Origin of the sequence: Sphingomonas sp. Leaf33 (genome assembly GCF_001421785.1) — a bacterium.
Taxonomy (GTDB): Bacteria; Pseudomonadota; Alphaproteobacteria; order Sphingomonadales; family Sphingomonadaceae; genus Sphingomonas.
Genome location: NZ_LMLB01000001.1, coordinates 269,137 through 325,021, shown reverse-complemented (window position 1 = coordinate 325,021; position 55,885 = coordinate 269,137). Strand labels below are relative to the sequence as shown.

Annotated in this window: 59 protein-coding genes and 1 tRNA gene (1 of these 60 cut by a window edge); 38 read left to right on the top strand and 22 right to left on the bottom strand. The window is 67.4% G+C overall.

Features of this window, described 5'->3' with window-relative positions; all coding sequences use genetic code 11:
* From ASE86_RS01660 to ASE86_RS01640, 5 genes are all read right to left on the bottom strand, one after another.
* Positions 1-553: the beginning of a glycoside hydrolase family 97 protein gene (locus tag ASE86_RS01660; RefSeq protein WP_414881273.1), read on the bottom strand. It extends 1,484 nt beyond the left edge of the window; 553 of the gene's 2,037 nt are visible here — the first part of the coding sequence; the start codon lies at positions 551-553; the stop codon falls past the left edge of the window.
* Between the two features lie 8 nt (positions 554-561).
* Positions 562-2,187, bottom strand: a complete 1,626-nt coding sequence (locus ASE86_RS01655; RefSeq protein WP_056421773.1) for an alpha-glucosidase — start codon at positions 2,185-2,187, stop codon at positions 562-564.
* Positions 2,184-4,130, bottom strand: coding sequence for an alpha-amylase family glycosyl hydrolase (locus ASE86_RS01650; RefSeq protein WP_082441600.1), 1,947 nt, complete (start codon positions 4,128-4,130; stop codon positions 2,184-2,186). The genes ASE86_RS01655 and ASE86_RS01650 overlap by 4 nt, the downstream gene beginning before the upstream one ends.
* Positions 4,127-5,641 (bottom strand): tryptophan halogenase family protein, encoded by a 1,515-nt coding sequence (locus ASE86_RS01645; RefSeq protein ID WP_056421772.1) that lies wholly within the window; start codon positions 5,639-5,641, stop codon positions 4,127-4,129. Before ASE86_RS01645 ends, ASE86_RS01650 begins: the two co-directional genes overlap by 4 nt.
* Positions 5,642-5,732: 91 nt before the next feature.
* Positions 5,733-8,594 carry a TonB-dependent receptor gene (locus tag ASE86_RS01640; RefSeq protein WP_056421771.1) on the bottom strand — a complete coding sequence of 954 codons (2,862 nt, stop codon included), beginning with the start codon at positions 8,592-8,594 and terminating at the stop codon, positions 5,733-5,735.
* Between the two features lie 185 nt (positions 8,595-8,779).
* On the opposite strand from ASE86_RS01640, the gene ASE86_RS01635 reads away from it, so the two are divergent.
* Positions 8,780-9,799: a LacI family DNA-binding transcriptional regulator gene (locus ASE86_RS01635; RefSeq protein ID WP_056421770.1), complete on the top strand. Its 1,020-nt coding sequence runs from the start codon at positions 8,780-8,782 to the stop codon at positions 9,797-9,799.
* A 57-nt stretch (positions 9,800-9,856) separates the two neighbouring features.
* Here ASE86_RS01635 and ASE86_RS01630 read toward each other — a convergent pair.
* Positions 9,857-9,943 (bottom strand) — tRNA-Leu (locus tag ASE86_RS01630).
* A 134-nt stretch (positions 9,944-10,077) separates the two neighbouring features.
* Here ASE86_RS01630 and ASE86_RS01625 point away from each other — a divergent pair.
* The 9 genes from ASE86_RS01625 (at position 10,078) to ASE86_RS01585 (ending at position 20,786) form a co-directional block, all read left to right on the top strand.
* A complete protein-coding gene (locus tag ASE86_RS01625) occupies positions 10,078-11,007 on the top strand; it encodes a complex I NDUFA9 subunit family protein (protein WP_056421769.1) in 930 nt (309 codons plus the stop codon).
* 4 nt (positions 11,008-11,011) lie between these two features.
* On the top strand, positions 11,012-11,809 hold the full coding sequence (locus ASE86_RS01620; RefSeq protein WP_056421768.1) for an undecaprenyl-diphosphate phosphatase: 798 nt from the start codon (positions 11,012-11,014) through the stop codon (positions 11,807-11,809).
* Between the two features lie 156 nt (positions 11,810-11,965).
* Complete coding sequence (locus tag ASE86_RS01615; RefSeq protein ID WP_056421767.1) at positions 11,966-13,408, top strand: NAD(P)-dependent oxidoreductase; 1,443 nt, start codon at positions 11,966-11,968, stop codon at positions 13,406-13,408.
* Positions 13,405-13,926, top strand: a complete 522-nt coding sequence (locus ASE86_RS01610) for a hypothetical protein (protein ID WP_056421766.1) — start codon at positions 13,405-13,407, stop codon at positions 13,924-13,926. The genes ASE86_RS01615 and ASE86_RS01610 overlap by 4 nt, the downstream gene beginning before the upstream one ends.
* A complete protein-coding gene (gene gltB / locus ASE86_RS01605) occupies positions 13,923-18,437 on the top strand; it encodes a glutamate synthase large subunit (protein WP_056421765.1) in 4,515 nt (1,504 codons plus the stop codon). The genes ASE86_RS01610 and gltB overlap by 4 nt, the downstream gene beginning before the upstream one ends.
* 190 nt (positions 18,438-18,627) lie before the next feature.
* Positions 18,628-19,083, top strand: coding sequence for a hypothetical protein (locus tag ASE86_RS01600; RefSeq protein WP_056421764.1), 456 nt, complete (start codon positions 18,628-18,630; stop codon positions 19,081-19,083).
* A 45-nt stretch (positions 19,084-19,128) separates the two neighbouring features.
* Positions 19,129-19,803 carry a glutathione S-transferase family protein gene (locus ASE86_RS01595; protein ID WP_056421763.1) on the top strand — a complete coding sequence of 225 codons (675 nt, stop codon included), beginning with the start codon at positions 19,129-19,131 and terminating at the stop codon, positions 19,801-19,803.
* Between the two features lie 26 nt (positions 19,804-19,829).
* A complete protein-coding gene (locus tag ASE86_RS01590) occupies positions 19,830-20,060 on the top strand; it encodes a hypothetical protein (RefSeq protein WP_156346994.1) in 231 nt (76 codons plus the stop codon).
* Positions 20,061-20,171: 111 nt separating this feature from the next.
* On the top strand, positions 20,172-20,786 hold the full coding sequence (locus tag ASE86_RS01585; protein WP_056421761.1) for a YbhB/YbcL family Raf kinase inhibitor-like protein: 615 nt from the start codon (positions 20,172-20,174) through the stop codon (positions 20,784-20,786).
* A gap of 92 nt (positions 20,787-20,878) precedes the next feature.
* Here the strand turns inward: ASE86_RS01585 and fliA are convergent, their stop codons facing one another.
* The 8 genes from fliA to ASE86_RS01545 form a co-directional block, all read right to left on the bottom strand.
* The gene (gene fliA / locus ASE86_RS01580; protein ID WP_056421760.1) at positions 20,879-21,628 is read right to left on the bottom strand and encodes an RNA polymerase sigma factor FliA; all 750 of its coding nucleotides are present in this window, start codon (positions 21,626-21,628) and stop codon (positions 20,879-20,881) included.
* Entirely contained in the window at positions 21,625-23,736 is a 2,112-nt protein-coding gene (flhA, locus tag ASE86_RS01575) for a flagellar biosynthesis protein FlhA (RefSeq protein WP_056421759.1), read from the bottom strand. Before flhA ends, fliA begins: the two co-directional genes overlap by 4 nt.
* A complete protein-coding gene (locus tag ASE86_RS01570) occupies positions 23,736-24,617 on the bottom strand; it encodes a hypothetical protein (protein WP_056421758.1) in 882 nt (293 codons plus the stop codon). Before ASE86_RS01570 ends, flhA begins: the two co-directional genes overlap by 1 nt.
* A 93-nt stretch (positions 24,618-24,710) precedes the next feature.
* Complete coding sequence (locus ASE86_RS01565; RefSeq protein ID WP_056421757.1) at positions 24,711-25,025, bottom strand: flagellar protein FlgN; 315 nt, start codon at positions 25,023-25,025, stop codon at positions 24,711-24,713.
* The gene (gene flgM / locus ASE86_RS01560) at positions 25,012-25,308 is read right to left on the bottom strand and encodes a flagellar biosynthesis anti-sigma factor FlgM (RefSeq protein ID WP_056421756.1); all 297 of its coding nucleotides are present in this window, start codon (positions 25,306-25,308) and stop codon (positions 25,012-25,014) included. The genes ASE86_RS01565 and flgM overlap by 14 nt, the downstream gene beginning before the upstream one ends.
* Positions 25,309-25,431: 123 nt before the next feature.
* Entirely contained in the window at positions 25,432-25,968 is a 537-nt protein-coding gene (locus tag ASE86_RS01555) for a flagella basal body P-ring formation protein FlgA (RefSeq protein ID WP_056421755.1), read from the bottom strand.
* Entirely contained in the window at positions 25,965-26,462 is a 498-nt protein-coding gene (locus ASE86_RS01550; protein WP_056421754.1) for a flagellar motor protein MotB, read from the bottom strand. Before ASE86_RS01550 ends, ASE86_RS01555 begins: the two co-directional genes overlap by 4 nt.
* Complete coding sequence (locus ASE86_RS01545; RefSeq protein ID WP_056426434.1) at positions 26,459-27,118, bottom strand: motility protein A; 660 nt, start codon at positions 27,116-27,118, stop codon at positions 26,459-26,461. The genes ASE86_RS01550 and ASE86_RS01545 overlap by 4 nt, the downstream gene beginning before the upstream one ends.
* 212 nt (positions 27,119-27,330) lie before the next feature.
* Between ASE86_RS01545 and ASE86_RS01540 the strand changes: the two genes are divergently transcribed.
* From ASE86_RS01540 to ASE86_RS01480, 13 genes are all read left to right on the top strand, one after another.
* On the top strand, positions 27,331-27,681 hold the full coding sequence (locus ASE86_RS01540; RefSeq protein ID WP_414881271.1) for a flagellar basal body rod protein FlgB: 351 nt from the start codon (positions 27,331-27,333) through the stop codon (positions 27,679-27,681).
* A 3-nt stretch (positions 27,682-27,684) separates the two neighbouring features.
* Complete coding sequence (gene flgC / locus ASE86_RS01535; protein ID WP_056421752.1) at positions 27,685-28,095, top strand: flagellar basal body rod protein FlgC; 411 nt, start codon at positions 27,685-27,687, stop codon at positions 28,093-28,095.
* A gap of 4 nt (positions 28,096-28,099) precedes the next feature.
* Positions 28,100-28,804 carry a flagellar hook assembly protein FlgD gene (locus ASE86_RS01530; RefSeq protein WP_056421751.1) on the top strand — a complete coding sequence of 235 codons (705 nt, stop codon included), beginning with the start codon at positions 28,100-28,102 and terminating at the stop codon, positions 28,802-28,804.
* Between the two features lie 56 nt (positions 28,805-28,860).
* On the top strand, positions 28,861-30,192 hold the full coding sequence (locus ASE86_RS01525) for a flagellar hook protein FlgE (RefSeq protein WP_056421750.1): 1,332 nt from the start codon (positions 28,861-28,863) through the stop codon (positions 30,190-30,192).
* 30 nt (positions 30,193-30,222) lie between these two features.
* Entirely contained in the window at positions 30,223-30,972 is a 750-nt protein-coding gene (flgF, locus tag ASE86_RS01520; protein WP_056421749.1) for a flagellar basal-body rod protein FlgF, read from the top strand.
* A 30-nt stretch (positions 30,973-31,002) separates the two neighbouring features.
* On the top strand, positions 31,003-31,791 hold the full coding sequence (gene flgG / locus ASE86_RS01515) for a flagellar basal-body rod protein FlgG (RefSeq protein ID WP_056421748.1): 789 nt from the start codon (positions 31,003-31,005) through the stop codon (positions 31,789-31,791).
* Positions 31,792-31,807: 16 nt separating this feature from the next.
* Positions 31,808-32,497: a flagellar basal body L-ring protein FlgH gene (locus ASE86_RS01510; RefSeq protein WP_056421747.1), complete on the top strand. Its 690-nt coding sequence runs from the start codon at positions 31,808-31,810 to the stop codon at positions 32,495-32,497.
* Positions 32,498-32,568: 71 nt separating this feature from the next.
* On the top strand, positions 32,569-33,663 hold the full coding sequence (locus tag ASE86_RS01505; protein WP_056421746.1) for a flagellar basal body P-ring protein FlgI: 1,095 nt from the start codon (positions 32,569-32,571) through the stop codon (positions 33,661-33,663).
* The gene (locus ASE86_RS01500) at positions 33,660-34,019 is read left to right on the top strand and encodes a rod-binding protein (protein WP_082441598.1); all 360 of its coding nucleotides are present in this window, start codon (positions 33,660-33,662) and stop codon (positions 34,017-34,019) included. The genes ASE86_RS01505 and ASE86_RS01500 overlap by 4 nt, the downstream gene beginning before the upstream one ends.
* Entirely contained in the window at positions 34,016-35,371 is a 1,356-nt protein-coding gene (flgK, locus tag ASE86_RS01495; RefSeq protein ID WP_056421745.1) for a flagellar hook-associated protein FlgK, read from the top strand. The genes ASE86_RS01500 and flgK overlap by 4 nt, the downstream gene beginning before the upstream one ends.
* Before the next feature lie 15 nt (positions 35,372-35,386).
* The gene (gene flgL / locus ASE86_RS01490) at positions 35,387-36,307 is read left to right on the top strand and encodes a flagellar hook-associated protein FlgL (RefSeq protein ID WP_056421744.1); all 921 of its coding nucleotides are present in this window, start codon (positions 35,387-35,389) and stop codon (positions 36,305-36,307) included.
* A 139-nt stretch (positions 36,308-36,446) separates the two neighbouring features.
* The gene (motA, locus tag ASE86_RS01485; protein ID WP_056421743.1) at positions 36,447-37,310 is read left to right on the top strand and encodes a flagellar motor stator protein MotA; all 864 of its coding nucleotides are present in this window, start codon (positions 36,447-36,449) and stop codon (positions 37,308-37,310) included.
* Between the two features lie 130 nt (positions 37,311-37,440).
* Positions 37,441-38,355 carry a flagellar motor protein MotB gene (locus ASE86_RS01480; protein WP_056421742.1) on the top strand — a complete coding sequence of 305 codons (915 nt, stop codon included), beginning with the start codon at positions 37,441-37,443 and terminating at the stop codon, positions 38,353-38,355.
* A 5-nt stretch (positions 38,356-38,360) separates the two neighbouring features.
* Here ASE86_RS01480 and ASE86_RS01475 read toward each other — a convergent pair whose 3' ends face one another.
* Together ASE86_RS01475 and ASE86_RS01470 are read right to left on the bottom strand one after the other, a co-directional pair.
* On the bottom strand, positions 38,361-38,738 hold the full coding sequence (locus ASE86_RS01475) for a PaaI family thioesterase (RefSeq protein WP_056421741.1): 378 nt from the start codon (positions 38,736-38,738) through the stop codon (positions 38,361-38,363).
* Positions 38,735-39,181 carry a PaaI family thioesterase gene (locus ASE86_RS01470; RefSeq protein ID WP_056421740.1) on the bottom strand — a complete coding sequence of 149 codons (447 nt, stop codon included), beginning with the start codon at positions 39,179-39,181 and terminating at the stop codon, positions 38,735-38,737. The genes ASE86_RS01475 and ASE86_RS01470 overlap by 4 nt, the downstream gene beginning before the upstream one ends.
* Positions 39,182-39,245: 64 nt before the next feature.
* Between ASE86_RS01470 and ASE86_RS01465 the strand changes: the two genes are divergently transcribed.
* On the top strand, positions 39,246-40,034 hold the full coding sequence (locus tag ASE86_RS01465) for a crotonase/enoyl-CoA hydratase family protein (protein ID WP_056421739.1): 789 nt from the start codon (positions 39,246-39,248) through the stop codon (positions 40,032-40,034).
* 110 nt (positions 40,035-40,144) lie between these two features.
* Here the strand turns inward: ASE86_RS01465 and ASE86_RS01460 are convergent, their stop codons facing one another.
* Positions 40,145-40,435, bottom strand: coding sequence for a 4a-hydroxytetrahydrobiopterin dehydratase (locus ASE86_RS01460; RefSeq protein WP_056421738.1), 291 nt, complete (start codon positions 40,433-40,435; stop codon positions 40,145-40,147).
* 49 nt (positions 40,436-40,484) lie between these two features.
* Here ASE86_RS01460 and ASE86_RS01455 point away from each other — a divergent pair, with 49 nt between their 5' ends.
* Genes ASE86_RS01455 through ASE86_RS01445 form a run of 3 tightly spaced genes read left to right on the top strand, consistent with a single transcriptional unit; the run spans position 40,485 to position 42,087 of the window.
* On the top strand, positions 40,485-40,883 hold the full coding sequence (locus ASE86_RS01455; protein WP_156346993.1) for a metallopeptidase family protein: 399 nt from the start codon (positions 40,485-40,487) through the stop codon (positions 40,881-40,883).
* Positions 40,880-41,446, top strand: a complete 567-nt coding sequence (gene ccmA, locus ASE86_RS01450) for a heme ABC exporter ATP-binding protein CcmA (RefSeq protein ID WP_056421736.1) — start codon at positions 40,880-40,882, stop codon at positions 41,444-41,446. Before ASE86_RS01455 ends, ccmA begins: the two co-directional genes overlap by 4 nt.
* Positions 41,443-42,087, top strand: a complete 645-nt coding sequence (locus tag ASE86_RS01445) for a heme exporter protein CcmB (protein WP_056421735.1) — start codon at positions 41,443-41,445, stop codon at positions 42,085-42,087. The genes ccmA and ASE86_RS01445 overlap by 4 nt, the downstream gene beginning before the upstream one ends.
* A 3-nt stretch (positions 42,088-42,090) precedes the next feature.
* Here ASE86_RS01445 and ASE86_RS01440 read toward each other — a convergent pair whose 3' ends face one another.
* Positions 42,091-43,224, bottom strand: a complete 1,134-nt coding sequence (locus tag ASE86_RS01440) for a DUF3667 domain-containing protein (RefSeq protein ID WP_056426426.1) — start codon at positions 43,222-43,224, stop codon at positions 42,091-42,093.
* A gap of 49 nt (positions 43,225-43,273) precedes the next feature.
* Between ASE86_RS01440 and ASE86_RS01435 the strand changes: the two genes are divergently transcribed.
* From ASE86_RS01435 to ASE86_RS01390, 11 genes are all read left to right on the top strand, one after another.
* Positions 43,274-44,521: a glutamate-5-semialdehyde dehydrogenase gene (locus ASE86_RS01435; protein ID WP_056426423.1), complete on the top strand. Its 1,248-nt coding sequence runs from the start codon at positions 43,274-43,276 to the stop codon at positions 44,519-44,521.
* Between the two features lie 37 nt (positions 44,522-44,558).
* On the top strand, positions 44,559-44,813 hold the full coding sequence (locus ASE86_RS01430; RefSeq protein WP_056421734.1) for a hypothetical protein: 255 nt from the start codon (positions 44,559-44,561) through the stop codon (positions 44,811-44,813).
* A complete protein-coding gene (locus ASE86_RS16690; protein WP_162233294.1) occupies positions 44,810-45,091 on the top strand; it encodes a type II toxin-antitoxin system RelE/ParE family toxin in 282 nt (93 codons plus the stop codon). The genes ASE86_RS01430 and ASE86_RS16690 overlap by 4 nt, the downstream gene beginning before the upstream one ends.
* Complete coding sequence (locus tag ASE86_RS01425; RefSeq protein ID WP_056426422.1) at positions 45,088-45,720, top strand: nicotinate-nucleotide adenylyltransferase; 633 nt, start codon at positions 45,088-45,090, stop codon at positions 45,718-45,720. Before ASE86_RS16690 ends, ASE86_RS01425 begins: the two co-directional genes overlap by 4 nt.
* Positions 45,721-45,761: 41 nt before the next feature.
* The gene (rsfS, locus tag ASE86_RS01420; protein WP_082441595.1) at positions 45,762-46,121 is read left to right on the top strand and encodes a ribosome silencing factor; all 360 of its coding nucleotides are present in this window, start codon (positions 45,762-45,764) and stop codon (positions 46,119-46,121) included.
* A 17-nt stretch (positions 46,122-46,138) separates the two neighbouring features.
* A complete protein-coding gene (locus tag ASE86_RS01415) occupies positions 46,139-46,558 on the top strand; it encodes a 23S rRNA (pseudouridine(1915)-N(3))-methyltransferase RlmH (protein WP_056421732.1) in 420 nt (139 codons plus the stop codon).
* A complete protein-coding gene (locus ASE86_RS01410; protein ID WP_235523954.1) occupies positions 46,548-47,663 on the top strand; it encodes a murein hydrolase activator EnvC family protein in 1,116 nt (371 codons plus the stop codon). The genes ASE86_RS01415 and ASE86_RS01410 overlap by 11 nt, the downstream gene beginning before the upstream one ends.
* Positions 47,664-47,756: 93 nt before the next feature.
* Positions 47,757-49,100: a S41 family peptidase gene (locus ASE86_RS01405; protein WP_056421730.1), complete on the top strand. Its 1,344-nt coding sequence runs from the start codon at positions 47,757-47,759 to the stop codon at positions 49,098-49,100.
* A 138-nt stretch (positions 49,101-49,238) separates the two neighbouring features.
* Positions 49,239-49,715, top strand: a complete 477-nt coding sequence (locus ASE86_RS01400) for a disulfide bond formation protein B (protein WP_056421729.1) — start codon at positions 49,239-49,241, stop codon at positions 49,713-49,715.
* A complete protein-coding gene (locus ASE86_RS01395; protein WP_056421728.1) occupies positions 49,712-50,248 on the top strand; it encodes a demethoxyubiquinone hydroxylase family protein in 537 nt (178 codons plus the stop codon). Before ASE86_RS01400 ends, ASE86_RS01395 begins: the two co-directional genes overlap by 4 nt.
* 13 nt (positions 50,249-50,261) lie before the next feature.
* The gene (locus ASE86_RS01390; RefSeq protein ID WP_056421727.1) at positions 50,262-50,660 is read left to right on the top strand and encodes a hypothetical protein; all 399 of its coding nucleotides are present in this window, start codon (positions 50,262-50,264) and stop codon (positions 50,658-50,660) included.
* A gap of 7 nt (positions 50,661-50,667) precedes the next feature.
* Here ASE86_RS01390 and ASE86_RS01385 read toward each other — a convergent pair whose 3' ends face one another.
* From ASE86_RS01385 to ileS, 4 genes are all read right to left on the bottom strand, one after another.
* Positions 50,668-51,936 (bottom strand): dicarboxylate/amino acid:cation symporter, encoded by a 1,269-nt coding sequence (locus tag ASE86_RS01385; protein WP_056421726.1) that lies wholly within the window; start codon positions 51,934-51,936, stop codon positions 50,668-50,670.
* Between the two features lie 130 nt (positions 51,937-52,066).
* The gene (locus tag ASE86_RS01380; protein WP_056421725.1) at positions 52,067-52,474 is read right to left on the bottom strand and encodes a DUF3035 domain-containing protein; all 408 of its coding nucleotides are present in this window, start codon (positions 52,472-52,474) and stop codon (positions 52,067-52,069) included.
* Between the two features lie 2 nt (positions 52,475-52,476).
* Entirely contained in the window at positions 52,477-52,980 is a 504-nt protein-coding gene (lspA, locus tag ASE86_RS01375) for a signal peptidase II (RefSeq protein WP_056421724.1), read from the bottom strand.
* Positions 52,981-52,988: 8 nt separating this feature from the next.
* Entirely contained in the window at positions 52,989-55,841 is a 2,853-nt protein-coding gene (gene ileS, locus ASE86_RS01370) for an isoleucine--tRNA ligase (RefSeq protein ID WP_056421723.1), read from the bottom strand.
* Between the last annotated feature and the right edge of the window lie 44 nt (positions 55,842-55,885).

The window sequence follows — 55,885 nt, the reverse complement described above, 5'->3', positions numbered from 1 at the left end:
TACCGACACCCGAGATCGGCGTCGCGTTGTAGAGATATTCCTCACGGTTCCATCCGTACGCCGGCTTCCACCAGGCGACGCCGTCCTCTGCGATCGCGAACTCGGTCAGTTCGTCGGCGATGTTGGCATGGTGCAGGTTGGGCTGGTCGGGCAGCGTGTAGCGAAAGCCGACGCCGTTGTCGAAGATGCGGAAGGTGACCTGCATCTCGCGCTGGCCGCGCACCTTTTCCTTCAGGCGGACGACCAGGTCGGTGTGGTTGTCACGGATCGTCTGCCACTCGCCATACGGCTGGGTCCAGGTCGTATCGCTCTTCGACGTCTTGGCGTCGACCAGCGCAAAGGCGCGGTCGAGCTTTGGCGCGTCGGTGAACAGAAAGCCGAGCGCACTGTCGGCGATGACGGCCTTGCCCTTGCGCGTGACCGCGTAGGACGCGCGGCCGTCGTTATCGATCGACACCGACACGGCGATCGACTTGTCGGGCGACGACGCCGTCGCCACCACATCGGCCAGCGCAGGCTGCGCGGCGACCAGCGCCAGCAGGCTCACGAACATCCGGGTCATCACTTCGTCTCCCTTGCGATCAGCCCCGCGGGGCCGGTCAGAATCCATCCGTCGACTGTGCCGACGCTTTCCACCACGCGCCACCCGTCCGCGTCGTTCGGCGTCAGATCGGCAGGCCTCGTGCCAAAGTTGAAGGCGCAGCGCAGCACGTCGCCGCCTGCGCGCCGTTCGAAGACGAGCACGTCGTCGGTCGCGGTCACGATCGTCATGTCGCCGAACATCAGTGCGTCGCTTTCATGACGGACCTTCAGCAGTCGGCGGGTGAGGTGGAGCAGTGAGGCGTCATCCGCTTCCTGCCGGTCGACCGCCAGCGCGCCGTGATCGGGCCCGACCGGCAACCAGCTGTCGGCGGTCGAGAAACCCAGGCCCGGCACATCGCCGCGCCACGGCATCGGCGTCCGCGCGCCGTCGCGCGACAGCGTCAGCGGCCAGTTGGCGATCGCTTCCGGGTCCTGCAGCCGATCGAACGGCACGTCGACCTGGGTCAGCCCCAGCTCCTCGCCGTAATAGAGGATGATCGTGCCGCGCAGGCAGGCGAGCAGCAGCATCTTCATCGCGGCAAAGGCGTGGACGTCGTGGTCGCCGGCCCAGCGCGAGACGGCACGCGGGGCGTCGTGGTTCTCGAACGCCCAGCTCGGCCAGCCGGTACCGGGCGCCTCGGGCCAGGCGCGGACGGCTTCGGCGACGACGCGCGGGGTCAACGCGCCTGCGTAGAGGAAGTCGAAACCGTAGGAGCTGTCGAGCCGGCCCGGCGCGGTGAAGGCCTTGCGTTCGCGCTCGCTATCGGCACCGCCGACCTCGGCCACGGTAAAGGTTGCGCCATAGTCGTCGAGCACGTCGCGCAGCCGCTCCAGGAACAGCGGAATGTCGGGATGCGACTGGTTGTGGACGTGCAGCTGGAAATCGAACGGCCGCGTGCGCACGCCGTTGCCGGTCGGCGCGGGCGGATTGTCGGTCAGCGCGGGGTCGTGCATCGAAAAGTTGATCGCATCGACGCGGAAGCCGTCGACCCCGCGGTTCAGCCAGAAGCGCGCGACGTCCAGCAGCGCGTCCTGCACCGCGGGCAGGTGGCAGTTGAGCTGCGGCTGGCTGCTCAGGAAATTGTGCATGTAATATTGCCCGCGCCGCGCGTCCCACGTCCACGCCGGGCCGCCGAACACCGACTGCCAGTTGTTGGGCGGGGCGCCATCGGGCTTGGCATCGGCCCAGACATACCAGTCAGCACGCGGGTTATGACGGTCGCTGCGGCTCTCGGCGAACCAGGCGTGCCGGTCGGACGTGTGGGCATAGACCTGATCGACGATGACCTTCAGCCCCAGCGCGTGGGCGCGCGCGACCAGCGCGTCGAAATCGGCGAGCGTGCCGAAGATGGGATCGACGTCGCAGTAATTGGCGATGTCATAGCCGAAATCGGCCATGGGGGAGGTGTAGAAGGGCGACAGCCAGATCGCATCGACGCCGAGCGACGCGACATAATCGAGGTGCGCGGTGATGCCGGCGAGGTCGCCGACCCCGTCGCCGTTCGCATCGGCGAAGCTGCGCGGATAGATCTGGTAGATCGCCGCCCCGCGCCACCAGTCGGCAGCAAGGGCGGAGTCGGGTCGGGACTGGGTCTGTGCGGTCATGTCGGGTCCGAAGCGCAGATGGCATAGCCGAGCGGCGGCAGCGTGACGGTGACGCTGCCGGGTGCGGTGGCGGTGGTGGCACAGGGGCCGGTGAGCGCGGAGAAGTTGCGCGAGCCGACTTCGACCTGAACCTGGGCCGTCACCGGCGCGGTCGCGGTGTTGAAGGTCAGCAGCACTTCGCGGTGCGTTTCGGGGTCGAGCCGCGAGATCGCGAGCAGGCCCGGCGTGTCCTGGCGATAACGGATCACGGTCGATCCGCGGCGCAGCGCGGGCTCGGCGCGGCGGATGCGGGCCAGTTCGGCGATCTGCCGGAACAGCGGGCCATCGGTGCCGAAATTGTCGGTCGCGGTCGTGCGGGTCGAGCCGACCAGCCGATTGTCGTTGTAGCTCGCGACGCGGCTCGCGAACATGTCCTCGCGCGCGTCCTGGTCGCCGCCGTCGCCGGAGAAGCCCTGTTCGTCGCCCGAATAGATCGTCGGCACGCCGCGAAGCGTCAGCAGCAGCGCGTTCGACAGTTTCACACGGTCGAGGATCTCGCTCTCGGACGCAGTCGGAAACGCCTTGCGGATCGATGTCGCGACGCGGCCGTCGTCGTGGTTGCCGGTAAAGGTCGGCAGGATGCGCGCGGTGTCGGCGCCCTGCGCATAGATCGCATCGCCGTCGAACAGATGCTCGAACAGGATGGTGCCCTGGCCACCGGCAACGGTCGCGGCGACCGTTTCCTTGAACGCGAAGTCGAGCACGGCGGGCAGGCCTGCGGTGCGTGTCCACTCAGCGAGCGCGGCCGGGCGGATGTCGTGTTCGGACACTTCACCGAAGATGTGGAAGTTGGCGATACCCTTCGCCTTGGCGCGTGCCTCCATCGCCGGCACGAAAGCCTGCCAGAATTCGGGGTTCACATGCTTGGCGGTGTCGATGCGAAAACCGTCGACGCCGTAGCGATCGATCCAGCCGCCGAAGATGTCGATCATCCCTGCGACCACGCGCGGGTTCTCCGTCATCAGGTCGTCGAGCCCGACGAAGTCACCGATCGTCGAGCTTTCGTTTCGATACGTCGTGTCGCCGCGGTTGTGGTACAGCGACACGTCGTTCAGCCACGCCGGCACCTTGATGCCTTTTTCGGCTGCGGGAACGACGGGCGTGTAGGCGTAGGTCGGGTCGGTCAGCTTCGCGAAATTGGCCGCCGCATGGACATCGTCACCCGCGAACCCGGCGTTGATCGCAGGCCCCGCGACGCCGCCGCGCCGCTGATAAGGGTAATCGGCACGCGACCGGTACAGGCACACGCCCTTCCCCGCGCACTCGCGCATCTGGATAACGTCCGCGGTATGGTTGACGATGATGTCCATATAGACCTTCAGGCCACGCGTATGCGCGGCATCGACCAGCGCGCGGAAGTCGTCGTCGGTGCCCAGATGCGGGTCGACGGTCGTGAAGTCGGTGATCCAGTATCCGTGATATCCGGCGCTCTCCTGGCCCGGCGCGCCTTGCACCGCCTTGTTCTTGAAAATCGGGCCAACCCACAGCGCGGTCGCGCCGAGGCTCTGGATATAGTCGAGCCGGCGAACCAGCCCCTTCAGGTCGCCGCCGTGGTAGAAGCCCTTGCGGGTGGGGTCGAACCCGGTCCGGAGCGGCCCGCCCGTCAGGCCCCCGCGGTCGTTTGCACGATCGGCATTGTCGAAGCGGTCGGGCAGGACGAAATAGATGATCTCGTCTTCGGGCGGGCGGGCGCGAAATGTACCGCCGTCGTTGGCGCGCGCGCCCTCCCCATTGTTCGATAGCGAAGGCGCAACATCCCCCGACCCGTTCGTCCTGAGCTTGTCGAAGGGCTGCCCTTCTTCATGCCGCTTGCTCGCGGTTGGCAAGAAGGACAGCGCTTCGACAAGCTCAGCACGACCGGTGTGAGAGTCGACCGCCAACGCGAGCGAAAGCGCCAAGCTCATGCCGCCACTCCTTCCGCCGCCGCGCAATACCGCGCGATGAAGTCGGCGTGTCCGGGCATCTGGGCAACCTCGCGCGCGGTGAGTCTGGGCAGGATGTCGAGAAACTCCGCGACCTGTGCCGCGGGCATCGCATCGGCGAGCGGATGCCAAGCGTCGGGCATGACGCCCTGCCCGATCAGCACCTGGAGCCAGCCGACCTCGGTGAACAGTTCCTCGCGATCGCGCGTGATCTGCGCGGCCGCCTTCCAAAGGTCGAGCTTGGCGCGCAGCGTGTCGGGCAGCGCCGTTTCGCGCCGCTCGCGCCAGAACGGCTCGTCGCGGCGGTTGGCGACGTAGTGGAGCAGGATGAAGTCGCGGACGCGCTCATATTCGAACACCGCCTGGCGGTTGTATTCGTCGCGCAGCGCCGGCGCGATCCGACGACCCGGCAGCAGCTTTAGCACGCGCTCGATCGCCGACTGGATCATGTGGATGCTGGTCGATTCGAGCGGTTCGAGGAACCCCGACGCCAGGCCGATGGCGATGACGTTCGCCTTCCACAATTCCCGCCGCCGCCCGGTCGTGAAGCGCAGGGGTCGCGGCTCGGCCAAGGGCGCGCTGTCCAGGTTCGCCAGCAGTTGGTCGCGCGCCGCGTCGTCGCTCATATGCGCGGAACTGTAGACGACGCCGTTGCCGGTGCGATGCTGGAGCGGGATACGCCACTGCCAGCCCGCACGGTGTGCACTGGCGCGCGTGTACGGCGTGAAGTCTGTCGCCCGTGCCGAGGGCACCGCCATCGCGCGGTCGCACGGCAGCCAGTGTGTCCAGTCCTCGTATCCCGCGCCCAATGCGCCTTCGATCAGCAGCGCGCGAAAGCCGGTGCAGTCGAGAAACAGGTCGCCCTCGATCCGCCGATCATGGTCCAGCATCAGCGCGGCGACATCGCCGCTCGCGCCATCACGCTCGACCGCGACGATCCGCCCCTCCACCCGCGTGACGCCGCGCGCTTCAGCGAAGCGGCGCAGGTACGCGGCGTAGAGACTCGCGTCGAAATGAAAGGCGTAGGGCATGTCGGGCAGCACCGGTGCCGTCCGCGGCTTGCCCCGTTGCATCCGCCCGGCGAGCGCGGCCTGATTGTTCAGCGAATAGGCCGACAGTGGCCCGGCGACGCCCTCGCTGCGCCCTCGCAGCCACAGATGATGGAACGGCGTCAGCCCGCTGTCGCGCCCGATATCGCCGAACGCGTGCATATAGCGCTCTCCAGCTGCACCCCAGCCGACGAACTCGATCCCCAGCTTGAATGTCGCCCCCGTCGCGCGGACGAAGGCGTCCTCGTCGATACCCAGCGCCTGATTGAACAGGCGGATCTGCGGAATCGTCGCTTCGCCGACCCCGACGATGCCGATCTCGTCCGATTCGACCAACGTGACGATGACGCCCGGCCCCAGGAACCGGCCGAACGCCGCCGCGCACATCCAGCCCGCCGATCCGCCGCCGGCGATCACGATGCGGATCGGTGGGTTGGTGGTCATGTCCGCGCTCCCGTCCTGAACTTGGGGAGAAGAGTTGCCCCTCCCCGCTCGTGCATCGACACCCGCGGCACGAACGGGGAGGCGCGGTTCGTCAGAACTTGTACGTCACGCCCAGGTAATAGTCGCGCGTGTACCGCTGGTATTCGCGCACCAGGCGCGGGTCGGTCGCTTCACTGGTCACGAACGGTTCGTCGGTCAGGTTCTTGCCCTGCAACAGCACCGACAGACCCGTCAGCGGCCCGGACTTGAACTCGTAGCCGATCTGCGCATCGAGCACGCCTTCGGCCTTGCCCTGACGGAACTCGGGGTTGGCCGACAGGCCGGCCAGTTCGGCCAGGAAGCTCGAGCGATAGCGGTAGGTGACGCGCGTCTGGAAGCCGCCCTTCTCGAAATAGCCGGTCGCCGTGCCGACCCATTTCGACTGGCCCGGGATGGTGATCGCGACGGTCGGGTTGGACCCGTACTTGATCGCGCTGTCGACATAGGTGCCGGTCACGAACACGCCGAACCCGTCGAGCGCCTGTGTGAACATCCTGAACGGCAGCGATGCCGTCGCCTCGACGCCCAGCACGTCACCGCCGCCCGCGTTCGTCGGCTGCGACACCAGACCGAACTGCGCGTTCTGCGCCCGGATCGTCGCCTGCTGCGCCGGGGTCAGCGCCGGCAGCAGTCCGGAGAAGTCGAACAGCGTCGAGCTGGTCGGATCGACGAAATCGGTCAGATGCTTGTAAAAGCCGGTCAGCGCCAGATAGCCGCCGTCATCCAGATACTTCTCGAAGCTGACGTCGATATTGGTCGACTTGTACGGCCGCAGGTTGATGTTGCCGCCGGTCGAGCTGAACGGGCTGTTCTGCGGCAGGCTCCCGCGGCCGATGTTGGCCGTGTTGATGCCGACGTCCTGGGTGATGCGTTCCTGGTCGAGCCGCGGGCGCACCATCGTCTGCGCCGCGTTCAGCTTGACGTAGAAGGCGGGCATCAGCTCGACCGACATCGTCGCCGACGGAAGGATGTTGGTGTAGGTCGTCTTGCCGGTGACCGGGGCCGTCGTGACGACGCCGTTCAGCAGATTGGCGATCTGGCCGTCCGAGCTCTGTTCGGTATGGACCACCTGGACGCCCAGCGTGCCCTTCAGCGCCTTGCCGCCGGCCAGGCCGTCGATGACGATCTTGCCATAGCCGGTCCAGACGTTCTCGGTGACCACGTTGTCGCGCACCAGCGACGACGGACGGTTGTCATAGACCGAGTTCAGCAGGCCATAGACCTTGAGCGGGTCGTAGGTCAGCATCTGCGGCACGCCCAGGTAATCCAGGCTGACCTTGCGATCGAGCAGGACGTCGGCCGGCACCGCCAGGCTGGTCGGCGTCCCGCTGGCGACGGTGCAGTTGGTGCCGCCCCCCTTCGGGCACAGGAAGAACGACGTGTAGTTGCTTTCCTTCTGGCGACGGCTGAAGTTGCCGCCGATTTCCCAGCCCTTGATGACGCCAAGGTTCCCGAATTCGCCGTCCAGGCTGGCACGCAGCGACTTCAGGTCGTCGGTGAAGTCGGGCTGGTTGAGGAAGCCGGCCTGCACGACCGCGGCCGTGCCGTTGTAGCCCCAGCCGCGCGGATCGGTCAGGCGGACGATGCTGGTGTTCGAATAATCGAGCGTCGGCACGATGTCATAGGTGCCGTCGCCGTTCTGCGTGATGCGGATCGTGTCCTTGGCGCCGGTGGCATTGTAGCCGGTGCCCGAATAGGTTTCGAGCAGGAAGTCGGTGCGGGTCGCGCGGCTCCAGCTGGCGTCGACCTTCAGGTGGGTCGTCTCGCCGATCCGCAGATCGTTGTTCCAGCCCAGCGACAGGTTCTCGGCCTTGCGGCGGTTATAGTCGTTGCGCTGCACGGCGACGACGTTGCTGATCGTTGCTGCCGTCACCAGGCCGTTCGACACCGTATAGCCCGGCGCGATCGCCGTCGTGCCCGACGACGTCCCTGCCCAGTCGGGATTGATCGGGAATTCGATACCGCGCAGGCGCTGTACCTCTTCGAAGTTCGAATACAGCGCATCGAACGTCGAATGGAAGCTGTCCGAGGGCTGCCATTCGATCGTCGCGACGCCGCCGTAACGCTTCAGCAGGTTCGACTGCACGTACGGCTTGGCGCCGCCGAGGATCAGGTTGCCCCCGGCCTGCGACGCATTGGGGAAGCCCCAGGCGTTGTAGCGCTCGATCTGGGTCGGGGTCTGCGTCGCCGACGCACCGATCGCGACGCCCAGCGTGTCGTTGGCGAACTGGTCGACATAGGTCGCCGACGCGCGATAGCCGTAGCGCGTACCGTCCGGGTTCAGCGCCTTCTTGTCATTCATCTGCCCCCGCGCCGAAACGACGACGGTCTGCTTGCCCTGGTCGAGCGGGCGCAGCATCCGCAGATCGACCGTGCCCGAGATGCCGGCGGCGATCAGCGCGGGGTCGGCACCCTTGTAGACGTTGACGTTCTGGAAGAATTCGGACGGATACTGGTCATATTCGACGCCGCGGTTGTCGCCGACCGTCACCTGCTCGCGCCCGTTGAGCAGCGTGGTCGAGAAGTCGGGGCCGAGGCCGCGGATCGACAGGCGCTGGTCGCGGCCTTCCAGACGCTGCGCGGTCACGCCCGGGATACGCGCCAGCGAATCGGCGATCGACACGTCGGGCAGCTTGCCGACGTCCTCGGCCGACACGGAATCGACGATCATCGTCGCGTTGCGCTTGGTGCGGGCCGATGCCTCCAGCGAGCCGCGGATACCGGTGACCGTGATTTCGGTCCCCATCTCGTCCTCGGTCGTGCCGGGGGCAACGGGGCCGCTCGGCGGGTTCTGGACCGGCACGTTCTCTGCGGTCTGCGCGACCGCGGGCAGTGCGATGCCGAGCGCGATGGCGCTGGCGCCCAGGATCAGGCCGGTGCGACGACGCGTCGAAATGCTGCTGGAATACCGCATGAAAATCCCCTCCTCTGCCCCGGTTTCGCGTCTTTTCGCACGCTTCGGGGAACCGCCCCCTCGGGCGGCTTCGTCCCGCGATGTGGAACACGCGTGACCTTTGGGGAAGCGAACGGCATACGTATTCAGGCACGGGCATTGCCGTGTGTTGCCGCCGCGCTACGATGCGGATCGCCAGGGGGAGCATGTCGCAGGAAAAGCCCACGTCGTTCGATATCGCGGAACTGGCGGGCGTGTCGCAGCCGACCGTCAGCCGGGCGCTGCGCGGCGACCGGACGGTCAGCGAAGCGACGCGCATCCGGATCGAGGCGATCGCTCGCCAGCTGAATTACAAGGTCGACAAGAACGCCTCATCCCTCCGCCGCGGCATGACCAATACGCTGGCACTGTTGTTCTTCGAGGATCCGGCGCTCGACGATTCGCTCATCAATCCGTTCTTCCTGTCGATGCTCGGCTCGATCACGCGCACCTGCGCCAAGCGCGGCTTCGACCTGCTCGTCTCCATCCAGCAGCTGTCCGCAAACTGGCACGTCGATTACGAGGACAGCCGCAAGGCCGACGGCATCATCCTGCTCGGCTATGGCGATTACTCCGCCTATCGCGTGCGGCTGGATCAGCTGGTCGCGCAGAAGACGCATTTCGTGCGCTGGGGATCGGTCCGACCGGGCCAGCCGGGGACGACGATCGGCTGCGACAATGTCGAGGGCGGGCGCCTCGCCGCGCAGCATCTGATCGACCGCGGGCGCCGCCGCATCGCGTTCCTGGGCGACGGATCCGAACATTATCCCGAATTCGCCGACCGCTACCGCGGCTATGCCGGCGCGCTGCGCACCGCCGGGCTGGCGGTCGATCCCGGCCTGCAGGTCGATGTCGTCGCGTTCGAGGATGCCGGCGAGGATGCCGCGCGCCGCCTGATCGGCCGCGGCGTTCCGTTCGACGCGATCTTTGCCGCGTCCGACCTGATCGCGATCGGCGCGATGCGCGCGCTGACCGACGCCGGCCTGTCGATCCCGCGCGACGTCGCGGTCGTCGGCTTCGACAACCTCCCCGCCGCCGCCAGCGCCAGCCCGCCGCTGACGACGATCGCGCAGGACTACGGCCACGCCGGCGAAGTCCTGGTCGACACGCTGATCGCCCAGCTCGCGGGCCGCACGGTGACCGGCGAAACCCTGCCGCCACGCCTGGTGATACGCGCGTCGAGCTGAGGCAGAGGACGGCCCCGAAGGGCCGACATTGCCGTTGAAAATCAATGCTCTGGAAAATGGTGCCCAGAAGAGGACTCGAACCTCCACGCCCTTGCGAGCGCCAGCACCTGAAGCTGGTGCGTCTACCAATTCCGCCATCTGGGCACGGGGTAGGCCGGCGCCTCTAGGGGAGGGATCGTGGGGCTGTCAACACCCGTTTTGCAGCGGATCGGCTTGCGGCGCGCTTGGCGGCGCGGCATGGGGGCGGGAACGGGATTGGCGCGAAGGGTAATCGGGCAATGAAGGACACTTTGGTCGTGCTGTTCGGCGGCGGCGGGTTCGTCGGGCGCTATGTGGCGCAGGCGCTGCTGGCGACGGGCGCGCGCGTGCGGATCGCGCAGCGTGATCCCAAGCAGGCGTTCTTCCTGAAACCCCTGGGCGGACTCGGCCAGACCCAGTTTGTCGCGGCCGATGTGCGCAAGCCCGATTCGGTCGCGCGCGCCGTCGCCGGGGCGGATGCAGTGGTGAACCTGGTCGGTGCCTTTGCCGACATGACCGCGCTCCACGTCGCCGGCGCCCGGACGATCGCGGAGGCCGCCAAGGCTGCCGGTGTCGGAGCGCTGGTTCACGTCTCGGCGATCGGCGCCGATCCCGAATCGCCGTCCGAATATGGTCGCAGCAAGGGCGATGGCGAAACCGCCGTCCGCGCGGCCTTTCCTGAGGCGACCATCCTGCGCCCCTCGCTCGTGTTCGGTCGCGAGGACGAGTTCACCAACCGCTTCGCCGCGATGATCGCGCGGATGCCGGTGGTGCCTGTGCTGCGCGGGCCGGCGAAGTTCCAACCGGTGTACGTCAAGGACGTCGCCCGTGTCGTCGTGGCGGCGCTCGCCGACCCGAAGACGTTCGCCGGCCGCACGCTGGAGCTGGGCGGGCCGGACGTGCTGACGATGCGCCAGATCCACGACTTCCTGGCGAGCGCGGTGCTGCGCCACCCGCCGATGCCCGACCTGCCCGACGCGGTCGGATCGGCGATTGCTACCCTGGGCTTCCTGCCCGGCGCGCCGATCACGCGCGACCAATGGGCGATGCTCGGCCGCGACAACGTCGTGACCGGCGACAACGGCCTGGTAGCGGCAGGCGTCACGCCGACGCCGATGGCAGCGGTCGCGCCCGAATGGCTGGTGCGGTTCCGCCGCCAGGGCCGCTTCGCCAAGCGCGTCACGGCCTGAGCGCATGGACATCGTTACTGCGATCATCCTCGGCATCGTCGAGGGGATCACCGAATTCCTGCCCGTGTCCTCAACCGGGCACCTCATCCTCGCGACCGAGTTGCTCGGCTATGATGCGGCGCGTTGGTCGGTGTTCAACATCGCGATCCAGCCTGGCGCGATCCTGGCGATCGTCGTGCTGTACTGGCGAACCTTCCTCGCGGTGGCGAAGGGGCTGCTGAGCTGGGAGGCGAATTCGGTCGCCTTCGTGCGCAACCTGCTGCTCGCGTTCTTCCCCGCGGTCGTGTTGGGGCTGGCGTTCGGCGACCAGATCGATGCGCTGCTGGAGAATGCCGTCGTCGTCGCCTGGGCGCTGATCGCAGGCGGCTTCGCGATCCTGGTGGTCGAGCGGCTGGCGAAGACCGACAATGTGCTGGGCATATCGGGCGTGTCGATCGCACAGTCGGTCAAGATCGGGCTCGTCCAGTGCCTGGCGATGGTCCCGGGCGTCAGTCGGTCCGGCGCGACGATCATGGGCGCCATGTCGTTCGGCATCGATCGGCGGACCGCGGCCGATTTCAGCTTCTTCCTGGCACTTCCGACACTGACCGGCGCGACCGTGCTGCAACTCTACAAGCATCGCGACATGGTGACGCCGGGCGATTTCCAGCTGATCGCGGTCGGCGCGCTCGTATCGTTCGTCGTCGCGCTGATCGTCGTGAAGGCGTTCATGGCGGTCGTCACCCGCTACGGGTTTGGCCCGTTTGCCTGGTACAGAATCGCTGCCGGCACGGCGGCTCTGGTATGGCTTAAAACGCGATAGGTCCGAAAAGGGACTTTTATTGCGACAGAATATTGCGCTGCGGCGAAATCTCCGGAAAACCGCGCGGTAGTCAGGTCAATGACCTTGCCGTGTTAGCGTAATTGCGCGTGACATCGCCTTTTCTGCACCATAGCCGGATGCTCGAAAGGATCGAGCATGGCTACCGAGCAGCTGCTGAAATTCGTCGATCGCGACCAGGCGTATCCCGCAAAGCGTGATGCGGCGGCGCGCGCGGCGGATTTCCGTGAGATCGCCGAGCGGTACAATCCGCCCGCGGCCGAGGACCAGGCCGGGCGCTGCTCGCAATGCGGCGTGCCGTATTGTTCAGTCCACTGTCCGCTTCACAACCATATTCCCGACTGGCTGCGCCTGACCGCGGAAGGGCGGCTGCGCGAGGCGTACGAGCTCAGCAACAGCACCTCGACCATGCCGGAGATCTGCGGGCGCATCTGCCCGCAGGACCGGCTGTGCGAAGGCAATTGCGTCATCGAATTCTCCGGCCACGGCGCGGTCACGATCGGGTCTGTCGAGAAGTTCATCACCGACACCGCCTGGGAAGAAGGCTGGGTCGAGCCGCTGTTCCCCGGCCCGGCGCGCGGCCAGTCGGTCGGCGTGATCGGCGCGGGGCCTGCGGGGCTGAGCGCGGCGGAGTATCTGCGCGGCTATGGCTACGAGGTGCATGTCTACGATCGCCATGACCGCGCGGGCGGGCTGCTGACGTACGGCATCCCGGGTTTCAAGCTGGAAAAGGACGTCGTCCTGCGCCGCGTCGACCGGCTGAAGGCGGGCGGCATCGTGTTCCATGAGGGCTTTTCGGTTGGAGAGCAGGCTTCGCTCGATGAATTGCGGACGAGGCATGACGCGCTGCTGATCGCGACCGGCGTCTACAAGCCGCGCGCGATCAGGGCGCCGGGCGTGGGGGCTGCCGGCGTGGTCGAGGCGCTGGATTATCTGACGGCGTCGAACCGCAAGGGCTTCGGCGACGCCGTCCCCGCATTCGACAACGGGTCGCTGGATGCCGCGGGCAAGCATGTCGTCGTCATCGGCGGCGGCGACACCGCGATGGATTGCGTCCGCACCGCCGTCCGCCAGGGCGCGGCCAGCGTGAAGTGCCTTTACCGCCGCGACCGCGCGAACATGCCGGGATCGCAGCGCGAGACGAAGAACGCGGAAGAAGAGGGCGTTGAGTTCGTCTGGCTCTCCGCACCCGAGGCTTTCGAAGGCGGTGACGTCGTCACAGCGGTAAAGGCTAGCGCGATGCGCCTGGGCGCGCCCGACGCCAGCGGCCGCCGCGCGCCGGAGGTCGATCCGGCCGGTGGCTTCTCGGTCAAGGCGGGCCTGGTCATCAAGGCCTTGGGCTTCGACGCCGAAGACCTGCCGACCCTGTTCGGCGCGAGCGATCTGGGCGTCACCCGCTGGGGCACGCTGCGCGTCGATGCCAAATCGATGATGACGAGCCTCGACGGGGTCTTCGCCGCCGGTGACATCGTGCGCGGCGCGAGCCTGGTCGTGTGGGCGATCCGCGACGGACGCGACGTGAGCGAGCGAATGCATGCGTATCTGAAAGCGAAGGTCGAAGCCCAAAGGAAGGCTGCATGACGGTGATCGGAGTAGCGTTGGCGCTGTTGGTCGCACAGGCAGGGGATGATGCCTCCCGTAAGGTCATACTGGACGATTTCGTCGCGTCGATTCCCCCTCCGATGAACACCCCCCGCCCGGTAAGCGACGCCGACATCGCGCGCCTGAGCGCTGACGGTATCGCAGAGCAAAAGGTTCGCGCGATTCTCGCGACGTATGAGCAGTGCCGCTTCGAGAGCGGTTCGATAGCGAACAGATCCTGGCTGCGGAGAGTCGCGGCGACGATGCCCGAAGCATCGGTTCGGCGCCTGACCGCCTTCTACACCAGCGACGCCTATCGCCGGATGCGGACGATCATGCTGCAACCTCCCGGTCAGACCACCAAAGCCGAGCGGGCCGAAGTGATCCGCATGGGAGAGGAAAATGGCGCCGACGCCTTTCTAGCGGCATCGCGCAAAGTACCCAATACGGAGCGCCAGGCCGCCGAAACGCTGTGCAAGAAAGCGCGAGATGAACACCTTGGTGAGGCTGCGAGATGACCGACGCTACTGATCCCCGGGCTTACCTCGCCGAGCATGGCATGTACCGCCCCGAATTCGAGAGCGACGCCTGCGGCGTGGGCATGGTCGCCGCGACCGATGGCGTGCCTTCGCGCCGGGTCGTCCAGGCCGCGATCGATGCGTTGAAGGCGGTGTGGCACCGCGGTGCGGTCGATGCCGATGGCAAGACCGGCGATGGCGCGGGCATCCACGTCGACCTGCCCGCGAAGTTCTTCGACGATTGCGTCGTTGCGTCCGGCCACCGCGTGATGCCGAACCGGTTGGCGGTCGGCATGATGTTCCTGCCGCGCACCGACCTGTCGGCGCAGGAGGCGTGCCGCACGATCGTCGAATCGGAGATCATCGACGCCGGCTGGACCATCTACGGCTGGCGCCAGGTGCCGGTGAACGTGGCCGTCATCGGCCAGAAGGCGCAGGCGACGCGGCCCGAGATCGAGCAGATCATGATCGCGGGCCCCCTGCCCGACGACGCGTCGGCCGCGGAGTTCGAAAAGGAACTCTACCTTGTCCGCCGCCGCATCGAGAAGCGGGTGATCGCGGCGCAGATCCAGGGCTTCTATGCCTGCTCGCTGTCGTGCCGCTCGATCGTGTACAAGGGGCTGTTCCTGGCCGAGAGCCTGTCGGTGTTCTACCCCGACCTGACCGACGACCGGTTCGAGAGCCGCGTCGCGATCTTTCACCAGCGCTATTCGACCAACACGTTCCCGCAATGGTGGCTGGCGCAGCCGTTCCGCTGTCTCGCGCACAACGGCGAAATCAACACGATCCGCGGCAACAAGAACTGGATGCTCAGCCACGAGATCAAGATGGCGAGCATCGCGTTCGGGGAACGCAGCGAGGACATCAAGCCGGTGATCCCGGCCGGCGCGTCCGACACCGCCGCGCTGGACGCGGTGTTCGAGGCGATCTGCCGCTCGGGCCGCGATGCGCCCACCGCCAAGATCATGCTCGTGCCCGAGGCGTGGTCGAACGACATGCCGCGCACGCACCTCGACATGTACCGCTATCTCGCCAGCGTCATGGAGCCGTGGGACGGCCCGGCTGCGCTCGCGATGACCGACGGCCGCTGGGCGGTCGCGGGCATGGACCGCAATGCGCTGCGTCCCCTTCGCTACACGCTGACCGGCGACGGGTTGCTGATCGTGGGGTCGGAAACCGGCATGGTCGTGGTGCCGGAGACGACGGTGATCGAAAAGGGTCGGCTCGGGCCAGGCCAGATGATCGCGGTCGACCTGGAGCAGGGTCGTGTCCTGCACGACCGCGCGGTCAAGGACCAGATCGCTGGCGAGGCCGATTACGCCGCGATGATCGGCGAATTCCTGAGCGTGGACGACCTGGCTGAGGCGCAAGCGTCGATCCCGACGTGGGACCGTGCCGACCTGTCGCGCCGCCAGGTAGCCGCCGGCCAGACGCTGGAGGACATGGAGCTGATCCTGTCGCCGATGGTCGAGGGCGCCAAGGAAGCGATCGGATCGATGGGCGACGACACGCCGCTGGCGGTCATTTCCGACAAGCCGCGCCTGATCAGCCAGTTCTTCCGTCAGAACTTCAGCCAGGTGACCAATCCGCCGATTGACCCGTTGCGCGAACGCCATGTCATGTCGCTGAAGACGCGGTTCGGGAATCTCGCCAACATCCTCGACCATTCGGCCGCGCCGTCGAAGGTGCTGGTGCTCGAATCGCCGGTGCTGACCAACGGCGACTGGGACCGGCTGAAAGGCCATTTCGCCATGAGCGCGGCCGATATCGACTGCACCTTCCCCGCGGGCAGCGGCCCCGAAGGCTTGCGCGCCGCGATCGCCGACATCCGCGCGCAGGCCGAACAGGCGGTGCGCCAGGGCAAGTCGGAGCTGTTCCTGAGCGACGAGGGCGTCGGCCCCGACCGGATGGCGATCGCCGGCGTGCTGGCGGCGGCCGCCGTCCACACCCACCTCGTCCGTCGCGGCCTGCGCAGCTATGCGTCGATCAACGTCCGCTCGTCCGAATGTCTCGACACCCATTACTACGCGGTGCTGATCGGCGTCGGCGCGACGACGGTGAACGCATATCTCGCCGAAGCGTCGATCCGCGACCGCCATGCCCGCGGCCTGTTCGGCGACCTGGGACTAGCCGACTGCCTGAAGCGCCATCGCACCGCAGTCGACGAAGGCCTGCTGAAGATCATGTCGAAGATGGGGATCGCAGTGATCTCCAGCTATCGCGGCGGCTATAATTTCGAGGCGGTGGGCCTCAGCCGTGCGCTGGTCAACGACCTGTTTCCGGGCATGCCCGCCAAGATCTCGGGCGAGGGCTATGCTTCGCTCTACCTCAACGCGACGATGCGGCATGACGCGGCGTTCGACACTGCGGTTGCAACGCTGCCGATCGGCGGCTTCTATCGCCAGCGCCATGGTGGCGAGACGCACGCCTTCTCCGCGCAGCTGATGCACACGTTGCAGACCGCGGTCGGCACCGACAGCTATTCGACCTACCTCGCCTTTTCGCGCGGGGTCCGCGACCTGCCGCCGGTATACTTACGCGACCTGCTGGAATTCAATTTCCCGAAGGACGGCGTGCCGATCGATTCGGTCGAGGCGATCACCGAAATCCGCAAGCGCTTCGTGACGCCGGGCATGTCGCTGGGCGCGCTCAGCCCGGAGGCGCACGAGACGCTGGCGATCGCGATGAACCGCATCGGCGCACGCGCGGTGTCGGGCGAGGGCGGCGAGGCCAAGGAGCGCTACACGCCGTACGAGAATGGCGACAACGCGAATTCGGGCGTGAAGCAGATCGCGAGCGGGCGCTTCGGCGTGACCGCCGAGTATCTCAACGCCTGCGACGAGATCGAGATCAAGGTCGCGCAAGGAGCCAAGCCCGGCGAGGGCGGCCAGCTGCCCGGTTTCAAGGTGACTGAACTGATCGCCAAGTTGCGCCACGCGACTCCCGGCGTCGGGCTCATCTCGCCGCCGCCGCACCACGACATCTATTCGATCGAGGATCTGGCGCAGCTGATCTACGACCTGAAGCAGATCAACCCGCGTGCGCGAGTTTGCGTGAAGCTGGTCAGCTCGGCCGGCATCGGCACCGTCGCAGCGGGCGTGGCGAAGGCACACGCCGACGTCATCCTGGTCGCGGGCCACAACGGCGGCACCGGAGCCTCTCCGCAGACCAGCATAAAATATGCCGGTACGCCGTGGGAAATGGGGCTGAGCGAGGTCAACCAGACGCTGACGCTCAACAGCCTTCGTGGCCGCGTGAAGCTGCGCACCGACGGCGGGCTGAAGACCGGGCGCGACATCGTCATCGCCGCGATCCTGGGCGCCGAGGAATTCGGCATCGGCACGCTGAGCCTGGTCGCGATGGGCTGCATCATGGTGCGCCAGTGCCATTCGAACACCTGTCCGGTCGGCGTGTGCGTGCAGGACGAAAAACTGCGCGCCAAGTTCACCGGAAGCCCGGAAAAGGTCATCAACCTGATGACCTTCATCGCCGAGGAAGTCCGCGAGATTCTGGCGCGGCTGGGCGTCCGCAGCCTGGACGACGTGATCGGCCGCACCGAACTGCTCCGCCAGGTCAGCCGCGGCGCGGAGCATCTCGACGACCTCGACCTCAATCCGATCCTCGCCAAGGTCGACGCGACCGACGCCGAGCGCCGCTATTCGCTCGACACCTGGCGCAATGCGGTGCCCGATAGCCTGGATGCGCAGATTATCAAGGACGCGGCGGCGGTGTTCAGCCGGCGCGAGAAGATGCAGCTGACGTACAGCGTGCGGAACACCCACCGCGCAGTCGGGACAAGCCTGTCGGGTGCGGTCACGCGCGCGTTCGGCATGTCGACGCTGGATGACGGACACATCACCGTTCGCCTGCGCGGCTCGGCCGGCCAGTCGCTCGGCGCGTTCCTGTGCAAGGGCGTGACGCTGGAAGTGTTCGGCGATGCGAACGACTATGTCGGCAAGGGGCTGTCGGGCGGCATCATCGCGGTGCGGCCGATGGTCAGCTCACCCCTCGCGTCGAACGAGAACACGATCATCGGCAACACGGTGCTCTACGGCGCGACGTCGGGCAAGCTGTTCGCCGCGGGCCAGGCCGGCGAGCGGTTCGCCGTCCGCAATTCGGGCGCGGAGGTCGTCGTCGAGGGCTGCGGCGCCAACGGGTGCGAATATATGACCGGCGGCACCGCCGTGATCCTGGGCGGCGTCGGCGCGAATTTCGGCGCCGGCATGACCGGGGGCATGGCTTTCGTCTACGATCCCGACGCGACGTTCGAGCGCCGGGTGAACCCGGAAACGCTGACGTGGTGCCGACTTTCCTCCGGCCATTGGGAAGCGGTGCTGCGTGCGCTGGTCGTGCGGCACGTGGCGGCGACCGACAGCAAGTTCGCCGCCAGCCTGATCGAGGACTGGGATCGTATCCGCGGGGCGTTCTGGCAGGTCTGCCCGAAGGAAATGGTCGCCCGCCTGGCGCATCCGCTCGACGATTCGGAGGCCGCGCTGGAAGCGGCCGAATGATATTCCGTTCGTGCTGAGCTTGTCGAAGCACCGTTCTTTTTCCCGCCCGTCCGGCATGCCGGACGAGGAAAGAGGCAGCCCTTCGACAGGCTCGGACGAACGGAACCGGCGCATGCAAAGCCCGTTCAGCTGAGACTAAGCCTTTGTGCTATAAGGGCTCTCGTTTGCTGTTTCGACTCGGGAGAGTATCATGCGTTTCATGTCCGCTGCCGCCCTGGCGCTGTGCGTCACCGCCGCGCCCGCTGCCGCGCAGTCGCCGATCCAGGCTGACGCCGTCCGCGCGCTGCAGGACCCGGTGGCGCAGGACGGCATCGCCGCTGCCGTCAGCGCGCTCGCCGGGATCGTGCTCGACACGCGTGTCGGGCCGCTTGCGTCGCTGACCGGTCCCGACAGCGATATCCGCGCAGGCGATACGCTGCGCGATGTCCAGCGCCGTCGCGATCCGCAGTTCGAGGCGCGGCTGCATGACGACACCCGCCGCGCAGTTGCCAATGCCGGGACGGTCGCGGGTGGTGCGCTCGCGATGTCGGGGGAACTGGCCCGCACCGCCGATCGCCTTCGTGCCGCCGTCGCGCCACTCACTGGCCTGCTCGCCAGCAACGCGCTCACCGCACCGCGCTATGACGGGGCCGACGACGATTATTGACGGCGCCGCTGGACGGGTCGCGCAGGGGCGGTAGATAAGGGCTGCATGTGGCAGCTCTATCAATTCCCCCTGTGCCCCTTCTCGCGCAAGGTCCGGCTGCTGCTGGCAGAAAAGGGCGTCGGATACGATCCGGTGCGCGAATCGCCGTGGGAGCGGCGTGACGAATTCCTCGACATGAATCCGGCCGGGCAGACCCCGGTGATGATCGACACCGATCGCCCCGGCGCCCCGCTGATCGATTCGATGGCGATCTGCGAATATTTCGAGGAGACGGTCGAGAAATCGGCGATGATCAACGGCACCGCGGCCAACCGCGCCGAGATCCGCCGGCTGGTCGCGTGGTTCGATACGCAATTCTACCGCGACATCACCGCGCCGTTGCTCAACGAACGCATGCTGAAGCGCGTCGTCCACCGCACCGCGCCCGACGCCGCGCTGCTGCGCGAAGCGATGCGCGCGGCGGTCGGGCATCTCGACTATATCGACTATCTGCTCGACCACCGCACCTGGCTCGCTGGCGCGACGATGAGCCTCGCCGATCTTGCCGCCGCCGCGCAGATCTCGGTCGCCGATTACCTGGGCGGCATCGACTGGAAGAGCCACGAACAGGCCAAGCGCTGGTACGTCGGCATGAAGAGCCGCCCCAGCTTCCGCCCGCTGCTCGCCGAACGCATGGAAATCGTCAGCCCGCCGGCGGATTACGAGAAGCTGGACCTGTAGTGCTGCCGTGGCGGGCAGTGGTCGCGATGATCGTTCTGCTCGCGCCGACCGGATGTTACGGGCCGGCGGCAAATGCGAACAGGGTCGCGGCGATCGCGGTCGAGGCACATGGGTTGATGCAATTGCCGCAGTCCGACTGGGAAAGCGTGTCGGATCGACGGCTTCCACCGACCATCGCGAGCCTGCATCCCGATTTTATCTCGATCTCGCCAAAGGGCGTCGACATTGTCACGACAGCTCTTTTTGACGGCGGTTAGGGATACTACGTGCCCCGGTCCGCCCGCCCTTCTTCTGGGGAGCTGTTTCGGCACCGAAGCGTGGGTCACGGCGTTTACTGGTTCCATCCCTACTGACCAGCGGACCCATTCATGCTCGAACATATCCCTCACTGGCTCGGCGCTGCCCTGAAGGGCTTGCGCGCGGGCACCGACAAGCTGGCGATCGTGCAGGAGGGCCTTGGCAGTTTCGCCGCGATCGACCTGCGCTCGCCCGCTTTTGCTAATGGCGGGCGTATTCCCGAACGCTTTACCGCGGACGGCGCTGGTGTCTCGCCGCCGCTGTTCTGGACCGGCGTGCCGGCGGAGGCGACGCATCTGGCGTTGCTGGTCGAGGATGCCGACGCACCGACACCTGCGCCCCTCGTTCACGCGATCGTCTGGGGTTTGCCGGCCGAGGACGGGCAGCTGGCCGAGGCCGCGATCGTCGCGGATGGCGACGGCGGGGCACAGGGTGACGTCGGCCGCAACTCCTATTTGCGCGAAGGCTGGTTGCCGCCCGACCCGCCGACCGGGCATGGCGAACACCGTTACGCTTTCCAGTTGTTCGCATTGAGGGATGCCTCCGATCCCGGCGCAACGCCGAGCCGCGGCGATATCGTTGAGGCTATGCGCGGGCGGGTGCTGGCAGCGGGATTGCTGACGGGCACCTATTCGCGCGGCGAGCCGGCGAATATGGGGCCGGTGGGCGCGGTCGCGCCGGCTTAGGCATCTGTGCCCCTGCGGAGGCGGGAGCCCAGGGTAGCGGAGGTCGTCGCTTGCCGCCCTGGGCTCCCGCCTTCGCGGGAGCACGGCGGGGCTTACAGCCGTCGTGTCAGCGCCTTCTTCAACCGATCGTGCGCCGACTTCTTGATCTGGCAGACGCGCGCGGCGCCGACGTCGAGCACCTGGCCGATTTCCTCGAGGTTCAGTTCCTCTATGTAATAGAGCTGGATCACCATCTGCTCGCGTTCCGGAAGGTCGGCGATCGCCTGGACCAGCACGTCACGCTGATCGGCGTCGGCCAGCGCATCAAACGGCGACGGCTCCTCGGACACGAACCACGGGCCTTCGTCGCCCTGAAGATCCTCGATCGTCTCGAACCGCACGGGTTCCGCGGTCGCGTAATCGGTGCGCAGCTTCTCGATAGTCACGCCCAGCGTCTCCGCGATCTTGGCGTCGTCGGGGCGGCGGCCGTCGGCGCCGGTCAGCGCGGCGACCGTTTCGTTGTAGAGCTTGCGCCGCTTCATCGCGCCGCGGGTCAGCGTCGCCTGGCGGCGGAGTTCGTCGATCATCGATCCGCGGACGCGGGTGTTAAGATATTGCTCGAACGTGACCGCGCCGCGATCCTCGAAGCTGCCGGCGGCCTCGACCAGCGCGATCAGCCCGATCTGGACCAGGTCCTCGACCTCGACCGACGACGACATGCTGCCGTGGATGTGCCAGGCGATCCGGCGCACACGCGGCATGTGCTGGCGGACCAGCGCGGTCATGTCGGGACCGGGGCGCGAGCGCGCGCCATAGGTCAGCGGCGCACCCGGCGCGGGCTGGATGGGGCTCATGAAACTCATGCCGCGATCGCCTGCTGGTGCCCACCGAGCGCAGGCGGCTGGTCGGCCGCGCCGATGACGGCGATGACTTCGACCGACTTGTCCTCGGGCACTTCGAAGAAGCTCATGACGGGCGTATCCGGCAAAATGGTTTTGACCAGCTTGCGCATCGCGATGCGGATCGCGGGCTGGACGACGAGCGCGAAGGGCTTGGCCTCGGCGATGAACGGCCCGGCGGCGCGCTGCATGGCATCGGCGATACGGCGGCCGAGATCGGGTTCGATCGCGTGGCGGCGTGCGGGGTCGGAACGGATCGCCTGGCCCAGCAGCGCCTCTAGCTGGCCCTCCAGCGTCATCACCCGCAGCGGTTCGCGCACGGTGCACAGCTTCTGGATGATGAGCGCGCCGAGGTCGGGGCGGATCAGCTCGACCAGCTCCTCCGGATCCGCCGAGCGCGTTGCGGCATTGGCGAGCGCGGCGGCGATGCGGCGGAATTCCTTGAGCGGAATCCCTTCCGCCAGCAGTGCGCGCAGTACCTGCGTCAGCGTGGTCAGCGGCATCGGCTGCGGGCAGAGCGAAGCGACGAGCGCGGCGGAGCGTTCTTTTAGGCCATCGAGCAGCGACTGCACTTCGTCCGGGCCCAGCAGGTCGGCGGCATGGCTCAGCAGCTGCTGATTGAGGTGCGTGGCGACTACCGTGCCGGCATCGACGACCAGATAGCCCGCCCCCGTCGCGGCATCGGCGTCGACCGCCGAGATCCACACCGCGTCGAGGCCGAACGTCGGGTCCTTGGCGGGCTTTCCCGGCAACGTGCCGACCGCCTGGCCGGTATCGAGCGCCAGCATCTCGTCGGGCGACACCTGATCCTCGCCGACGATGACGCCGCCGATGATGATTCGGTAGGTGTAGGGCGCCAGGTTGATGTCGTCGCGCACGCGCACCTGCGGCACGACGAAGCCCAAATCCTTCGACAGTTGGCGGCGCACCCCGGTGATGCGGCCCATCAGCGGGCTGCCCTTCCGCTCATCGACCAGCGGCACGAGACCATAGCCGATGTCGAGAAGGACGTGGCAGGTGTCGCTCACTTCGTCCCAGCCGATCTTCGACAGGTCCTGCGCTTCGGCAGGCGCCGGTGCCTCGGCGACGACCGGGCGATCGGCGGCCTGCTTCAGGCGCCATGCGGCATAGCCTGCCGCGGCGGCGATCGGCAGGATCAGGAAATGCGGCATGCCCGGCACCAGACCGAGCACGCCAAGTGCGGCGGCGACCGGCGTCCAGGTGCGGTGGCTGGCGAACTGGCCACCGATCTGTCCGGCCAGATCCTGGCTGGAGGTGACGCGGGTGACGATCGCGGCGGCGGCGATCGACAGCATCAGCCCCGGCAGCTGCGCGACCAGCGCGTCGCCGATCGCAAGCACGATATAGGTCTGCGCGGCGTCCTTGATGCCCATGCCGTGGCTGACGGTGCCGAGGATCAGGCCGCCGACGATGTTGATCGCCAGGATCAGCAGGCCGGCGACCGCGTCGCCCTTCACGAACTTCGACGAACCGTCCATCGACCCGTAGAAATCGGCTTCGGTCGACACTTCGACACGGCGCGCGCGGGCGTCGTCCGGGGTGATGAGGCCCGCGTTCAAATCGGCGTCGATCGCCATCTGCTTGCCGGGCAATGCGTCCAGGGTGAAGCGCGCCGACACTTCGGACACGCGACCCGCACCCTTGGTCACCACGATCATGTTGATGATGACGAGAATGCTGAACACGAAGAGCCCGACGACGTAATCACCGCCGATCAGGAAGGTGCCGAACGCCTCGATCACATGGCCCGCCGCGGCCTCGCCCTCATGCCCCTTGCCCAGCACGACACGGGTGGAGGCGACGTTGAGCGCCAGGCGGAACAGCGTGGCGAACAGCAGGACGGTCGGGAAGGCGGAGAAATCGAGCGGCTTCTGCGCGTTCAGCGCGACCATCAGCACGGCCAGGCTGATGACGATGTTCATGATGAAGAACACGTCGAGCAGGAAGGCCGGGATCGGCACGACCATCAGCACGACCAGCAGCAGCATGGCGGCGGGGAGTGCCGCGCCTCTCAGGCCGGGCAGCGCCTTGGCAAGCAGGGGGGAGGCCATCAGACGTTACCTCCGAGACGCGCCAGCATGAGATAGGCGAGGCGCGCATTGTCAGGATTGGGGCGGAGCAATGTCGCCGCCGCCTCCGACGCGCCGCTCGCACGGCCGGCGACGCCGAAACGCTCCAGCGTGGAGGCAAGCCAGGCGCGGTCGCCGCCCTGGGCTTCGCTGCCCAGCACGACCTGCATGTCCGGATCGAGCTTCAGCGCGTCGATCGTCCCGCTGGCGAGGCCGGTCGCGCCCGATGCCGCCGCGCCCTTGTCGAGCTTGGCGGCGAAGCGGTTGTAGACGTCGCCCAGCGACCGCGGGCTGCCGTCGGCGGCATAGAAGACGTTGCGATTGCTGCGCGCGGCGGCCGGAAACAGCGCGGCCGCACTCTGGGCGGGATTGCCGTCCATCGCCGACAGGAATTTCTTCGCGCCGCCGATGCCCAGGAAATGCGCCATGTACAGGTCGGTGCCGGTCACGTCGCGATTGAGCGCGGCGCCCAGCTGGTCCTTGTTGTCGGAGGCATGTTCGGCCGCCATCAGCGAGGCTGCGGTGGGGTCGTTGCGCAGGCTCAGGATCTGGCGGCGGACCGACGGATCGCTCACGGTGTACTTGCCCGATGCCGTGCGCGTGATGCTGTCGGCGGCCCAGCCCATGCCGTGGTCGGCGCCGTGGTTCTTGACCACGCCCAGCCAGCTCTGTTCGATGAACTGATAGAGGCCGGTCGCCGACGACGTACCGGCGCGGGCAGAGGCGTTCAGGCCGCTTTCGACCTGCGCCTGCCCCAGCAGATAGTTGAAATCGATCCCCGTGCGCGTGGACGCGAGCTGGATGGCGTTCTGTACGCCTCCGACACGCCCCACGGCGACCTTTGTCAGGTTCGGAATGGTCATTCGAAAATCTTGCCTGAAACCCCTGTTGAGGATCGTTTCAGCAAGAGGCGTGCCAATTACGGACACCCTGCCCCGCGCAGGCGGGACGACGGCTTAGGCGTAGGCGGCGGCGCCGGTCGGGCGGTAGGCGGAGCTCGGCGACCCGGCAAGAACCTGCAGGCGACGGCGGACGTTTGCCGCCATCAGGTTGACGTAGATGCGGCAGGTCTCGTTCAGCCGATGCGCCTCGCGTGCCAGCTCGCCGATCTCAGGCGTTGCGGGCTCGTGATCGCAGGCCGCGGCATCCTCGATGCAGCGCAGCTTGCGCGCGGTGGCCGCCTCGAGCCCGGCGATGTCGTTCGTCTTCAGCGCATCGATCTCGCAGTGCAGCGCTTCGATCACGCCGACCAGGGCATCACGCCGCTTCATTGGGATTCCATTCGAGCTTGAGGGCGAGCAGGCGGTCGGCGATGGTCGCGGGCAGCAGCGGAAACTTGCCGTCCTCGATCGCCTTCTTGATCTTGGAGACGCGCTCGGCATCGACCGGCGCCGAAGCGGCGGCGGGCTGCGACAGCGCCTGCAGCGTCGATGGTGCGCGGGTCACCGTGGCGTCCACTGCCGGTTGCGATACCGTCACCGCCGCAGTCGGCGCGACCGGCGCCGGCTTGCGATCGATGCTCGTCGCCGCTTTTATACCGATCGGATCCACCATGGTTCCCGTCCTCGAATGGCTTCGTCACACCCAACAACGACCTCTGGCGGAAATGTTTTAGCAATTTTTGCGAGAATGAGGGTGAACGACGGCTTCATCACGAAAGCCGGGCGATCGACCCGCTCAATTGGGCAGCGTGGCACGCCCTGTGGCCAGCGCGACCGCCTGGATCGGCGGCTTTGCCGGATCGATCTTCACCAGCAGTCGCCCACCGGCCGGCGCATCGCCCATCGCGGTACCTTCGCGCGATATCGAGAAGCCCGCGCCGCCGGCCTCGACGGTGATCGGGTCGCCGCGCTTGATGACGATCTCGGGCTTCACCACCGGCATGACGGCGGCCGGTGTCGCCGCGGCGACCTGCGGACGCGCGACCTGCGGCGGCAGCTTGATCGGCACGTAGATACGCCAGCGCGGGGCATCGCAGGTGACGACGACCGCGTCCTGGAACGTGCCGCGCCAGTCGAGCTGCGGCAGCGGGCATTGCGCCAGCTTCAGCCGCGCATCGACCGCGGTGCGCGCGCCGCCCTCCTCCCCGATCGCATGGCCCGTAAAGGCGGTGACGGCGACGTCGATAGCGGTCGTGTCCTGAAACCGGATCGCCTGCGCGACCAGCGGCAGCGGCGCGGTGAGGGCAGCGAGAGTGAGCAGCGGACGGATCATCGGGTTTCCCCATCATAGGAGAGTGTAAGCTGGACGGCGCGACCCGCGCCGGGACGGGTATCGATCGCGATGCGGCCGGGCGGCACGTCGCGCGCGATCGCCGCGGCGACGGCCCGCGCGCGGTCGGCAGCGAGGATCGCAGCGGAGCCGGTCGCGGGATCGACATCGGCCGGCGTGGCATCGGTGCCGCCGGTGACGCGGATCGTCGTGCGCGGATCGTTGGTGACCGCGCGGACCCAGCCGGCGACATCGTACGGCGGCAGCGCGGCAGAGCCGGTTGCAAAGCCCTGAACGACATTCGCCTCGAGCGCGATCGGCGCTTCGGCGGCAAGGCCGAACCCTTCGCGCAAGGCGTTGCCGAGCGTGGCCGCATCGACCTTCGGATTGGCCTGGAGAAAGACGAAGAAGCCAACAAGCAGCATCATGACGTCGGCCAGCGTCACCAGCCAGATCGGCCGGCGCGATTCGTCCTCCATCAACTGGTCGATCGTCATGCGACCGCCACCGCGCGCAGTTGTGGCGCTTCGCGTGTCGCCAGCCGCGCGAGCGGATCGGCCAGGCGCCCGCGCTCCACGCATTCGGCGCGCGCCAGCCGCTTCAGTCGCGCCGCGACGGGCAGGCAGACGAGGTTGCCGAGCAGCGCGCCGTACAATGTCGCCAGCACGGCGATCGCCATCGCGCCGCCGATCGCCGACGGGTCGGTCATGCTGGTGAAGAGGCGGACGAGGCCGATCAGCGTGCCGACCATGCCCATCGCGGGCGCGAATTCGGCCGCCGCCGCCCATGTCTCGGCCGCCGCACGCTGGCGTTCGAACCGCGCGGTGCGGCGATCCTCGATCACGGCGCGGACGACCTCGCCGTCGGCGCCGTCGACGATGGCCCCCATTGCGGCGGCGACATCGGGATCGGTGATGACCGATCGGTCGAGCTGCATCACGCCGTGGCGCGCGGTGATCCGGCTCAGCGCCTCGACCTGCGTAACCAGGGCGCCGGCATCGAACGGCGTCCGCCCGATCGCCTTCAGCGCGACGATCGACCGCGTAAGATCGCGCGCAGGCGTGCGCAGGACGGTGGCAACGACCGTCCCCCCGCCGACGATGGCGAAGGCGAGCGGATCGAGGAAGAGGACAAGGCTGGCGGTAACGGACATCGCGCGGATGCTGTGCAAGGGACGTGCCGTTTTGGTTTACCATGATGGATCGAGATCGAGTGCCGATCGGAACCCATGCACCCGGCAATCCTCAACCGGCAACCGGCAACCCTTTGCCGCCCTGCCCTGCCGGTGACCGTCCCGCAGGCAAAATCGGGCAATTGGCACGGTGGTTGCAGGGCCGTCTCACGTCATCAACGCGGGACCACGCCATCATGGCTGAGAACGATCTTTTCGGGGTACACGGGACAGCCCTTGCGGTGCGGTCGCAGCGCATGGCGTTGCTTGCGTCGAACATCGCGAACGCGTCCACCCCCGGCTACAAGGCCAAGGACATCGACTTCTCCGCGGCGCTGAAGGGCGCCGAGAGCGGTGTGCTGGACGCGAGCGTCACCGCAAACACCAAATACCGCCTGCCGACGCAGATGAGCCTGGACGGCAATACCGTCGAGCTGGCGACCGAGCAGACCGCCTTTGCCGAGAATGCCGTCGCCTACCAGACGACGCTATCGTTCCTGAACGGTCGCATCGGCACCATCACCCGCGCGCTGAAGGGCGAATAAGCCATGGCCGATTCCCCGATGAACATCTTCCAGGTCGCCGGTCGCGCGATGTCCGCGCAGCTGGTGCGGATGAACACGACCGCGTCGAACCTGGCGAACGCCGGCGGCGTCGCGACGACCGCTCAGGCCGCCTATCGTTCGATCAAGCCGGTGTTCCGCACCCAGTTCGACCAGGCATCGCAGATGTCGACGGTCAACGTCGAGAAGATCGTCACCGCGGGCGAAGAACCGACCAAGCGCTTCGATCCCGGCAATCCGCTGGCCGACAAGGACGGCAACGTCTTCGAGAACGCGGTCGATGAAAGCCGCGAGCTGGTCGACATGCTCGAGAGCGCGCGAAACTACCAGAACAACGTCGAGGTCATGCAGACCGCCAAGACGCTGATCCTCGATACCATCAAGCTGGGACGCTGATACCATGGCCACCACCACTTCCGCCTTCGAAAGCGCGCTGGGCAAGGCGGGCATCAGCACCGCCGCCGCCGCCAAGGCCGCGACCGCTGCGAAGACTTCGACCAGCAAGACGCTGAACGAGATGGGCCCGGGCGACTTCATCGCGCTGCTGACCGCGCAGATGAAGAACCAGGACCCGTTCGAGCCGGTCGACAATTCGCAGATGGTCGCCCAGATGGCGCAATTCTCGTCGCTGGCCGGTATTTCGGACATGGGATCGACGCTGAAGTCGATCGCGACGAAGCTGAGCGCCAGCACCGCGTCGGAGGCGATGTCCTACGTCGGCAAGACCGTGCTGACCGAAGGCAAGACCGCCTATCCGCGTGCATCGGGCGGCATCGCTGGCGCGGTCGAACTCGACGCCGCTGCGACCAACGTCACCGTGACCATCATGGACAAGAACGGCGCGCCCGTCCGCTCGTTCGACATGGGCGCGAAGCCCGCCGGCTCGGCCACCTTCGACTGGGACGGCAAGCTGGAAGACGGCACCGCGACCGAAGGGCCCTATACGCTGAGCGCCATCGCCCGCGACGGTGCGACGTCGGTCACCAGCCGCACGCTCGTCTGGGCGCCGGTCACCTCGGCTACGCTGCCCAACGGGTCCGAGCCTGTGCTGACGCTGCCGGGCATCGGCGACGTCAAGGCCTCCGCCATCCGCGCGGTCGCCTGATCTTCTTTCAACCGCCTCTCATCCCAACCCAATTTCCGACCAGGAGCTGAACCGCCATGACCTTCTACACTTCGCTTTCGGGCCTTCAGGCATCGCAGACCGAAATGGCGACGATCTCGCACAACCTCGCCAACGTCTCGACCAACGGCTTCAAGAAGAGCCGCGTCGAATTCGCCGACGTCATGGCATCGAACGTGTCGGTGTCGCCGACGCAGATGATCGGGTCGGGTACCGTCGTGAAGGCGGTGCGCCAGCAGTTCAGCCAGGGCGGCTCGCAGCAGTCGACCAACTCGCTCGACATGCTGATCTCGGGCGAAGGGTTCTTTGCGGTCAAGCCGGATCTCAATTCGGCGAAGGTCTCGTTCACCCGCAACGGCGCGTTCTTCGTCGACAACGACCGCTTCGTGACCGACGCCAACGGCGGCAAGCTGCAGGTGTATCCGGTCGACGGGTCGGGCACGGTCGTCGCGACCGGACTCGATTCGATGGTCAGCCTGCGCCTGCCGGCGACCAGCGGTGTGCCTTCGGCGACGACGTCGGTCGAACTGTCGGTCAATCTGTCGGCCAATGCGTCGATCCCGAAGGACAGCACGATCTTCACCAACGGCGGCAAGGCCTATGCCTTCGACCGTTTCAACCCGGCGACCTACAACAACTCGTCGCAGACCACGATCTACGATGCGCTCGGCAATTCGCAGACGATGACCAACTATTACGTCCGCGACACCGCATCGACCGGTGCCGGCACCACCAGCAGCTGGAAGGTCTACACCTTCGTCGGCAGCGACCAGCTGTCGTCGGGTGGCGTCAAGGGTCCGATGACCATGACCTACGACGACAAGGGCAAGCTGACCGGCGTGGTGGATGCCAACGGCGCAACCGGCACGCCGGCCACCAAGGTCGCGTTCGACGGCTTCACCCCGACCAGCTCGACGACGTCGCAGACTCTGACGCTCGATTTCGGCAACCTGACGACGCAGCTCAGCTCTCCGTTCGTCAAGACGTCCGAAATCCAGGACGGCCGTGCGATCGGCCAGATCGAAAGCGTGACGATCAGCGAATACGGCGTCGTCAGCGCCAGCTTCTCCAACGGCGACACCCAGGCGCTGGGCAAGGTGGCGCTCGCCAACTTCTCCAATCCATCGGGCCTGCGCCAGATGGGCAAGAGCTACTGGTCGGCGACCGGCGTATCGGGCGAGGCGCGCCTTGGCGAGGCCGGCGCGAACGGCTTCGGCAACCTCAGCACCGGTGCCATCGAACGCTCGAACGTCGATATCACCGAGGAACTGGTCAGCCTGATCGCGGCGCAGCGCAACTTCCAGGCGAACGCCAAGAGCCTGGAGACGTCGAGCCAGATTTCGCAGACCATTTTCAACATGCGCAGCTGATCCTGAACGGATAGCGAGAGGACGTAGCCGATGGACCGGTTGGTCTACACCGCCCTCACCGGGCTTAAGGGACAGATGTCCGCGCAGGCGGCGATCGCGAACAACATCGCGAACGCGTCGACGACAGGGTTCAAGTCCGATCGTGTCGCTTTCCAGCAGCTGATGCTGAAGGGCGGCGCGGGCCTGGAATCACGGGCGCCGGTGTCGGAGGAAGTGCTCGACGCCGATCGGCGTGCGGGCACCATCCAGTCCACCGGCCGAAACCTGGACATCGCCATCCCCGGCACGTCGTGGATGGTCGTCCAGTCCCCCGACGGCACGGAAGCCTATACCCGCCGCGGCGACCTGCAGATCACCGAATCCGGTGTCCTGCAGACGGGCGACGGGCATCCGGTGATGGGGTCGGGGGGCCCCATCACCGTCCCACCCGCGCAAGACGTGATGATCGGCGAGGACGGCACGCTGTCGATCGTACCCGTCGGATCGCCCCCGGGCACGCCGTCGCAGGCGGTCGACCGCATCCGCTTCGGCAATCCGGACGGATCGCAGACGGTCAAGGGCCTCGACAACCTGCTGCGCGTGAAGGGCGGCGGCGTGCTACCCGACGACATGGATGCCAAGGTCCTGACCGGCGCACTCGAAGGATCGAACGTCAACCTGACCCAGGCGCTGGTCGACATGATCGAGAACCAGCGCAGCTACGAAGTGCAGGCCAACCTGCTGAAGGAAGCCAAGTCGATGGACGAGAGCTCCGCCTCGCTCATGCGGATTCCTGGCTGATCCGGCCGGCCTAATTGAAGGACTGATACGATGGGTTCTGCTGCTCTCCACATCGCCCGTACCGGCATCGACGCGCAGGATACGCGTATGCGGGTCATCTCGAACAACCTGGCTAACGTGAATACGACCGGGTTCAAGAAGGACCGCGCCGCGTTCGAGACGCTGGCGTATCAGGTCGTCACCGCGCCCGGCTCCGCCAGCACGCAGGAGACGAAATACGCGACCGGCCTCAATCTCGGCACCGGCGTCCGCGTCCAGGGCACCTCGCGGATCAACACGCAAGGCTCGCTCCAGACCACCGGCCACAGCCTCGACATGGCGCTGGACGGCGACGGCTATTTCCAGGTCCAGCTGCCGGGCGGCCAGCTCGGCTACACCCGCGCGGGCAATTTCAGCCGCTCGCCCGAGGGGCTGATGATCACGTCGGAGGGCTATCAGGTGATGCCGGGCATCACGATCCCCGAGAACACGACGTCTATCTCGATCGGCGAGGACGGCACCGTGTCGGCGACCGTGCCCGGCCAGAACGAAGCGACGCAGGTCGGCCAGATCCAGATCGCAAGCTTTGCAAACGCCGCGGGGCTTACCTCGATCGGCGACAACTACCTGATCGAGAACGGTGCGTCGGGGGCCGCGAACCTGGGCATCGCCGGGCAGGACGGCCGTGGCAAGATCCGCCAGGGGATGCTCGAAGGATCGAACGTCAACGTCGTCGAGGAACTGGTCGACATGATCGAGACCCAGCGCGCGTACGAGGTCAATTCCAAGATGATCTCCGCGACCGACGAAATGCTCAAATACGTCAACCAGAACATCTGAGGACGACTGACCCGTCATGCGTATCATCTCCGCCCCAATCGTCCTTGGCGTCCTCGCATCGATCGTCGCGACGCCGGCGACCGCCGGCATCTTCGGCAAGAAGAAGCCGGTCGTGCCGCCGCCCGAATATCGCACTGTCTATGCACCGCCCGCGCCCGTAGCGGCTCCGGCCAACGGCGCGATCTTCCAGGTGTCGGCCGGCTATGGCGGCCTGTACGAAGGGTCGCGCGCCCGCGCGGTCGGCGATCCACTGACGATCATCCTGACCGAACGTACCCAGGCCACGAAGTCGGCGGGCAGCAAGCTCGATTCAGGCGGCGGCTTCGGCATCACGCCGCCGACGACCGGTGTCCTGTCGGCGGTGAAGCCGACCGACGTGGCGATCAGCGGCAAGCGCAATTTCGGTGGCACCGGGACCGCCGACCAGTCGAACGCGCTGTCGGGCGAAATCAGCGTCACGGTCGCCGAAGTGCTGCCCAACGGCACGATGATCGTGCAGGGGCAGAAGACGCTGACGCTCAACCGCGGCGACGAATTCGTCCAGATTCGCGGGATCGTGCGGCCCGCCGACATCGATGCGAACAACCGCGTGCTGTCGACCCGCGTGGCCGATGCGAAGATCGCCTATACAGGGCGCGGCGACGTGCAGCGCGCCAGCCGCCAGGGCTGGTTCAGCCGCTTCTTCCAGACCATCAGCCCGTTCTGATGCGCCGCACACTGCCCCTCGTCCCCGCCTGCGCGGGAATGACGAATGGATTGTTCTCGAGGACCCGTCTCATGCTCCGCTTCCTCCTCGCCGCGCTGACCGCATTGCTGGTCGCGACCCCGGCCCAGGCCGATCGCATCAAGGACCTCGGCACGTTCCAGGGCATTCGCACCAACCAGCTGACCGGCTACGGCGTCGTCGTCGGCCTGCCGGGGACGGGTGACGACAACCTGGAATACACCGTCCAGTCTATGAAGGGCGTCACCTCGCGCTTCGGCTTGCAACTGCCGCCGGGCGCCAATCCCGGCCTGAAGAATTCGGCCGTCGTCATGATCACTGCCGACCTGCCCGCCTTCGCCAAGCCCGGCCAGAAGCTCGACATCACCGTGTCGGCGATGGGCAAGGCCAAGTCCCTGCGCGGCGGCACGCTGATCCTGTCGCCGCTCTACGGTGCGGACGGGGCGATCTATGCGATGGCGCAGGGCAATCTGGCGGTCGGCGGCCTGGGCGCAGACGGCGCGGACGGGTCGAAGATCGTCATCAACGTGCCCTCGTCGGGCCGCATCCCCGAAGGCGCGACCGTGGAACGCGCGGTCGATACCGGCTTCGCCAGCACGCCGATGCTGACCTTCAACCTGACGCAGGCCGATTTCACGACCGCGCAGAACGTCGCCGGCGCGATCAACGCGCGCTTCGGCGCCGGCATCGCGCGCGCGGTCGACGGCGTGTCGATCGCGGTCACCGCGCCTGCGGGAGCCGACATCCGCGCGCAACTGATGAGCGGGATCGAGAACCTGTCGGTGGTGTCGGCCGAGGCGCCGGCGAAAGTAATTGTAAATGCCCGCACCGGTACGGTCGTTATCAACAGTGCGGTCCGCGTCAGTCCTGCCGCGGTAACACATGGTAAACTAACCGTTCGTATTGATGAGAATCAGCGCGTGAGCCAGCCCACGCCCTTTTCGAAGGGCGAGACGGCGCTGGAGCAGAAGAGCGCGGTGCAAGTCGAGGAAGAGAAGCGACCGATGTTCCTGTTCCAGCCCGGACCCAAGCTGGCCGACGTGGTCAATGCGGTGAACGCCATCGGTGCGTCGCCCGCGGACCTGGTCGCCATCCTGGAAGCGCTGAAGCAGGCGGGGGCCCTGAAGGCGGAGCTGATCGTCCTGTGACGCAGATCCCCGCCTCGACCACCGCAACCACCGGCATCGCCGGACTGTCCAGCAGCGTCGGCGGCGTGTCGAACGACACGTCACGGCTGAAGTCGGACGACAATCTGAAGGCGGCCGGCGAACGGTTCGAGGCGATCTTCACCGGCATGATGCTAAAGTCGATGCGTTCGGCAAAGCTCGGCGACGGGCTGTTCGACAACAAGGCATCGCAGCAGTTTCGCGACATGTTCGACGGCAAGATCGCCGAAAGCATGGCGCAGCATTCGCCGATGGGCATCGCCAGGGCGATGACCGATTTCCTGTCGAAGAACCAGGCGACGGCGCCCGGCGCTGCTGACGGTGGCGGTACGCCGTGACCGACCTGCTCGGCATCGGCGTCACCGGCGTCCGCGCGTACCAGACCGCGCTGTCCACCACGTCGGAGAATATCTCCAACGCGGCGACGCCGGGCTATTCGCGCCGCACCGCCGTAGTCGAGGAATTCCGCACGACCGGCATCGCCGGCATTGGCCAGATGACGCTGCTGGCCGGCGGCGGCGTCCGCATTGCCGGCGTCACGCGGGCCGCCGACGATTTTCGCGCGGCCCAGGCCCGCACCACCGGCTCCGATGTCGCGCGATCGGCATCGGGCGTCGCGTGGATCGACCGGATCGAAGGCGCGCTGTCGGGCAACCAACTATCCGATCGCCTTATCACCTTCTTCGCCTCTGCCAAGAACGTCGCGGCCGATCCGTCGGCGACAGCGCCGCGCACTGTGCTGCTGGAGGATGCGCGCTCGCTCGCAGCCGGTTTCAACAGCACCGGCCGTGCTCTGGCAGGCGCTGCCGACGAACTCGCCGCGCAAGGCCGCGACATGGCGGCGCAGCTCGGCGACCTCGGCACCTCGATGGTCCGCATCAACCAGGGCCTGACCCGCGCCGCGGAAGGATCGTCGGCGCGTGCCCAATTGCTCGACGAACGCGACCGCACGCTCGAATCGATGAGCGCACTGGTCGATGTCGATACCAGCTTCGATTCGCTCGGTCGCGCGGTCGTCCGCGCGGGCGGTTCGGCTGGCCCCGTCATCGCCGATGTCGAGCGCAGTGCGGTCATCTCGTTCGTCACCAACGCCTCGGGCGAGGCCGCGATTGCCGCCAGCGGCCCGGCGGGTCACGCCGTCGTTCCCGCAACCGGCGGCGCGATGGCCGGCCTGGTCGATGGCGCGCTGAAGATTGCGGGTGCGCGCGAGCGACTGAACACCATCGCCACCGATTTCGTCGGCCAGATGAACGACTGGCAGGCGCAGGGCAAGACGCTGACCGGCGCCGCGGGCCCGGCGATGTTCGGTGTCGCCGCCGGCGCCGCCCCGACCGAGATCAGCGTCGTCCTGGACGACCCCCGCGGCGTCGCCGCCGCCTATGGCACCGAAGGTGCGCGCGGCAACGGCAATCTGACCCGCCTGGTCGATCTGCGCGCGTCGGCGGGCTGGGAAACCCGGTTCGACGACCTGACGACCGAAAATGCCGCGCTGCTCAAGACCCGCCGCGGCGTGGTCGAGGCGCAGACCGCGATCCACGGCGCGGCCACCGCCGCGCGTGACGAAATGACCGGCGTCGACCTCGACGAGGAAGCCGTCAACCTGATCCGTTTCCAGCAGGCCTATCAGGCATCGAGCCGCATCATCCAGGTGGCGCGCGACATCCTGCAGACGATCATCGATATCCGCTGAGGACTTAAAGCAACCATGCGCGTCTCGACATCCCTGCAATACGACCGGCTTCGCGACCGGATGAGCACGCTGAGCGTGAAGGCGGATACGCTCAACAACCAGCTGGCGACGACCAAGCGCCTCCAGGCGCCGTCGGATGACGCCGCCGGTTACCGCGCGCTGACCGCCCTGAAGCGCGCCGGCGCCAATTCGACCGCGGAACTGACCAACGTCGATCTGGCGACCTCGCTGCTCGATGCGTCATCCACTGCGCTCGCCAGCGTCGAGACGCAGCTGACGCGCGTCAAGTCGATCGCCATCGCCGCGGGCAGTTCGACGCTCAGTCCCGAACAGCGCACCGCGATGTCGGCCGAGATCGACGTGATCCTGGAGGACTTGGTGCGCGTCGCCAACACCACCGATTCGCGCGGGTCGCCGCTGTTTTCGGGCGACAGCACGGCTGCGCCCTACGTCGTCACGCCGGCCGGCGCCACAACCGCTACGGGCACGGTCGTCTTCACCGGATCGGGCGAGGCGGGGCAGATCCCGATCGGCGACGGCCGTACCATCGCCGCGACGACCAGCGGCGCGACGATCTTCGGCAACATCCCGTTGAAGGCCGGCGGGACCAGCGACATGTTCGCGATCGTCAAGACGATGTCGGATAAGCTGAAGGCCGGGACGCCGATGGGCGACGACAGCGTCGACATCCAGTCGGCGATGACGTCGGTGCTGAACGCGCAGACCTCGATCGGCGCGCGCGGGGCGCGGCTGGAGCTGGAGAAGACGCGGCTGGAGGACCTGGCGCTGACCCGGGAGGAGGAGCGCTCGACCATCGAGGACGCCGACATCCCGGCGACCATCACCGAACTGAAAAAGGTGATGACGATTCTGGACGCCACGCAGGCGAGTTTTAGCAAGCTGACCTCGCTCAGCCTGTTCAACTATCTGCGCTGACGCATCCTTTCCGCGCCGGTAACGACGATTTCGGCCGAGCCGTTAACCAAATCCCCACCTCCACTTGCGACAACCGACGCGAAAGTGCCGTCGCTCCCGTTACCGCGGGACGCCGGCCGCGAAGGGGAACTCCTAGGTCATGTTTGTCGCCATCGGTCTCGTGGTCCTGCTCGGCATGGTGTTCGGCGGCTTCGCCATCACCGGCGGTGCACTCGGCCCGGTCCTGCATGCGGTGCCGCATGAAATGCTCATCATCGGCGGCGCGGCGGTCGGCGCGCTCATCATCGGCAATTCGGGCAAGGAACTGAAGGCGATCGGCAGTGGCCTGGCCAAGGTCGTGAAGGGGCCGAAGTACAAGAAGCAGGACTATCTCGACACCATTTTCCTCGTCAGCAAGCTGATGAAGATGCTGCGCGTCGACGGGCCGATCGCGCTGGAGCCGCATGTCGAGGACCCGAAGTCCTCCGCGGTCTTTGCCGAATATCCCCGCCTGCTCGCCGACCACACGCTGGTCAACCTGATCGCCGACACGCTGCGGCTGGTCGTCGTCTCGTCGGGCACGCTCGACGTGCACGCAGTCGAGGAGGTCATGGACAACGCGATCAAGACCCACCACCACGAAGTGCAGGGCCCGCAGGGCACGCTGACCTCGCTCGGCGACGCGCTCCCGGCCCTCGGCATCGTCGCCGCCGTGCTCGGCGTCGTGAAGACCATGGGATCGATCGACAAGCCGCCGTCGATCCTGGGCGGCATGATCGGATCGGCGCTGGTCGGCACCTTCCTGGGCGTGCTGCTCGCCTACGGCATCGTCGGCCCGCTCGCCAACCGGTTGCAGCAGGTGATCGACGCCGACGCCGCGATCTATCACGTCGTGAAGCAGATCATCATCGCCTCGCTCCACGGTCACCCGCAGCCGCTGGTCATCGAAGCCGCACGCTCTGGCATCGCGCATCACAACCAGCCCGGCTTCGGCGAAGTCTTCGACGGCCTGCGCGGGCGGTGATGTCGGATCGTCTCGCGCCGATGAGCGGCACCGGCCCGCTCCCTCACCCGGCCACCCAGCAAGGTTACCGTAGTGGGTGGCCGGGTGGGGGAGCGGGCTGGTGCCGTCGCACGCCGGCAGGCGTCGCATAATGGCCGCTGCCCGCGCTCCCCACGGCAACAACCAGCCGCCCAAGATCGTCATCGTCAAGAAGATCGTCGTCGACGGTCACGGCGGTCATCATGGCGGCGCGTGGAAGGTTGCGTACGCCGACTTCGTGACCGCGATGATGGCGTTCTTCCTGCTGCTCTGGATTCTGGGTGCCACGACCGAGAAGCAGCGCAAGTCGATCGCCGATTATTTCACGCCGACCATCGTCGACCTGAAGACGCAGAAGTCCGCAGGCTCGAACGGGCTGTTCGGCGGCGCGTCGATCACCGACAAGGACAATTACCCGCACAAGGCGCAACAGACCGGCACACGGTCGCTGACGATTCCCGTCGGCGCCAGCGGCGGCAACCGCGAAGGCACCGGTGCCAAGGGCTCGCTGCGCAACCCGGGCGTAACCGCGGCCGAGGACAAGGCCAATTTCGCGCGGATGAAGGCCCGCGTCGAATCGCAGATCGCCGCGAACGCCAAGCTGGCAAAGCTCGGCAAGCACGTCCGCTTCACGATGACCCGCGACGGGATGCGCATCGATCTGGTCGACGACGCTGATTACTCAATGTTCGCCAGCGGCACGACCGCGCTGGTGCCCGAGGCATCGAGCCTGATCGGACTGGTCGCCGATGCGATCCGGTCGACCGGCAACCCGATCATGATCCGCGGCCATACCGACGCGCTGCAGTTCGGCAGCCGGCAGGGGATGAACAACTGGACGCTGTCGTCGGGCCGCGCCGAGGCGACACGCCGCCGGCTGGCGCTGGGCGGCGTGCCCGAGATGCGGTTCGAGAGGATCGAAGGCGTCGCCGACCGCGAACCGATGATCGCCGACAACGACGCCGACCCGCGCAACCGCCGCGTCGCCATCACCCTGCTATATCGTCGCGGGACGTTCGGGCAGTAACGCCGCTATCTACGGATCAGAAACGTCAGCCGCGCCGCCGCAATCGGATGGGTGCGGTCGTCCTGCCACGCGATCGCATCGACATTGGCGACACGCGAGCCGAGACGCCGGACGATGCCGGCCGCATAGGTGATCTTCTCGCGACCGCCGCGCATATAATCGACGGTCAGCGTCACCGGTTTCACAACCGCCGTTTCGGTACCCAGCGCATCGCGTAAGCGCAGGATCGCCGCCATCTCCAGCATCCCGCCGATCGCGCCGCCGTGCAGATAGCCGGGCCGGCCGCTGACCTTGCCCGAGAACGCCATCGCCAGCCGGCGCGTGCCGTCGTCGTCATCCTGGATGCTCATTCCGAGCAGGGTCGCATAGGGCGGCAGCGTCATGCCTCCACCCCCATCGACATCCGCGTCACCATGAAGGTGCCGGCGACATGCGCCAGCGGATCGCCCGGGTCGCCGTCATGCGCGGTCCCGCGGACGAACGCGACGCTCTTGGTCAGTCGGTAACATTCGCCGCGGCCGAACACCGTCTTGCCCGGCGTCGCCGCGCGCAGGTAATCGATCCGCAAGTCCAGAGTCGCGTGCGGCAGGAACCCGCCGCGCTTCAGCCACACCGCCGAACTGGTCGCCTGGTCGAGCAGGGTCAGGATCGGCCCAGACGCGATGACGCCCGACGCCGGATCGCCGATCAGATGCTCGCCATACGGCAGCGCCAGCTCGGTCCAGTCGGGGCCGTGCGCATGATGGACGATGCCCAGCGTCGATCCATGGTGTTCCCAGGTGAACCGCTTGAAGAATTGTTCGGGATCGAACGGGATGGGTTGCATAGGGCTGGCCGTATCGCGGCTGTCGGCCGTTTACAAATCGCCAGCGCGGCGTAGCGTTGGCGCCATGACCGACAATCCCCGCGTGACCATCGCCATCGACGCCGGCGTCGCCGACGTCCGCCTGAATCGTCCGGCCAAGATGAATGCGCTCGATCCCGCGATGTTCGCAGGGCTGATCGATGCGATCGACCGGCTGGGCGCCGACACAAGCATGCGCGCGGTCGTGCTGTCGGGCGAAGGTACCGCATTCTGCGCGGGGCTCGACATGGCGAGCATGGCGTCGGCGGGGGCCGGCGTCGATCTGGCCGAGCGGACGCACGGCCTGGCCAATGATTTCCAGCAGGTCGCCTGGGGCTGGCGGACGCTCGGGCTGCCGGTGATCGCCGCGGTCCACGGCATCGCGTTCGGCGGCGGGCTGCAGGTCATGAGCGGCGCCGATATAGTCATCGCCCATCCCGACACGCGCCTGTCGGTGATGGAGATCAAATGGGGCATCGTCCCCGACATGGCGGGCTTCGCGCTGTGGCGCGGCCGCGTGCGCGACGATGCCCTGCGCGAGCTTGCCTACACCGCGCGCGAATTCTCCGGGACGGACGCCGCGACGCTCGGTTTTGCGCTGCGCACCGCCGGGGATCCGCACGCCGAGGCGATGACGCTCGCCCGCGCGATCGCCGCGCGCAACCCGCACGCGATCCGCGCGATCAAGCGGCTGGCGAACGACGCGGTCGCGGCCGATGCCGCGGACATCCTGATGGCGGAAAGCGTCGAACAGGCTGCCCTGCTGCGCTCCCCCAACCAGATGGAAGCCGTGATGGCCAACATGCAGAAGCGCGCGGCGCGGTTCGTGGATTGATCCGCCCCGTTCGTGCTGAGCCTGTCGAAGCACTGCCCTTGTTCTTGGTGCGGCAAGCGATGCGGCACGAAGAGGGACAGCCCTTCGACAGGCTCAGGGCGAACGGTTGTCTAATCCACCAGATCGTCGATCTGCCCCGCCAGCTCGACATCGCGCGTCGACAGCCCGCCCGCGTCGTGCGTCGTCAGCACGATGTCGACGCGGTTGTACACGTTCGACCATTCGGGATGGTGGTCCGCCTTTTCCGCCAGCAGCGCGACCTGCGTCATGAAGGCGAAGGCTTCGGAGAAACTGTCGAAGGTGAAGCTGCGGCCGATCGCGTCGCGCCCGTCGTCATAATCCCATTCGGGCAACCCATCGAGCGCATCGGCGCGTTCGGCTTCGCTCAACTGCTCGATCATAACCCCTCATCCTTGCCCTTGGCTTGTGGCCATGCCTATGTCGCACATCATGGACGGGCAAGAGCGGATCGCGCCGGGCGCAGACGAGATCGAGGGGCTGGCCCGCGTGAGTTTGGCGCGCATCCCCGCGCCGTTTGCCGGGCATCTGGCCGATGTCGTGCTGCTGGTCGAGGAGTGGGCCGACGACGAGACGCTCGACGCCCTGGCGATCGAGGATCCGTACGACCTGACCGGGTTGTACCACGGCCGGCCTGTCGGCGATAAATCGGCGTTCGACGGCGTCACCCTGCCCGACCGCATCCATCTGTATCGCCGCGCGATCCTCGATGAATGGGTCGCGACCGGGGTCGACCTGGCTACGCTGGTCCATCACATCGTCGTCCATGAGGTCGGCCATCACTTCGGGCTGAGCGACGAGGATATGCACGCGCTCGAAGCCGCGGCGTGAGCCGGCTGGCGCTGGTCGACCTCGCGTGCACACGCGGCGGGCGGATGCTGTTCGAAGGGCTGTCGTTGACGCTGGCGGCGGGCGACGCGGCGCTGGTCACCGGACCAAACGGCGTCGGCAAGTCGAGCCTGCTGCGAATCTGCGCCGGGCTGCTGACGCCCGCTGCGGGGACCGTGGTCCGTGACGGCGCAGTCGCGCTGATGGCCGAGGCGGCGGGGCTCGATGGCGAGCGCGCCTTGCGCGACGCCCTTGGCTGGTGGGCGCGGATCGACGGGCGCAGCGACGCGATCGACATGGCGATGGCCGATGTCGGGATCGCCGATCTGGCCGACGTCCCCGTCCGCCTGCTGTCGACCGGCCAGCGCCGTCGCGCGCAGATCGCGCGGACGCTGGCGAACGACGCGCCGATCTGGCTACTCGACGAACCCGCCAACGGGCTCGACACCGCGTCGGTCGCGCTGCTCGAGCGGCTGATCGGTCGGCACCGCTCAGGCGGCGGGATCGTGCTGGTCGCGACGCATCTGCCGCTTGCCCTCCATGGCGCACTCGAGGTGGCGCTGTGATCGTTGCCGCCATCGCCTGGCGCGAAGTGCGCCGCGCGTGGAGTTCAGGCGGGCTGTGGCTGCCAGTCGGCTTCTTCCTGCTGGTCGCCACCCTGTTCCCCTTCGCGATCGGGCCCGATGCGGCGGTGCTGGCGCGCGTCGGCGGCGGGGTGGTGTGGGCGGCAGCGCTGCTCGCCGCGTTGTTGCCGGTCGAGCGGCTGGTCGCGCCCGATCTGGACAACGGGACGCTCGATCAGCTGGCCGTTCGCGGCTTGCCGATGCCGCTGGTCGCCGCCTCCAAGCTCGCCGGGCACTGGCTGGGCTTCGCGCCGCCGCTGATGCTGGCGAGCGTCGCGGCGGCCGGGTTGCTGGGCCTGTCCGGCGACGCGCTGTGGCGGATTGAACTGGGGCTGCTGATCGGCACCCCCGGCCTCGCCGCACTGGCGGTGGCAACCGGCGCGCTGGTCGCGGGGTTGCGGGGCGGCGGATCCATCGCGGGCCTCGTGATGCTGCCGCTGGCCATCCCGATCGTCATCTTCGGGGCGGGCGCGCTGTCGGACGGCGCGGGCGCCGCGCTGAAGCTGCTCGGCGCGGTCAGCCTGCTGCTGGTCGCAGGCAGCCCGTTCGTCGCCGGTGCCGCGATCCGGATCGCGCAGGATTGATGTTCAGTCCGCGGCACCCAGGTACAGCAGCAGCATCGTGAAGAGCAACGTCGTGATCGAGGTGAAGAACAACAGCCAGTGTAGCCGCCACAGCGCACCCGCGCGACTTAGGCGATAGGCCCCCTTTAGCTGTCGATACATATGGAATGGCGGGATGCCGAGTGCGGCCACGAGGATAATCCACGACGGCACCCCGATCGCGCCGAGTAGCGCCAGGACGATGACCAGCAGGGACATGAACGTCAGCGAATAGGTGGCGAAGATCGCGTGGTCGTACAGCCCGACGTCGCGGCGAAGGGGAAACAGCAGCCACAGGAACGGCAGCGACAGCGGGATCAGCGCCCAGCTGTATTTATACGCCGACGTCTTGATCTTGTAGAGCGTCAGCTTGGGGTTCTCGCGGACATGCTCCCATTTCTGCTCGATCCAGCTACCCCCGGGCGATCCGGGGGCCGATGTCACGCGCGGCAGGCCGTCGTCGTCACCGGGCGTCGGTGCGGGCAACAGGGCTTCTGCCTGTTTCAGCTTGGCGCGGCTGTCTAGCGTCTCGGCGAGCCGGCGGCGCAGATCGGCGATCTCGTCCGTATCGGGCGTGGCCGCAGCGCGTTCGGCCTTGAGCTCCTTCGACAGTTTGACGACCGCCCGGTCGGCCGCCTGACGCTGGTCGACCAGTTTCTCGCGCGCCCGGGCCATGCCGCCGGTCAGGCCCGGTTTCAGCCATTCGTCGCCACCGAAGCTCCAGCCGGGCAGATTGGCGACGACCGCGAACATCAGGAAGACCGAAAACAGGAACAATGCGATCGGCGAGACGAACTTCGCGCGCTCACCGGCGATGTAGCGCCGCGTCAGTTCGCCGGGCTTCAGCGCCAGCATCGGCAACGTCGCCCAGATCTTGCCTTCGAAATGGAACACGCCGTGCAGCAGGTCGTGGCCATAGGCACCAAGCGTGCGGTGGACATGGCCGACCTGGCCGCAGGCGTGGCAATGGCTGCCGATCAGCGGCGTGCCGCAATTGGCGCACAGGCCGTGCCCGTCGGCATCATGGCCCCCGGCGCGATGATCCCCGGCGTGCGGCTCGACCGCACGGCCCATCAGGCCACCGGTCACGACGTCCGCTGCTGCGTCGAATTCCCCCATGCGCGGCAGTGCTACCAGCTTGCATCGCCCCATGCTACCGGGTGCGGGCATGACCGATGTCGAGACGCTGATCGCCGAAATGGGGGCCAGGGCGCGCACCACCGCGACCATCCTCGCCGCCACGCGCTCGCCGGCCAAGGCCGCCGCGCTGCACGCCGCGGCCGATGCGATCCGCCGTGCGAGCGCGACGATCGTCGATGCCAATGCCGGAGACATGGCCGCCGGCCTGGCTCGAGGCCTGAGCGGGGCGATGCTCGATCGGTTGCGGCTCGATGCCGAACGGGTTGCCGCCATTGCCGACGGGGTCGATGCGGTCGCGCGCCTGCCCGATCCGGTCGGTACGATCATCTCCGACGACTCCCGCCCCAATGGCCTGAGGCTGTCGCGGGTCCGCGTGCCGATCGGCGTCATCGGCATCATCTATGAAAGCCGGCCGAACGTAACCGCCGACGCAGGCGTCCTCGCGGTGATGTCGGGCAATGCCGCCATCCTGCGCGGCGGGTCGGAAGCGGTGAAGAGCAACGCCGCGATCCACGCCGCGCTGGTCGAAGGGCTGGTCGCAGGCTGGCTGCCGGCCGATGCGATCCAGCTCGTCCCCACCACCGATCGCGCGGCGGTCGGCGCGATGCTGCGGGCCGAGGGACTGCTCGACCTGGTCATCCCGCGCGGGGGCAAGAGCCTGGTCGCGCGCGTGCAGGCCGAGGCGCGGGTGCCCGTGCTCGCACACCTCGACGGGATCAACCACGTCTATGTCGACATTGCCGCCGATGCCGACATGGCGCAGCGCATCGTCATCGACGCCAAGCTGCGTCGCACCGGCGTCTGCGGGGCGATGGAGACGTTGCTGATCCACCGCGACTGGCCGCACCGCGACGCGCTGATCGCCGCGCTCGATGCCGCCGGCTGCGAGATACGCGGCGACGCCGATGTCGCAGCGCTTGGCCACCCACCGGCGAGCGATGCGGATTGGGATACCGAATATCTCGACGCCATCGCGTCGGTCGCGTTGGTCGATGGCCTGGACGCCGCGATCGCGCACATCGCGGCGCACGGATCGCATCACACCGATGCGATCGTGACCGAGGATGCCGCAACGGCAGAGGCGTTCCTCGCCCGCGTCGATTCGGCGATCGTCCTCTGGAACGCCTCCACCCAGTTCGCCGATGGCGGCGAATTCGGTTTGGGCGCGGAGATCGGCATTTCGACCGGCCGCCTCCACGCCCGCGGACCGGTCGCGCTGGAAGGGCTGACGACGTACAAGTGGGTCGGGCGCGGAACGGGACAGATCCGGGGTTAGGGTTGTAGCAGCCGAGCCGCAGGCGTAGGCTGCGACCATGAACGCGCCGGCCAAGATCAGCGACCTACTCGATCCCGAAACCTCGGCGCTCGTCGAGCGCCTGGCATCGGAGCGCGGCACGTCGGTCGCCGCCTATGTCGCGGAAGCGATCCACTGGTTCGCCGAGGACGAGGCCGCGCTGGCTGAGTCGCTCGATGAAGCCGACCGGCAGATCGATCGCGGTGAGTTCTACACGCAGGAAGAGGTCGAAGCCTGGTTTGCCGAACGTCGCGGAACGGCCGCGCTGAAGTGAGCGGACTTCAGTGGGCGTCTTCAGCCCTCACTGATCTTGCCTCGATCGACCAATATCATCGTCAGGATCACATCGACGTTGCCGACGAGTTGACCGAGCGGATCATTAGTGCCGCCCGTTTTCTTTCGGCTACGCCGATGGCCGGTCCGGTTTCGCCGGGCGGCAATCGCAAGTGGCGTGTCGCGGGCACGCCATACATCATTTTCTATCGCCCTTCGAGCAGGCAGGTTCGCATCCTTCGCGTTCTGCATGGCGCTCGCGATACCGGGCGGTGGTGACTCGCATCGGTCTACTCGGCGGATCGTTCAACCCGGCGCATCGTGGGCATCGCCGGGTCACGCTCGCCGCGGTGCGCGCGCTGGGGCTTGACGAGGCGTGGTGGCTGGTGTCGCCGGGCAATCCGCTGAAGACCGGCGCCACCGACATGGCTCCCCTCGCCGCACGCCTCGCCTCCGCGCGAAAAATGGCGCGTAACGCCCCGATCCGCGCGACCGGAATCGAGGCGACGCTCGGCACGCGCTACACCATCGACACGCTGCGCGCGCTGAAGCGGCGCTATCCGGCGAACGACTTCATCTGGCTGATGGGTGCCGACAATCTTGCCGGCTTCCATCGTTGGCGGGCGTGGCGCGCCATCGCGCGGGAGATGCCGATTGCGGTCATCGCGCGTCCGGGGTATGACGGCGCTGCCCTCGCGGGTCCGGCGATGGCTTGGCTCAGGCGCTTCCGGCGACCGACGTCACACGCGAAACACTGGACCGAATGGAGTCCGCCGGCGCTCGTGCTCTTGCGCTTCCGCCCCGATCCGACCTCCGCAACCGCGGTGCGCGCCGCTTCGCCGGACTGGCACCTGGCCTTTGCGCATCCCCCATCGCCCGCACGGCGCCCAAACCCGATACTGGAGTAATCTTGGCCACTTCCCCCACCGCCGCCCCCGATCACGCCTCGGTGCCCGCCGACGACAGCGCGGAGGCGCTGCACGCGCTGGTCCTGTCGAGCCTGGAGGACGACCAGGCGGTCGACACCGTCTCGATCCCGCTCGCCGGCAAGTCGTCGATCGCCGACTACATGGTCGTCGCCTCGGGCCGCTCGACCCGCCAGGTCGCGTCGATGGCGAACAAGCTGGCCGAGAAGATCAAGACCGAATGCCGCCGCACCGCGCGGATCGAGGGCCTGCCGAACGCCGACTGGGTGCTGATCGACGCCGGCGATGTCATCATCCACCTGTTCCGTCCCGAAGTGCGCACCTTCTACAACCTCGAGCGCATGTGGGGCTTCGGCGACACGCCGGCGACCGAGCCGAACTGACGCATATCCGCTGAGCGATGCTGCTTCACATCGTCGCGCGCGGACGGATCGGCCGCAGCCCGGAAGGCGATCTGGTCGATCGCTATCTGAAGCGGATCGGGTGGCCGGTAAAGGTCACCGAACTGCCCGACACCGGCGGCAGGATGCCCGATGCGGCCGGCGCGCGGATCGTGATGCTCGACGAGACGGGCGAGACGCCGGGGTCGGTCGCGTTCGCGCAGAGGTTAGGTCGATGGCGCGACGATGGCGTGCGCGAATGCCGGTTCCTGATCGGTGCCGCCGACGGTTTCGATGACGCCGATCGCGCCAAGGCCGACATGCTGCTGTCGTTCGGGCGGCTGACATGGCCGCACATGCTGGCGCGCGCGATGCTGGCGGAGCAATTGTGGCGCGCGACGGCGATCCTCTCCGGCCATCCCTACCATCGTGAGGGCTAATCTGACCCTTGCCGCTGCGGCAACGCTGTTGCTCGGCGCGGTCGATGCGCCGCGGGCGGATCGGATCGCCGTGGCGGCAGCCGACCGCGCCGCGGCGCTGGAGCGGCAGGCCGATGCCGAACCCGATGCCGTGAAGCGCAGCCGTCTGCGGCAGGCCGCCGTCGCCGCGCGGATACGCGCAGCGCAAGCCGCCATCGCCGCCTCGAAGGCGCGCGTCGCGCTGACCGACCGGCGGCTGGCGGCCGAAGGCGCGCGCCTCGCCGAACGACAACTGCCGGCCGCCCGGCTGGTCGCCGCCGTTCAGGCCCTGTCGCGACGGCCGGCGGCGCTGGCGATCATGCAGCCCGGATCGACCAGTGACATCGTCCATGCCCGGGCTCTGCTCGGCACGTTGTTGCCCGTCGTGCACGCGCGCACGGAGGCGCTGCGACAGGCGCTCGCCCGGACCCGCGCCCTTCGCGCCGAGGCGACCGAAGCCGCGACGGCGCTCGCCGATGCCAACGCCCGGTTGCAATCCGGTCGGCTGGCGCTTGCGCGATTGCAGGCGGAGGATCGCGCGCGCGGCGCAGCGCGCGGCGGCGTGGAGAGCGAGCAGGCGATCGCGCTGGGCGAACAGGCGCGCGACCTGGCGGGCATGATGGCGCAGAGTGCTGCCGCCGCCGATGTCCGCACCTCGCTCGGGCAGCTTGACGGTCCGCTGCCGCGACCCGGCGACACGCCCCCCGCCCCTGCCTTCACCCGCCCCCCCTATCGCCTGCCCGTGCGCGGGCGGATCGTCGAGGGGTTGGGCGAATTGTCCGACACCGGCGTCCGCTCGCGCGGCCTGCGGTTCGCCGTGGCCGCCGGCGCGCCCGTCATCGCGCCCGCCGCCGGTCGCATCGTCTTCGCCCGCCGCTTTCGCGACTACGGCACCGTCGTCATCATTGACCACGGCAACGGCTGGTCGAGCGCGCTCACCGGTCTCGACGCCGTCGATGTCGTGGTCGGCGACAGTGTCACGATGGGCCAGCCGCTGGGGCGCGCCGCGATGGCGGAGGCGCCGCGGGTCGGCGTCGAGTTGCGCCGCCGCGGTTTGGCGGTCGATCTGGCGCGACTGATCGGGTGACACTCAGCCGCCGTTCATCCGCGCGGGCGCTTTGCTAAGCCGCTCGCAAAGCTGTATCTTGGACTCAAGACCCTATCCCACGTCAGGACATCGATGCCGCGTCCCTTCGCTTCCGCCCTTCAGGCCGCCGCCCTTGTCGGCACGCTCGCGCTCGTGCCCGCGACGACCGCCGCGCTCGCGCAGGTCGATACCGGCGCCTACCGTGAACTCGACACGTTCATGGACATCTACAATCAGGTGAAGGCGCAATATGTCGACAAGGTCGACGACAAGACGCTGATGAAGGGTGCGATCCAGGGGATGCTGGCCGCGCTCGACCCGCATTCGAGCTACGTCGATGCGCTCGATTTCGACAACATGCGGATCGCGACCGAAGGGAACTACGGCGGTCTCGGCCTGACGGTCAGCATGGAGGACGGCGCGGTCAAGGTGATCGCCCCGACCGAGGACACGCCGGCATATCGCGCAGGAATCAAGGCCGGCGACTATATCACCCACATCAACGGCACGCTGATCTATGGCCAGAGCCTGGACGAAGCGATCCAGGGGATGCGCGGGCCGCCGGGCAGCAAGGTGTCGATCACCCTGGTCCGCCCCGGCCGCGACAAGCCGATCGACGTCACGCTGGTGCGCGAAGTCATCGTGCAGAAGCCGGTCAAGTGGGAAGTCAAGAACGGCATCGGCATCATCAACATCAACACGTTCAGCGCCAACACCGGCGCCGACACGCGTGGTGCGATCATGGCGATCGAAAAGTCGCTCGGTCACGCGCCGCTCGGCTATGTCGTCGACCTGCGCGACAACGGCGGCGGGTTGCTCACCCAGGCGATCGAGGTCAGCGACGTGTTCCTCGACCACGGCGAGATCGTGTCGCAGCGCGGGCGCGAGAAGACCGATATCGAACGCTATTACGCGACGACCGGCGATCTGGCGAAGGGCCTGCCGGTCGTCGTGCTGACCGATGCCGGCACCGCGTCGGCCTCCGAAATCGTCGCCGGCGCGCTGCAGGATCACCACCGCGCACTGGTGATGGGCGAGCGCAGCTTCGGCAAGGGGTCGGTCCAGACGCTGCTGCCGCTGACCGACACGTCGGCACTGCGCCTGACCACCGCGCGCTACTACACGCCGTCGGGCCGGTCGGTGCAGGAAGGCGGGATCGAACCCGACATCGCGGTGCCGCAGCTGACGGACGCCGACCGCAAGTCGCGCCCCGTTTTCCGCGAGGCGGACCTGCGCCGCCACCTGATCAACACCGCGAAGGTCGATAACAAGGCGCTGGAGGAAGACACGATCGACGACCCGCGCTTCACCGCGACGCCCGACGCGCTGAAGAAGGCGGGGGTCACCGACTTCCAGCTCGATTACGCGCTGAAGACGATCGGCCGGCTGGGCGGCACCGCCCCCGCGAAGGCACCGACGGTCACGGCAAAGCGCTGAGCCAACCTGTAATGGCTAAACTCTCCACCGTTCGTGATGAGCTTGTCGAAGCACTGCCTTTCTTCTTCCTCCGAATGGCCTGCGGCACGAAGAAGGGCAGCCCTTCGACAAGCTCAGGGCGAACGGGTGGGTGATAGGATGACGCCCCGCTCCCCCACCACCGCCAACCGCCTGGCATTGCTGGTCCCGGCCGCTCTGATCGCCGGCGCGCTAGGGTCGCAGTACATCGGCGGACTGTATCCGTGCGAGATGTGCCACTGGCAGCGCTGGCCGCATTACGCCGCGATCGCGGTCGCTGCCGTTGCCTTCGCCACGCAAGGGGCGCTGCGCCGCGCGCTTGTCCTGTTCGCCGCGCTGCTGATCGCCGTCAGCGGCGGTATCGGCGTATTCCATGCCGGCGTCGAATATGGCTGGTGGCCAGGGATCACGACCTGCACCTCGACCGTTCGTCCGACCGGAAGCACCGAGGATATGTTGGCCCAGATCATGAATGCACCGCTGATTCGCTGTGACGTGCCGCAATGGACCTTGGCCGGCATCTCGCTCGCCGGGTTCAACGCGATCCTCTCGCTGGCCGGCGCCGTTGTCGTCGCGCTGAAGGCGATGAAGCGATGAGCCGCTGGCGTCCCGGCGACCCGCGCGAGGGGAACCACGCGATGATCCGCGTCGACCAGGCCGGCGAATATGGCGCGACGCGCATCTATGCGGGACAGCTAGCGATTCTCGGCGACCGCTCGCCCGCCGCGCGCAAGGTCGCGCACATGGCCGAACAGGAAGAGCGGCACCGCGAATTCTTCGATGCGATGATGGCGCGGCGCGGTGTGCGGCCGACGCTGTTCCAGCCGTTCTGGCATGTCGCCGGGTTCGCGCTGGGCGCGGCCACCGCGGCGATCGGTCCCGAGGCGGCGATGGCCTGCACCGCCGCGGTGGAGACCGAGATCGACTTGCATTACGCCGCCCAGCTCGAAGAGATCGGGACGAAAGACCCCGAGCTGTCGGAGGCCGTCGCCCGCTTCCGCGACGAGGAACTGGAACACCGCGACACAGCACTTGCCAGCGGGGCGGAAAACGCACCGGCCTATCCGGTGCTGTCGGCGGTGATCCGGATGGGTTGCCGCGCGGCGATCGCCGTCGCCAAACGTATCTGAGGAAGGATTGCGCATGTTGAAACCGATCCTGGTCGCTGCCGGCCTGACGCTGGGCACCGCCGCGGTTCCCGCTGCCGCGCAGGACGCGCCGGTCAACGGCGTCGTCATCCTATACGGCAACCAGAAATGCCCGACCAACCAGGAGGGTGAGGAGATCGTCGTCTGCCAACGCCGCGACGCGAGCGAGCAGTTCCGCATCCCGAAGGAAATCCGCCAGCCCGAGATCAAGCCCGAATATCAGGCGTGGGCGACGAAGGTCGACCAGGCACTGACGCTGGGCAACGGCGGCATCGGTAGCTGTTCGGCAATCGGCCCCGGCGGCGGCATCGGCTGTGCGGGCCAGCAGATCCAGAACAACCGCAAGATCCTCGACGCGAAGAAGCGCGAGGACAACGCCTACCTGCCGAGGTGAGCGCGGCCTAAGGGCGCGCGGTCGGCGCCACCGCCCGCTCGCCGCGATAGACGGCATCGTCGAGCGCATCTTCGCTCCGCGCTACGCACGTCGCGACGGTCAGGTTGGCGCTGGCACTCGGCACGGTGCGGGTCATGTCGAGCAGCCGGTCGAACGGCAGGACCAGGCCGACGACCAGCGCGGTCTGCTCCGCCGACACGCCGACCGCCCCCAGCATCGCGGTCAGCATGAACAACGAGGCCGATGGCACCGGCGCGGTCCCGAACGCGGCCAGCGCGCCGGTCACCAGCATCGTCGCCAGCATCACGCCGTCCGGCACGATCCCCAGCGCCTGAAGCGCGAATTGCCCGAGCAGGCCGACGTACATCGCCGTCCCGTCCTTGCCGATGCTGGCGCCCAGCGGCAGCACGGTCGACGCAACGCCGCGCGCGACGCCCAGCCGGTCCTGCGCGACTCTGAGCGCGACCGGCAGTGTCGCGGAGGATGACGCCGTCGAAAACGCGACGGCCAGCGCATCGATGATCGCGCGAAAGAACCGCAACACCGACACCCGCGCGACAAACCGCAGCAGCGCGGCATGAACGACCGCCATCTGTACGAGCGATGCGATGACGACGCACAAGGCCAGCCAGCTGATATGGACGAACACGCCCAGGCCGGCGGTCGCGATGGCGGTGGCGATGAGCGCAAGGACGCCGAGCGGCGTCAGCTCCATCACGATCCGCACGATCCTGAGCAGCACTGCCGACAGCGACTGGAGCAGGCGCGCGACGGGCTCGCCCGCCTCTCCCGCGATCAGCGTCCCGACGCCCAGCAGGATGCTGACGAAGATGATCGCCAGCATGTCGCCCTTCGCCAGCGCCTCGACGATGTTGACGGGGACGATGCCGATCAGTTGCTCGTAGGGCGTCACCGCCGTACCGAGCACATGCGGCGCGACGCCGCCAAGTGCGGCGCCCTCGCCCGGCCGCAGGATCAGCCCCGCCGCCATGCCGATGCTGACGGCGATGAGCGTGGTCAGTGCGAAGAACAGCACGGTCCGCCCGCCGACGCTGCCGAGCTTGCGCACGTCGCCCAGCGCGGTGATGCCGGCCGCGATGGTGATAAGGACGATGGGCACGACCAGCATCCGGATCGCGCGGACGAACAGGTCGCCGAAAATGGCAAGCTTGGGCGCGATGGCGGGCGCGAACAGCCCGATGAGTACGCCGATGACGAGACCGCCGACAACTCGCTGCCACAGGGGAATCGCGAACCAGCGGCGGAGGAGGGTCACGACCGCTTAATCCAAACCGTTCGTGCTGAGCCTGTCGAAGCACTGTCCTTCTTCTTCGTACCGAAGATGATGACGCACGAAGAAAGGCAGCCCTTCGACAAGCTCAGGGCGAACGGGTGGTAGGATGGTCTTACTGCCCGCCTGCCGCGACGCGGGCGGCCTGGCCGTCGCCCTGCGGCGCGGCGACGATGTCGCGGGTCACCGACCCCTTGTCGACGACGACCGTCTTCGGGTCGCCGACTGAGGCGCGAATGCCGGTGTCGGCGATATCGCGACCGGCGGCCGACAACGCCGTCGTCTCGCCCGGGCTGCGCGGCGCGGTGCCGCCGAACAGCGCGTCAAGCGCCTGGCTGGCGGGGCTGGTGTCCTGCGGTCGGGCGGCGCCCGGCTGCGGCGGGGTCAGCGAAAAATCGGGCGGGATGACCAGCGGCGCCTGGCGCGCGGTCGCGAACTCGTCGGGACGGGCGCGGTCGAAGCCCGATCGGCCGCAGCCGGCAAGGGCCAGGGCGGTCAGTGCGACGAGGACGAGCTTACGCATTCTCACTTCTCCTGAAGACCCGGCTTGGCCGCCTTGGGCGCGAACAGCGCACGGACGAGCAGGATCACGACGCCGATGGTAATCGCGGCGTCAGCGACATTGAAGACCAAAAACGGGCGCCACTCGCCGAAATGCAGATCCGCATAATCGACGACATAGCCCAGCCGCACGCGATCGAGGATGTTGCCCAGCGCACCGCCCAGCACCAGCGCGAGGGCCAGCATATCGCCGGTCACCTTTTCGCGCCACATCCAGAAACCGACGCCGGTCGCGATCAGCCCGGTCAGCGCGACCAGTGCCCAGCGCGTCGCCGGGCCGTCGGCGGGCAGCAGCCCCAGCGAGATACCGATGTTCGGCACGAACCGCAGGTCGAAGAACGACACGATCTCGCGCACGTCGCCGATCTGGCGGATGCCCATCGGCCCCGTCACCCACGCCTTGATCAGCTGGTCGACGACGAAGATGGCGGCGGCCAGCGCGAAGCCGGCGGTACGGGTACGAAGCATGGACGGCCTTAGGCGACGACGGACGCGCAGCGGTCGCACAACGCGCCGTCCTGCGCAACCTCGGGCAGGTGGCGCCAGCAGCGGCCGCACTTGTGATAGTCGGTCCGCGTCACCGCAATGCCGTCGTCCCCGGTCACCTTGGCGACGATGAACACCTCCGCCAGCAGGTCGGCGTCGAGCGGCAGGTCGGGCACGGTCACTTCGGCCTCGTTCGACGAGCGGATCGTCTTTTCACGGCGATAGGGCTCGATCGCCTCGGTCACTTGGGCGCGCAGGCGCCGGACGTCGGCCCAGTTGGTCGACACCGCATCGTCGCCCGGCAGTGCCGGCAATTCGGGCCATTCGAGGAAGTGGACGGAGTCGTCCTCGCTCGGGAAGCGCGCCTGCCACACTTCCTCGGCGGTGAACGCCAGGATCGGCGCGGCGTAGCGGACAAGCGCGTGGAACAGCACGTCCATGACCGTCCGGCACGCGCGCCGCCGTACGCTGTCGGGCGCATCGCAATAGAGCGAATCCTTGCGGATATCAAAGTAGAACGCCGACAGGTCGTCCTGCGCGAATTCGGTCAGCGCACGGCTGTAGCGGTTGAACTCGAACGCCTCGGCCGCCGACCGCAGCTCGGCGTCCAGGCTGCCGAGACGATGGAGGATGTAGCGCTCCAGCTCGGGCATGTCGGCCACGTCCAGCCGCTCGACATCGTCGAAGCCGTCCAGTGCGCCGAGCAGGTACCGGAACGTGTTACGCAGCTTGCGATACGTGTCGCCGGTGCCGGCCAGCACTTCCTTGCCGATGCGGACGTCCTCGAAATAATCGGTTTGTGCGACCCACAGGCGCAGGATGTCCGCGCCCGATTCGCCGATCACCTTCAGCGGATCGACGACATTGCCCAACGACTTCGACATCTTGCGCCCATTGCCGTCGAGCGCGAAGCCGTGCGTCAGCACCGCGTCATAGGGCGCCCGGCCGCGCGTGCCGCAGCTTTCGAGCAACGACGACTGGAACCAGCCGCGGTGCTGGTCGGACCCTTCGAGATACAGGTTCGCGCGCGTGCCCTCGCCGAAGCGCGCCTCGACCGTGAAGACATGGGTGCAGCCCGAATCGAACCACACGTCCAGGATGTCGCTCTGCGGCTCGTAATCCGCGAGGGTGTGATCGGCACCGAGCAGGGCCTGATGGTCCGCCCCGAACCACGCGTCCGCCCCGCCGTCCTTGAACGCCGCGACGATGCGCGCGTTGACTTGCGCGTCGTTCAGATACTCGCCGGTCTGGCGGTGGACGTACAGCGCGATCGGCACGCCCCAGGCGCGCTGGCGGCTGATGACCCAGTCCGGGCGCCCTTCGACCATCGACCGAATGCGGTTCTGGCTGCGCCCCGGCACCCACCGCGTCCGCTCGATCGCATCGAGCGCGAGGTCGCGCAGGGTGCCGCCATTCCCCCGTTCGCCCTGAGCGTGTCGAAGGGCCACGCTGTCTTCCCCGGAAGCGATCGAAGGCGATGTATCCACGTCGCGGTCCATCGGGATGAACCACTGCGGCGTGCAGCGGAAAATGATCTTGGCCTTCGACCGCCAGCTGTGCGGATAGCTGTGCGCGAAGTCGTCCGACGCCGCCAGCAGCGCACCAGCGGCACGCAGGTCCGAACAGATCGGCCCGTCGCTGGCGGTGAACTTCTTGTTGATGACGCTGCCCTGTCCGCCGAGCCACGCCCAGTCGGCACGGTACATGCCCGCATCGTCGACCGCGAAGACCGGATCAATACCGTTCGCCTTGCACAGCGCGAAATCGTCCTCACCGTGGTCGGGCGCCATGTGGACCAGGCCGGTGCCGGCGTCGGTGGTGACGAAATCGCCGGCAAGCAACGGGCGGGGCTTGGCAAAGAAGCCGCCGAGGTGGTGCATCGGGTGACGGGCGACGGCGCCGGCGAGGTCGGAGCCTTTGCCAGACCAAACGATGGTCCAACCGCTGCCTTCGGAAAGCCAAGGCGAACTTGCCGCGCCCTGACGCCCCAGCGACCCTGCGACCAACTCTGTAGCGAAAAGTTGCACTTTTCCGCCGACCCGGACGGCGGAATACTCAACCTCAGGCCCATAAGCGAGTGCCTGATTGACAGGGATCGTCCACGGCGTCGTGGTCCAGATCACCGCGTGCGCGCCGACCAGTTCCGGCGCGTTCGGCGCCTCGACGATCTCGAACGCGACGTCGATCTGGGTGGAGGTGATGTCCTCATACTCGACCTCGGCCTCGGCCAGCGCGGTCTTCTCGACCGGGGACCACATGACCGGCTTGGCGCCGCGGTACAGGTGGCCGCTCTCGGCGAACTTCAGCAACTCGCCGACGATCGTCGCCTCGGCCTCGAACTTCATCGTCAGATACGGGTCGTCCCAGTCGCCCTGCACGCCCAGCCGCTTGAACTGTTCGCGCTGCACGTCGACCCATTTGGCGGCGTACGCACGGCATTCGGCGCGGAATTCCTGCGCCGGAACCTCGTCCTTCGACCGCTTCTTGGCGCGATACGCTTCCTCGATCTTCCATTCGATCGGGAGACCATGGCAGTCCCAGCCGGGGACGTAGGGCGCGTCCTTGCCCAGCAGGCTCTGCGAGCGGACGACCAGATCCTTCAGGATCTTGTTCATCGCATGGCCCATGTGGATGTCGCCGTTGGCGTAGGGCGGGCCGTCGTGCAGGATGAACCGCTCGCGCCCGGCACGCTGCTCGCGCAGCCGCTCGTACACGCCGATCCGTGCCCAGCGCTCCAGGATCGCCGGTTCCTTGGCGGCCAGGCCCGCCTTCATGGGGAAATCGGTCTTCGGCAGGAAGACGGTGTCGCGATAGTCGCGCGGCGTTTCGGGAGCGTCGGTCATAGGTCTCGCGCCCTTAGCGGAGGTGCGGCCCGGTCACAAACGGC

Coding starts and splice junctions, on each gene's coding strand:
- ASE86_RS01655 (WP_056421773.1), bottom strand. CDS start 2,187: ATGACCGCACAGACCCAGTCCCGACCCGACTCCGCCCTTGCTGCCGAC.
- ASE86_RS01650 (WP_082441600.1), bottom strand. CDS start 4,130: ATGAGCTTGGCGCTTTCGCTCGCGTTGGCGGTCGACTCTCACACCGGT.
- ASE86_RS01645 (WP_056421772.1), bottom strand. CDS start 5,641: ATGACCACCAACCCACCGATCCGCATCGTGATCGCCGGCGGCGGATCG.
- ASE86_RS01640 (WP_056421771.1), bottom strand. CDS start 8,594: ATGCGGTATTCCAGCAGCATTTCGACGCGTCGTCGCACCGGCCTGATC.
- ASE86_RS01635 (WP_056421770.1), top strand. CDS start 8,780: ATGTCGCAGGAAAAGCCCACGTCGTTCGATATCGCGGAACTGGCGGGC.
- ASE86_RS01625 (WP_056421769.1), top strand. CDS start 10,078: ATGAAGGACACTTTGGTCGTGCTGTTCGGCGGCGGCGGGTTCGTCGGG.
- ASE86_RS01620 (WP_056421768.1), top strand. CDS start 11,012: ATGGACATCGTTACTGCGATCATCCTCGGCATCGTCGAGGGGATCACC.
- ASE86_RS01615 (WP_056421767.1), top strand. CDS start 11,966: ATGGCTACCGAGCAGCTGCTGAAATTCGTCGATCGCGACCAGGCGTAT.
- ASE86_RS01610 (WP_056421766.1), top strand. CDS start 13,405: ATGACGGTGATCGGAGTAGCGTTGGCGCTGTTGGTCGCACAGGCAGGG.
- gltB (WP_056421765.1), top strand. CDS start 13,923: ATGACCGACGCTACTGATCCCCGGGCTTACCTCGCCGAGCATGGCATG.
- ASE86_RS01600 (WP_056421764.1), top strand. CDS start 18,628: ATGCGTTTCATGTCCGCTGCCGCCCTGGCGCTGTGCGTCACCGCCGCG.
- ASE86_RS01595 (WP_056421763.1), top strand. CDS start 19,129: ATGTGGCAGCTCTATCAATTCCCCCTGTGCCCCTTCTCGCGCAAGGTC.
- ASE86_RS01590 (WP_156346994.1), top strand. CDS start 19,830: ATGATCGTTCTGCTCGCGCCGACCGGATGTTACGGGCCGGCGGCAAAT.
- ASE86_RS01585 (WP_056421761.1), top strand. CDS start 20,172: ATGCTCGAACATATCCCTCACTGGCTCGGCGCTGCCCTGAAGGGCTTG.
- fliA (WP_056421760.1), bottom strand. CDS start 21,628: ATGAGTTTCATGAGCCCCATCCAGCCCGCGCCGGGTGCGCCGCTGACC.
- flhA (WP_056421759.1), bottom strand. CDS start 23,736: ATGGCCTCCCCCCTGCTTGCCAAGGCGCTGCCCGGCCTGAGAGGCGCG.
- ASE86_RS01570 (WP_056421758.1), bottom strand. CDS start 24,617: ATGACCATTCCGAACCTGACAAAGGTCGCCGTGGGGCGTGTCGGAGGC.
- ASE86_RS01565 (WP_056421757.1), bottom strand. CDS start 25,025: ATGAAGCGGCGTGATGCCCTGGTCGGCGTGATCGAAGCGCTGCACTGC.
- flgM (WP_056421756.1), bottom strand. CDS start 25,308: ATGGTGGATCCGATCGGTATAAAAGCGGCGACGAGCATCGATCGCAAG.
- ASE86_RS01555 (WP_056421755.1), bottom strand. CDS start 25,968: ATGATCCGTCCGCTGCTCACTCTCGCTGCCCTCACCGCGCCGCTGCCG.
- ASE86_RS01550 (WP_056421754.1), bottom strand. CDS start 26,462: ATGACGATCGACCAGTTGATGGAGGACGAATCGCGCCGGCCGATCTGG.
- ASE86_RS01545 (WP_056426434.1), bottom strand. CDS start 27,118: ATGTCCGTTACCGCCAGCCTTGTCCTCTTCCTCGATCCGCTCGCCTTC.
- flgC (WP_056421752.1), top strand. CDS start 27,685: ATGGCCGATTCCCCGATGAACATCTTCCAGGTCGCCGGTCGCGCGATG.
- ASE86_RS01530 (WP_056421751.1), top strand. CDS start 28,100: ATGGCCACCACCACTTCCGCCTTCGAAAGCGCGCTGGGCAAGGCGGGC.
- ASE86_RS01525 (WP_056421750.1), top strand. CDS start 28,861: ATGACCTTCTACACTTCGCTTTCGGGCCTTCAGGCATCGCAGACCGAA.
- flgF (WP_056421749.1), top strand. CDS start 30,223: ATGGACCGGTTGGTCTACACCGCCCTCACCGGGCTTAAGGGACAGATG.
- flgG (WP_056421748.1), top strand. CDS start 31,003: ATGGGTTCTGCTGCTCTCCACATCGCCCGTACCGGCATCGACGCGCAG.
- ASE86_RS01510 (WP_056421747.1), top strand. CDS start 31,808: ATGCGTATCATCTCCGCCCCAATCGTCCTTGGCGTCCTCGCATCGATC.
- ASE86_RS01505 (WP_056421746.1), top strand. CDS start 32,569: ATGCTCCGCTTCCTCCTCGCCGCGCTGACCGCATTGCTGGTCGCGACC.
- flgL (WP_056421744.1), top strand. CDS start 35,387: ATGCGCGTCTCGACATCCCTGCAATACGACCGGCTTCGCGACCGGATG.
- motA (WP_056421743.1), top strand. CDS start 36,447: ATGTTTGTCGCCATCGGTCTCGTGGTCCTGCTCGGCATGGTGTTCGGC.
- ASE86_RS01480 (WP_056421742.1), top strand. CDS start 37,441: ATGGCCGCTGCCCGCGCTCCCCACGGCAACAACCAGCCGCCCAAGATC.
- ASE86_RS01475 (WP_056421741.1), bottom strand. CDS start 38,738: ATGACGCTGCCGCCCTATGCGACCCTGCTCGGAATGAGCATCCAGGAT.
- ASE86_RS01470 (WP_056421740.1), bottom strand. CDS start 39,181: ATGCAACCCATCCCGTTCGATCCCGAACAATTCTTCAAGCGGTTCACC.
- ASE86_RS01465 (WP_056421739.1), top strand. CDS start 39,246: ATGACCGACAATCCCCGCGTGACCATCGCCATCGACGCCGGCGTCGCC.
- ASE86_RS01460 (WP_056421738.1), bottom strand. CDS start 40,435: ATGATCGAGCAGTTGAGCGAAGCCGAACGCGCCGATGCGCTCGATGGG.
- ASE86_RS01455 (WP_156346993.1), top strand. CDS start 40,485: ATGGACGGGCAAGAGCGGATCGCGCCGGGCGCAGACGAGATCGAGGGG.
- ASE86_RS01440 (WP_056426426.1), bottom strand. CDS start 43,224: ATGGGGGAATTCGACGCAGCAGCGGACGTCGTGACCGGTGGCCTGATG.
- ASE86_RS01435 (WP_056426423.1), top strand. CDS start 43,274: ATGACCGATGTCGAGACGCTGATCGCCGAAATGGGGGCCAGGGCGCGC.
- ASE86_RS01430 (WP_056421734.1), top strand. CDS start 44,559: ATGAACGCGCCGGCCAAGATCAGCGACCTACTCGATCCCGAAACCTCG.
- ASE86_RS01415 (WP_056421732.1), top strand. CDS start 46,139: ATGCTGCTTCACATCGTCGCGCGCGGACGGATCGGCCGCAGCCCGGAA.
- ASE86_RS01405 (WP_056421730.1), top strand. CDS start 47,757: ATGCCGCGTCCCTTCGCTTCCGCCCTTCAGGCCGCCGCCCTTGTCGGC.
- ASE86_RS01400 (WP_056421729.1), top strand. CDS start 49,239: ATGACGCCCCGCTCCCCCACCACCGCCAACCGCCTGGCATTGCTGGTC.
- ASE86_RS01395 (WP_056421728.1), top strand. CDS start 49,712: ATGAGCCGCTGGCGTCCCGGCGACCCGCGCGAGGGGAACCACGCGATG.
- ASE86_RS01390 (WP_056421727.1), top strand. CDS start 50,262: ATGTTGAAACCGATCCTGGTCGCTGCCGGCCTGACGCTGGGCACCGCC.
- ASE86_RS01380 (WP_056421725.1), bottom strand. CDS start 52,474: ATGCGTAAGCTCGTCCTCGTCGCACTGACCGCCCTGGCCCTTGCCGGC.
- lspA (WP_056421724.1), bottom strand. CDS start 52,980: ATGCTTCGTACCCGTACCGCCGGCTTCGCGCTGGCCGCCGCCATCTTC.
- ileS (WP_056421723.1), bottom strand. CDS start 55,841: ATGACCGACGCTCCCGAAACGCCGCGCGACTATCGCGACACCGTCTTC.